50 protein-coding genes (2 of these 50 cut by a window edge) are annotated in these 57,671 nt (G+C 60.8%); 32 read left to right on the top strand and 18 right to left on the bottom strand.

Going from position 1 to position 57,671, the window contains the following annotated elements:
- The 5 genes from EX00_RS17185 to EX00_RS17205 all read left to right on the top strand — a co-directional run.
- Positions 1-532 carry the 3' portion of an ABC transporter substrate-binding protein gene (locus tag EX00_RS17185; RefSeq protein WP_047460095.1) on the top strand. 299 nt of this gene lie to the left of the window's left edge, so the window shows 532 of its 831 coding nt (coding positions 300-831); its start codon lies beyond the left edge, outside the window; it ends in the stop codon at positions 530-532.
- Between the two features lie 108 nt (positions 533-640).
- Positions 641-2,032, top strand: coding sequence for an MmgE/PrpD family protein (locus EX00_RS17190; protein ID WP_047460097.1), 1,392 nt, complete (start codon positions 641-643; stop codon positions 2,030-2,032).
- A gap of 10 nt (positions 2,033-2,042) precedes the next feature.
- Positions 2,043-2,927, top strand: a complete 885-nt coding sequence (locus EX00_RS17195; RefSeq protein WP_047460098.1) for a polysaccharide deacetylase family protein — start codon at positions 2,043-2,045, stop codon at positions 2,925-2,927.
- A 16-nt stretch (positions 2,928-2,943) separates the two neighbouring features.
- A complete protein-coding gene (speB, locus tag EX00_RS17200) occupies positions 2,944-3,996 on the top strand; it encodes an agmatinase (protein WP_047460100.1) in 1,053 nt (350 codons plus the stop codon).
- Positions 3,997-4,064: 68 nt separating this feature from the next.
- A complete protein-coding gene (locus EX00_RS17205; protein WP_155294082.1) occupies positions 4,065-5,525 on the top strand; it encodes an FAD-binding oxidoreductase in 1,461 nt (486 codons plus the stop codon).
- Between the two features lie 58 nt (positions 5,526-5,583).
- Here EX00_RS17205 and EX00_RS17210 read toward each other — a convergent pair whose 3' ends face one another.
- The gene (locus EX00_RS17210) at positions 5,584-6,339 is read right to left on the bottom strand and encodes a GntR family transcriptional regulator (RefSeq protein WP_047460509.1); all 756 of its coding nucleotides are present in this window, start codon (positions 6,337-6,339) and stop codon (positions 5,584-5,586) included.
- A gap of 129 nt (positions 6,340-6,468) precedes the next feature.
- Between EX00_RS17210 and EX00_RS17215 the strand changes: the two genes are divergently transcribed.
- From EX00_RS17215 to EX00_RS17270, 12 genes are all read left to right on the top strand, one after another.
- Complete coding sequence (locus tag EX00_RS17215) at positions 6,469-7,791, top strand: M20 family metallopeptidase (protein ID WP_047460102.1); 1,323 nt, start codon at positions 6,469-6,471, stop codon at positions 7,789-7,791.
- 12 nt (positions 7,792-7,803) lie between these two features.
- Positions 7,804-9,354: an ABC transporter substrate-binding protein gene (locus tag EX00_RS17220; RefSeq protein ID WP_047460105.1), complete on the top strand. Its 1,551-nt coding sequence runs from the start codon at positions 7,804-7,806 to the stop codon at positions 9,352-9,354.
- A gap of 117 nt (positions 9,355-9,471) precedes the next feature.
- The gene (locus EX00_RS17225; RefSeq protein ID WP_047460511.1) at positions 9,472-10,419 is read left to right on the top strand and encodes an ABC transporter permease; all 948 of its coding nucleotides are present in this window, start codon (positions 9,472-9,474) and stop codon (positions 10,417-10,419) included.
- The gene (locus EX00_RS17230) at positions 10,412-11,242 is read left to right on the top strand and encodes an ABC transporter permease (protein ID WP_047460108.1); all 831 of its coding nucleotides are present in this window, start codon (positions 10,412-10,414) and stop codon (positions 11,240-11,242) included. The genes EX00_RS17225 and EX00_RS17230 overlap by 8 nt, the downstream gene beginning before the upstream one ends.
- A 1-nt stretch (position 11,243) precedes the next feature.
- Positions 11,244-12,881: a dipeptide ABC transporter ATP-binding protein gene (locus EX00_RS17235; RefSeq protein WP_047460111.1), complete on the top strand. Its 1,638-nt coding sequence runs from the start codon at positions 11,244-11,246 to the stop codon at positions 12,879-12,881.
- 23 nt (positions 12,882-12,904) lie between these two features.
- On the top strand, positions 12,905-14,125 hold the full coding sequence (locus EX00_RS17240) for a M20 family metallopeptidase (RefSeq protein WP_047460113.1): 1,221 nt from the start codon (positions 12,905-12,907) through the stop codon (positions 14,123-14,125).
- Between the two features lie 6 nt (positions 14,126-14,131).
- Positions 14,132-15,253 carry a M24 family metallopeptidase gene (locus EX00_RS17245; RefSeq protein ID WP_047460116.1) on the top strand — a complete coding sequence of 374 codons (1,122 nt, stop codon included), beginning with the start codon at positions 14,132-14,134 and terminating at the stop codon, positions 15,251-15,253.
- 357 nt (positions 15,254-15,610) lie between these two features.
- Positions 15,611-15,829 (top strand): hypothetical protein, encoded by a 219-nt coding sequence (locus EX00_RS17250; RefSeq protein WP_047460118.1) that lies wholly within the window; start codon positions 15,611-15,613, stop codon positions 15,827-15,829.
- Between the two features lie 73 nt (positions 15,830-15,902).
- Complete coding sequence (locus tag EX00_RS17255) at positions 15,903-17,663, top strand: ABC transporter permease (protein ID WP_047460121.1); 1,761 nt, start codon at positions 15,903-15,905, stop codon at positions 17,661-17,663.
- Between the two features lie 23 nt (positions 17,664-17,686).
- Positions 17,687-19,018, top strand: coding sequence for an ABC transporter ATP-binding protein (locus EX00_RS17260; RefSeq protein ID WP_047460123.1), 1,332 nt, complete (start codon positions 17,687-17,689; stop codon positions 19,016-19,018).
- A gap of 125 nt (positions 19,019-19,143) precedes the next feature.
- Positions 19,144-20,208, top strand: coding sequence for a sensor histidine kinase (locus EX00_RS17265; RefSeq protein WP_047460125.1), 1,065 nt, complete (start codon positions 19,144-19,146; stop codon positions 20,206-20,208).
- Positions 20,209-20,210: 2 nt separating this feature from the next.
- Positions 20,211-20,819, top strand: a complete 609-nt coding sequence (locus EX00_RS17270; RefSeq protein WP_202903729.1) for a response regulator transcription factor — start codon at positions 20,211-20,213, stop codon at positions 20,817-20,819.
- Between the two features lie 117 nt (positions 20,820-20,936).
- On the opposite strand, the gene EX00_RS17275 is transcribed toward EX00_RS17270, so the two are convergent.
- The 3 genes from EX00_RS17275 to EX00_RS17285 all read right to left on the bottom strand — a co-directional run bounded on the left by EX00_RS17275 (position 20,937) and on the right by EX00_RS17285 (position 22,068).
- Positions 20,937-21,296 carry a hypothetical protein gene (locus tag EX00_RS17275; RefSeq protein ID WP_047460130.1) on the bottom strand — a complete coding sequence of 120 codons (360 nt, stop codon included), beginning with the start codon at positions 21,294-21,296 and terminating at the stop codon, positions 20,937-20,939.
- Positions 21,297-21,660: 364 nt separating this feature from the next.
- Positions 21,661-21,855 (bottom strand): hypothetical protein, encoded by a 195-nt coding sequence (locus EX00_RS17280; protein WP_047460133.1) that lies wholly within the window; start codon positions 21,853-21,855, stop codon positions 21,661-21,663.
- 15 nt (positions 21,856-21,870) lie between these two features.
- Entirely contained in the window at positions 21,871-22,068 is a 198-nt protein-coding gene (locus EX00_RS17285) for a hypothetical protein (RefSeq protein WP_047460513.1), read from the bottom strand.
- A 361-nt stretch (positions 22,069-22,429) separates the two neighbouring features.
- On the opposite strand from EX00_RS17285, the gene EX00_RS17290 reads away from it, so the two are divergent.
- Both EX00_RS17290 and EX00_RS17295 read left to right on the top strand, forming a co-directional pair.
- Entirely contained in the window at positions 22,430-23,173 is a 744-nt protein-coding gene (locus EX00_RS17290; RefSeq protein ID WP_047460136.1) for a phosphatase PAP2 family protein, read from the top strand.
- Positions 23,174-23,452: 279 nt separating this feature from the next.
- Positions 23,453-24,709 carry a multidrug effflux MFS transporter gene (locus EX00_RS17295; RefSeq protein ID WP_047460138.1) on the top strand — a complete coding sequence of 419 codons (1,257 nt, stop codon included), beginning with the start codon at positions 23,453-23,455 and terminating at the stop codon, positions 24,707-24,709.
- Between the two features lie 11 nt (positions 24,710-24,720).
- Here the strand turns inward: EX00_RS17295 and EX00_RS17300 are convergent, their stop codons facing one another.
- Positions 24,721-25,743: a LacI family DNA-binding transcriptional regulator gene (locus EX00_RS17300; RefSeq protein ID WP_047460140.1), complete on the bottom strand. Its 1,023-nt coding sequence runs from the start codon at positions 25,741-25,743 to the stop codon at positions 24,721-24,723.
- A gap of 93 nt (positions 25,744-25,836) precedes the next feature.
- Between EX00_RS17300 and EX00_RS17305 the strand changes: the two genes are divergently transcribed.
- Positions 25,837-27,030, top strand: a complete 1,194-nt coding sequence (locus EX00_RS17305) for a phytanoyl-CoA dioxygenase family protein (protein ID WP_047460142.1) — start codon at positions 25,837-25,839, stop codon at positions 27,028-27,030.
- A 99-nt stretch (positions 27,031-27,129) separates the two neighbouring features.
- Positions 27,130-27,951: an SDR family oxidoreductase gene (locus EX00_RS17310; RefSeq protein WP_047460144.1), complete on the top strand. Its 822-nt coding sequence runs from the start codon at positions 27,130-27,132 to the stop codon at positions 27,949-27,951.
- Between the two features lie 74 nt (positions 27,952-28,025).
- Here the strand turns inward: EX00_RS17310 and lysA are convergent, their stop codons facing one another.
- From lysA to EX00_RS17330, 4 genes are all read right to left on the bottom strand, one after another.
- Entirely contained in the window at positions 28,026-29,270 is a 1,245-nt protein-coding gene (gene lysA / locus EX00_RS17315; RefSeq protein ID WP_047460148.1) for a diaminopimelate decarboxylase, read from the bottom strand.
- Positions 29,271-29,387: 117 nt separating this feature from the next.
- Positions 29,388-30,569 carry a PLP-dependent transferase gene (locus tag EX00_RS17320; protein ID WP_047460151.1) on the bottom strand — a complete coding sequence of 394 codons (1,182 nt, stop codon included), beginning with the start codon at positions 30,567-30,569 and terminating at the stop codon, positions 29,388-29,390.
- Positions 30,570-30,583: 14 nt separating this feature from the next.
- On the bottom strand, positions 30,584-31,951 hold the full coding sequence (locus tag EX00_RS17325) for an MATE family efflux transporter (protein ID WP_047460152.1): 1,368 nt from the start codon (positions 31,949-31,951) through the stop codon (positions 30,584-30,586).
- Positions 31,951-33,099 (bottom strand): GNAT family N-acetyltransferase, encoded by a 1,149-nt coding sequence (locus EX00_RS17330; RefSeq protein WP_047460154.1) that lies wholly within the window; start codon positions 33,097-33,099, stop codon positions 31,951-31,953. The genes EX00_RS17325 and EX00_RS17330 overlap by 1 nt, the downstream gene beginning before the upstream one ends.
- A gap of 321 nt (positions 33,100-33,420) precedes the next feature.
- Between EX00_RS17330 and EX00_RS17335 the strand changes: the two genes are divergently transcribed.
- From EX00_RS17335 to phbB, 8 genes are all read left to right on the top strand, one after another.
- The gene (locus EX00_RS17335; RefSeq protein WP_047460155.1) at positions 33,421-37,404 is read left to right on the top strand and encodes a non-ribosomal peptide synthetase; all 3,984 of its coding nucleotides are present in this window, start codon (positions 33,421-33,423) and stop codon (positions 37,402-37,404) included.
- A gap of 30 nt (positions 37,405-37,434) precedes the next feature.
- On the top strand, positions 37,435-38,745 hold the full coding sequence (locus EX00_RS17340; protein ID WP_047460158.1) for a lysine N(6)-hydroxylase/L-ornithine N(5)-oxygenase family protein: 1,311 nt from the start codon (positions 37,435-37,437) through the stop codon (positions 38,743-38,745).
- Positions 38,746-39,189: 444 nt separating this feature from the next.
- Complete coding sequence (locus EX00_RS17345; RefSeq protein WP_047460161.1) at positions 39,190-39,780, top strand: sigma-70 family RNA polymerase sigma factor; 591 nt, start codon at positions 39,190-39,192, stop codon at positions 39,778-39,780.
- 2 nt (positions 39,781-39,782) lie between these two features.
- On the top strand, positions 39,783-40,325 hold the full coding sequence (locus EX00_RS17350) for a GNAT family N-acetyltransferase (protein ID WP_047460164.1): 543 nt from the start codon (positions 39,783-39,785) through the stop codon (positions 40,323-40,325).
- Positions 40,326-40,341: 16 nt separating this feature from the next.
- Positions 40,342-41,133 (top strand): ATP-binding cassette domain-containing protein, encoded by a 792-nt coding sequence (locus tag EX00_RS17355; RefSeq protein ID WP_047460515.1) that lies wholly within the window; start codon positions 40,342-40,344, stop codon positions 41,131-41,133.
- Positions 41,123-42,031 (top strand): iron-siderophore ABC transporter substrate-binding protein, encoded by a 909-nt coding sequence (locus tag EX00_RS17360; RefSeq protein ID WP_047460167.1) that lies wholly within the window; start codon positions 41,123-41,125, stop codon positions 42,029-42,031. The genes EX00_RS17355 and EX00_RS17360 overlap by 11 nt, the downstream gene beginning before the upstream one ends.
- Positions 42,031-44,019, top strand: coding sequence for a Fe(3+)-hydroxamate ABC transporter permease FhuB (gene fhuB, locus EX00_RS17365; protein ID WP_047460170.1), 1,989 nt, complete (start codon positions 42,031-42,033; stop codon positions 44,017-44,019). The genes EX00_RS17360 and fhuB overlap by 1 nt, the downstream gene beginning before the upstream one ends.
- A gap of 67 nt (positions 44,020-44,086) precedes the next feature.
- Positions 44,087-44,812, top strand: coding sequence for a beta-ketoacyl-ACP reductase (gene phbB / locus EX00_RS17370; protein WP_047460172.1), 726 nt, complete (start codon positions 44,087-44,089; stop codon positions 44,810-44,812).
- Positions 44,813-44,907: 95 nt separating this feature from the next.
- On the opposite strand, the gene EX00_RS17375 is transcribed toward phbB, so the two are convergent.
- The gene (locus EX00_RS17375) at positions 44,908-47,097 is read right to left on the bottom strand and encodes a TonB-dependent siderophore receptor (protein WP_047460173.1); all 2,190 of its coding nucleotides are present in this window, start codon (positions 47,095-47,097) and stop codon (positions 44,908-44,910) included.
- 307 nt (positions 47,098-47,404) lie between these two features.
- On the opposite strand from EX00_RS17375, the gene EX00_RS17380 reads away from it, so the two are divergent.
- Both EX00_RS17380 and EX00_RS17385 read left to right on the top strand, forming a co-directional pair.
- Positions 47,405-48,307, top strand: coding sequence for an alpha/beta hydrolase (locus EX00_RS17380; protein ID WP_047460176.1), 903 nt, complete (start codon positions 47,405-47,407; stop codon positions 48,305-48,307).
- A gap of 17 nt (positions 48,308-48,324) precedes the next feature.
- Entirely contained in the window at positions 48,325-49,047 is a 723-nt protein-coding gene (locus tag EX00_RS17385) for a 4'-phosphopantetheinyl transferase family protein (RefSeq protein WP_047460179.1), read from the top strand.
- A 68-nt stretch (positions 49,048-49,115) separates the two neighbouring features.
- Here the strand turns inward: EX00_RS17385 and EX00_RS17390 are convergent, their stop codons facing one another.
- On the bottom strand, positions 49,116-50,030 hold the full coding sequence (locus EX00_RS17390; protein ID WP_047460182.1) for an alpha/beta fold hydrolase: 915 nt from the start codon (positions 50,028-50,030) through the stop codon (positions 49,116-49,118).
- 78 nt (positions 50,031-50,108) lie between these two features.
- On the opposite strand from EX00_RS17390, the gene EX00_RS17395 reads away from it, so the two are divergent.
- Complete coding sequence (locus EX00_RS17395) at positions 50,109-50,936, top strand: LysR family transcriptional regulator (RefSeq protein ID WP_047460183.1); 828 nt, start codon at positions 50,109-50,111, stop codon at positions 50,934-50,936.
- 24 nt (positions 50,937-50,960) lie between these two features.
- On the opposite strand, the gene EX00_RS17400 is transcribed toward EX00_RS17395, so the two are convergent.
- The 7 genes from EX00_RS17400 to repA form a co-directional block, all read right to left on the bottom strand.
- On the bottom strand, positions 50,961-51,698 hold the full coding sequence (locus EX00_RS17400; RefSeq protein WP_047460184.1) for an ABC transporter ATP-binding protein: 738 nt from the start codon (positions 51,696-51,698) through the stop codon (positions 50,961-50,963).
- 4 nt (positions 51,699-51,702) lie between these two features.
- The gene (locus tag EX00_RS17405) at positions 51,703-52,545 is read right to left on the bottom strand and encodes an ABC transporter permease (RefSeq protein ID WP_047460186.1); all 843 of its coding nucleotides are present in this window, start codon (positions 52,543-52,545) and stop codon (positions 51,703-51,705) included.
- Between the two features lie 17 nt (positions 52,546-52,562).
- Positions 52,563-53,531 (bottom strand): aliphatic sulfonate ABC transporter substrate-binding protein, encoded by a 969-nt coding sequence (locus tag EX00_RS17410; protein WP_047460517.1) that lies wholly within the window; start codon positions 53,529-53,531, stop codon positions 52,563-52,565.
- 347 nt (positions 53,532-53,878) lie between these two features.
- The gene (locus EX00_RS17415; protein ID WP_047460190.1) at positions 53,879-54,535 is read right to left on the bottom strand and encodes a hypothetical protein; all 657 of its coding nucleotides are present in this window, start codon (positions 54,533-54,535) and stop codon (positions 53,879-53,881) included.
- Positions 54,532-55,749 carry a plasmid replication protein RepC gene (gene repC / locus EX00_RS17420; protein WP_404944021.1) on the bottom strand — a complete coding sequence of 406 codons (1,218 nt, stop codon included), beginning with the start codon at positions 55,747-55,749 and terminating at the stop codon, positions 54,532-54,534. The genes EX00_RS17415 and repC overlap by 4 nt, the downstream gene beginning before the upstream one ends.
- 171 nt (positions 55,750-55,920) lie before the next feature.
- On the bottom strand, positions 55,921-56,943 hold the full coding sequence (gene repB, locus EX00_RS17425; protein WP_047460195.1) for a plasmid partitioning protein RepB: 1,023 nt from the start codon (positions 56,941-56,943) through the stop codon (positions 55,921-55,923).
- Positions 56,940-57,671, bottom strand: partial view of a plasmid partitioning protein RepA gene (repA, locus tag EX00_RS17430; protein WP_047460198.1) — the 3' portion only. 444 nt of this gene lie beyond the right edge of the window; 732 of the gene's 1,176 nt are visible here — the last part of the coding sequence; its start codon lies off the right edge, out of view; its stop codon occupies positions 56,940-56,942. Before repA ends, repB begins: the two co-directional genes overlap by 4 nt.

Below are 57,671 nucleotides of genomic sequence, written 5' to 3' on the forward strand. Positions count from 1 at the left end.
CGACCTGCCGAAACGTCGCGACACGCTCGATTTCGTCGACTACATGAAGTCCGGCGCACAATTCTACACGACCGCTGCCCGCAAGGAGGAATTCAAGAAGCCGACCGATTTCTGCGGCAAGATCATCGGCATGAGCCGCCGCACCTCCTTCCCGGATGAGACGGCGAAGTGGAGCGCCACCAATTGCGAGGCTGCGGGATTGCCGGCCGTCAAGGTTGTTGGCACGGAAGGCTCGGCGGATGCCCGCGCCCAGCTGAAGCAAGGTCGCGTCGATGGCGCGGTGCAGGGGTCCGAAACGCTTCCCTATCTGCTGACCCTCGAAAAGGACACCTATACCGTCGTCGGCGAGCCCTTCACCGCCGTCTATCAGGGTATCGGTTTTGCCAAGAAGGATACCGAACTACGCGATGCCTATGCCGCCGCCCTAAAGGCGCTGATGGCCAGCGGCGAGTACAAGACGATCTTCGCAAAGCATGGCCTCGATGGCACGATGCTGGATGGCATCTACATCAATGGCGAAGCCGTCAAGTAAGGATCGCGATCGGCAGCCCGGGGCAATCGCCGCAGGCTGCCGATCGACCACGAAATGGCGGCATGCCGCCAAGGTCTGACGAACCGAGATACGAAAGAGAAAACCGGAATGCCCCGCTCACTTGACGACGCCCCGGTCGACCGGCTTGCGTCCTTCGTTTCGAACCTTCGGTTTGAAGCGCTGCCGATCGACGTGGTCGACAAGGCGAAAATACACATCGCCGATACGCTCGGCGCAGCGCTGGCCGGAGCCCGTTCCAACGAGTTCCGGATCGCGCGACGCATTGTCGGATCGCATGGAACAGCGCGCATCTGGGGCACGGACACATATACCGGCGCGCGCGACGCCGCGCTGATCAACGGTGTCTCTGCCCATGCTTTTGAACTGGACGACGCTGGCGGCTGCGACCATTCGGGGGCAGTCGTCATGCCCGCCCTGCTGGCAGCCATGGCGGAGATGCCGCGCACCGTCTCCGGCAAGGAGCTGATCGCGGCCGTCGTCGCCGGGTATGATGTCGGTCGCCGCATCCTCGAGGCGACGGGCGGCTACGACAGCCATAACAGTCTCGGTTGGCACTCGACAGGCACCTGCGGCACGCTGGCGGCGGCGGCGGCCGTTGCCAATATTCGTGGCCTCGACGCCCATGTCACCCGCGACGCCATCACCCTTGCGACCAGCTTTTCCTCCGGCCTGTGGGCCTTCATCCATGACGGTTCCCAGGCCAAGAAGATCCATGCCGGGCGCGCGGCGGAAGGCGGCCTGCTGGCGGCGCAACTCGCCGCCGAGGGATTTGCCGGACCGTCGAAGGTCTTCGACGACGTATGGGGCGGCTTCTTCCGCTCTTTCAACAAATCCACCTGCGATGTCGAAAAGCTAAGCGAGGCGCTGGGCGAAGTCTGGAAGGTGAAGCGAGCCGTGCTGAAGCCCTATGCTTCCTGCCGCGGCGCCCATTCGGCGGTCGACGCGTTGGAAGATCTTATAAAACAAACGGCGCGGGCTGCCTCGCAGATCGATACGATTGAATTGCGGCTGAGCCCGATGCTGATGGGAATGTGCGGCGCGAAGGAGAGCGGTGCGATGGCGCCGACCCAGATGAGCTTGCCCTATGCCGTGGCGGCGCGCTGCGTCTTCGGAACCGCCGGTCTCGAAGCCTATTCGGCCGAGCGTCGCTCGGATGCGCGGGTCCACGACATCATGGAGCGCATGCAACTGATCGTCGATGACGGCATGAAGCCGCTCGACGAACCTTTCGTCACGCTGACATTCAAGGACGGCCTGCGCGCGACCCATATGGTGCCCCGCGCCACGGGCTCCGCCGAAAGGCCGATGCCGCGGCCAGATATCGCCGAAAAATTCACGGAACTTGTGACGATGAGTTTGAGTGTGGAGCAAGCGAACCGCCTGTGGAGCACGCTCACCAAGCTCGAGGAGCTGGACGATTGCCGTAAGATCGAGAACCTTCTGGCGGGGGACGCAGACAACCGATCCGTTTTTTTCTGAGGATATTCACATGAGTTTCGACCTGACGCCGCGCCCTCTCAACCCGGCACCAAGCTCCCCAAATATGATCTGGCCGAACGGGGCGAAAAGTGCCTTGTTCATCGGCTTTGACGTCGATGCCGAGACGGCCTGGATCGGCAACAATCCCTCGAATGTCGATCGCATGGTGACCACCTCGCATGGGGGCTACGACCGGCGTGTCGGAATAGGAAAGATCCTTGAACTGATGGACGAGCTCTCCCTGAAAGGCACGTTCTTCACGCCGGGATGGACAGCGCTCGCGCATCGGGAGATCTGTGAGGCTATCCTCAAGGCCAGCCACGAGATCGGGCATCACGGCTATCTGCACAAGATGCCCGACCGCGAAAAACTGGACGAAGCATTCGAGGAGATCGATCGCGGTTTCGATGCGCTTCAACAGGCGCTCGGCGTCAGGCCGGTCGGCTACCGCGCGCCCTCCGGAGAGAATTTCCCCGAACTTCTGGCCTATCTCGCCAAATCCGGCATCCGCTATTCCAGTTCCTTCCGCGACGATATCCTGCCTTATCGCCACGCCTCGTCCGACGGCATGGATGGGCCGGTTGAAATCCCCGTCAACTTCGCCTTCGACGATTGGAATTTCGGCATGTCCAGCCGCACGAGCCCGCGCGCCCTTTTCGGCCGTGATGCCGTGCTGCCGCTCTGGATCGAAGAATTCGAGGCGACCCATGCCTGGGGCGGCGTCACGACGCTGGTTCTGCACCCGCAGGTCTCCGGCCGGCCGATGCGCTGGTTCATTCTCCGTGATTTCCTGCGTCATGTGCAATCGAGGGGCGATGTCTGGATCGCAACCGGGGCGCAGATAACAGACCATTTCGAAGCGCTCGAAGCGGAGCGCAAAAGTTTTTCCGCGTGAGATTGGACGGCGAACGATGGCAATTGATGAAGACACACTGCAAAAGCTGCGTGAAAAGTTCGGAGAAGGTCACGGCGGCAACATCCATGATCCGGAGTTCCGCGCCGTCGCGGACAGGATCTTTTCGGCGAGCGGCACGCGTGCGGCTCCCTTCAGCGGCATACCGACGCTGCTGGATGCCGCCTACCGGCAGGTCGACGCCGAAAATCCCGATCTCGGCGATCTCGATATCGCGCTGATCGGCGTTCCGATGGACTTGGGCGTCACCAATCGTCCGGGCTCGCGCTTCGGACCGCGCGCATTGCGCGCCATCGAGCGTGTCGGGCCATACAATCACGTCTTGAAGTGCGCGCCCCTGTTCGAGGCGAAAGTCGCCGATATCGGCGATGTCCCGTTCCGCAGCCGTTATCGCCTGGAGCTCAGCCATGAGGATATCGAGCGACGCTTCGGGCAAATCGTTGCCGCCGGCGTTATCCCGCTCGCGGTCGGCGGCGACCATTCGATAACGCACCCGATCCTGAAGGCAGTTGGCAAAGAGCGTCCTGTCGGCATGATCCACATCGACGCCCATTGCGATACCGGCGGCGCTTACGATCTCACCAAGTTCCACCATGGCGGCCCCTTCCGCAACGCCGTTCTTGACGGTGTGCTGGATCCCAGCCGAACCATTCAGATCGGCATACGCGGGGCGGCGGAATATCTCTGGGAATTCTCCTATGAGTCGGGAATGACTGTCATACATGCCGAGGATATCTCCCGCATGGGGATTGATGCCGTAATCGAAAAGGCACACGCCATCGTTGGCGACGGCCCAACCTATCTGTCCTTCGATGTCGACAGTCTTGACCCGGCCTTTGCGCCCGGCACCGGCACGCCGGAGATCGGTGGCCTCACCAGCCGCGAGGCACTCGCAATCCTCCATGGATTGAAGGGCATCGATTTCGTCGGCGGTGATGTTGTCGAAGTCGCCCCACAATATGACGCGACCACCAACACAGCCCATGTCGCGGCGCAAATGCTGTTCGAGATCCTCAGCCTCATCCGCTTCAGTCCGTCGCTGGCACTGTGACGCATGTCCCGTTGGCCATATAGAGATAACCAGGCCCTGGATCAGCCTGAACTAGAGGGAGCACGCCAATGTGGATGAGCGGAAAAGAGCATAAGCCTCTGGGACCTGAACAGCTGGCTGAAGCAATCGAGGTGCTGAAGCAGGCCGTTGGCCCGTTCGGCTGGAGCACGCATCCCGGCCTCATCGAACCGCACGCGGTCGACTGGACAGGATCCATCCGCGGCGACTCCCCTCTGCTGCTGAAGCCGGCAAACACGGAAGAGGTCGCCAAGATCGTCACCATCTGCGGGCAATACGGTCTGAAGATCGTCCCGCAAGGTGGAAATACCTCACTAGCCGGCGGTTCCGTGCCGTCTGGCGCGGGCATCGAAATCATCGTCAATCTCGCGCGAATGAACAAGGTCCGCAACGTCGACACGATCAACGATACCATGACCGTCGACGCGGGATGCCTGCTTGCCGCGATCCAGGCCGAAGCAGCGAAAGCATCGCGTTTCTTTCCGCTGCGCCTCGCCTCCGAGGGAAGCTGCCAGATCGGCGGCAACCTTGCCACCAATGCCGGCGGCAGCAACGTCATCCGTTACGGCAATACCAGGGATCTCGTTCTCGGCCTGGAAGTCGTACTGGCGGACGGGCGGATCTGGAGCGGATTGCGCGGGCTGCGCAAGGACAATATGGGCTATGACCTGAAGCAGCTCTTCATCGGCGGCGAGGGCACGCTTGGCATCATCACCGGTGCCGTACTGAAGCTATTTCCGAGACCGGTCTCGATCGCCACCGCCATCTGCGCCGTACCGTCTGTCCAGGCGGCGCTGGAACTGCTGGCCCTGTCCAAGCAGCGGACCGGCGGGCAGATAACCGCCTTCGAACTCATGCCGCGCAACGGTCTGGAGCTTGTCTTCAAGCATTTTCCCGCCTGCCGCATGCCCTTGGACCGGCTGCATGACTGGCAACTGCTCATCGAATTCTCCTCGATCGACGAAGCGGTCTCCCAGCAGGAGCGGATCGAGGCCGTTCTGTCCGAGGCCTATGCGTCCGGTCTGATCGTCGACGCCGCTATCGCCGCCTCCATCGAACAGGGCAGGAGCTTCTGGGCAATTCGAGAAGCATTGGCGGAAGCCGACATGAAAGAGGGCGTGACCATCCAAGGGGACATTTCCGTTCCGATTTCAGCGATACCCGACTTCCTGGATAGCTGCACGGGCGCGATCGCAAAAGCGGTCGGCGATGCCCGGATCATCGCCTTCGGTCATCTTGGCGACGGCAATATCCACTTCGGGGTCATTGCGCCGGAAGCCGTTCCGACCAAAGACTTTCTGGCGAGATCTGACGAAATAGAGGAGATCATGTGTGATCATGCCCATCGATTTGGCGGCTCGGTCGCGGCTGAACACGGCCTTGGAATCATGAAGGCCGATGCGGTCCTCAAATATCGTGGTGACGTCGAGCATGATCTCATGCTTGCGATCAAACACAGCCTTGATCCTCAAGGCATGATGAACCCGGGCAAGGTGCTGAAACGAAAGTAGATCGCTTGATTTTCGTTGTGGTAAGTCGCTCTCTTCCCGCGCATTCCCAGGTCCGCCCTTACTGCACCTCATGCACATAACGGTGGCTCCTCGTCGTCGCCCGATGCCGCGCGACAAGGACCGGTGCGGCGGACTGATCGTAGGACACCTCATCAATCGTCAGCACGGCATCCGGCAGAGTAAGCCTCAGCAGCCGGGCATCGTCTTCCGTCGCAAGTGTTGCCGCGATCTGCTCACGAACCGCGGAAATGCGGATGCCATAGCGATCGAGGAGGAACAGATAGAGCAGCGCGGGAATATCCTCTTTCTTCTCGGGGAAAGCCGGCAGCAGATGCGCCGGAAGCGTGATGACCTCATGCATGACCGGCACGCCTGCGACGCTGCGCAGGCGATGAAAGGTGATCACCTCCGTCGGACTTTCCAGTTGCAGGCTGGCGCTCTCATCCTGGTTGGCCAGCCGCTTCTCAAGGGACAGGATTTCCGAAGTGGAATTCTGCAGCGAGCCGTCGAGGCCATGAAGACGGAAATACTGAAAGAAAAACCGCAGGCTATGTTGCGGCGTACGTCCCGTCACGACCGTTCCCGTCTTGCGCCGGCGGCTCAGCAATCCCTCATTGGTCAGATCCGCCAAAGCCCGCCGGATGGTGCCGACCGCCACTCCGAACATCTGCGACAGCGCGATCTCGCTCGGTAGGATGGTCCCCGCCGGCCATTTGCCCATCATGATCGCTTCGGTGATCTGTCGCTTGACCACCTCATAAAGCGGTAGCGAAAACTCCGACGCTCGTGACGTGTCCGCTAAAAAATTGGGCATTTCGCGCAATTAATTGCCTCTTATTTGGAGTTGACTCGCGGAAGGCGAGGAAGCATCATTACTATATAGTTTATATGAATACGAGAGCAGAGCAAACCTCCATTCCGCGCATCTTTTTCGGAACTCAACGTGAGCAATCAAGCCTTATCACCCCAGTCGATATCATTTGCAAACGCCTTGGCGGCAATCGAACGCGATGTCGAAAAGGCGGTCGAGGATCTGGCGCGGATGATTGCCGTCGACACCTCCTTTCCGCCCGGCATGGGCTATCCCGCCTTCGCGGATCTGATGGAAGAACTGCTGGCCCCCCTGGGATTTCACACCAGGCGCGTGGCGGTGCCGGACGCACTGTGGCGTGTCGCCAACGGCCCGGCTTCGGGAGAGCGCGTCAATCTCATCGCTGAGCGTCCGGCGGATAAACCGGTCTGCGGCCTCTATTATCATGTCGATACCGTTCCCGTGTCTCCCGGCTGGCAGCGCGACCCGTTGAGCCTCACACGGGAAGGAAACCAGCTTTTCGGGCTGGGTGCCGCCGACATGAAGGGAACGGTTGCCGCGACATTGCTTGCGCTGCGCGCAGCCGAGGAACATGGTGTCGAGCTTGCCTATGATCCCATGCTGCTGCTGTGCACGGATGAAGAAGGCGGGCTTTATCCCGGCATCCGCTATCTTGCCGAACAGGGCATGCTCAAGGGGCATATCGTCAATTTCAACGGTTCCGCCGCGCCGCGCATCTGGGCCGGCTGCTTCGGTGTCTTTAACCTCCAGATCACCATCAGGGGGCACGCCGTTCATGCCGGCGAAGGCAACCGCGCCGGCTCGGGCGTCAACGCCATCGAGGGCGCCCTTCCGCTCCTCAATGCATTGCAGGCGCTGAAGCCGAAGATCGCCGCTTTCAAATCCAAGCTGCCGCCACCGCCGCATGCGAACGGTCCGCTACGGCCGCAGCTGTCCATATCCGCCATCAATGGCGGCACCTCGGGCGGGCAAGTCGCGGCCGAGATCAAGATCCTCGTCAGCCGCCGTTACGCTCCGGAGGAAAGTTATGCCGCCGCGCGCGCCACACTCGAGGATCTGGTGCGCGCCTGCGTGGCGCAAACGCCGGGCCTTGGCTTCGACATCGACCTCGTCGGCCACCTGATCCCGACGGCAGACCCCGATGGCCCCCATTGGCCGCGCTGGCAGAAGGCATTGAGCCTCGGCTTCGGCTACGAGCCCTCCGACTTTAGCAAATGGGGCGCCGCCAGCTGCTCGGACTTCGGTTACGTCCAGCGGACCGGCGTGATGCAGGAGATATTGCTTGGCGGGCTCGGGCGCCCCGAAAGCTGCATCCACAGCCCGGAAGAACACACGACAACGACGGATATCATCGCCCTGGCGAAGAGCATTCTCGCCTATCTCGCGCATGATTTTTCCGCCGATCTCATTCCAGACTATTCCGCGTCAAAATAAAGGGAACACCAGATGCTGAAGTTGAACCGACGTCATTTTCTGGCCGGAACGGCAGCGCTCCTGACAGCGCCATCCTTCGGCCTTGCCCAGACCGCCACACCGGCAAAGGGCGGGATATTGCGGATCTCCGTCGACCAGGCGGCGAGCGTAATCCATCCGCTTCTGACCCGCGTCAATCCCGAATACATGGTCACCGAACTCCTCTACAGCAATCTGACGCGGCTGAAGGTCGACATGACCATCGAGCCGGACCTTGCCGAATCCTGGAGCGCCAACGACGCGCTCACCGAATGGACATTCAAGCTTCGCGCCGGCGTGAAATTTCATGACGGCTCGCCCTTCACCGCCACCGACGTCGTCGAGACCTTCAAGGCGATCCTCAATCCCAGCAACGCTTCGCCGGCGCGCAACAATGTCGGCCCGATCGCCGAGGTCACGGCCGCCGATCCCCTGACCGCCGTCTTCAAGCTCTCCGGTCCCTATGCCGACTTCCCGGTCGCCATGGCCTATACGGTGGCCCGCATCATCCCCGCTGCAATCGCCACCGGCGATTTCAAGAAGCTGTCGACAACGGCGAATGGCACCGGCCCCTTCAAGCTCGTGTCCTATGAACCCGACCGCCTGATCGTCGTCGAACGCAATCCGGACTATTACGATCCGAAGCGCCCGTATCTCGACCGCGTGGAAATTCAGGTCTTCCCGGATACATCGGCGCAAACCTCGGCACTTCTGGCCGGCGACATCGATGTCATCTCCACCGTCCAGCCCACCGAATATCTGCGCATGAAGGACGCCCGGGGCGTCAACGCATTGCGCATCCCGTCGGGCCAGTTCTGCAACATCAACTTCGGCTGCGACACCAAGCCATTCAACGATCCCCGCGTCCGGCGCGCCCTGGCGCTGACCGTCGACCGGCAGGCCATGGTCGATTTCGTCACCGAAGGCTTTGGAACGCCGGGCAACGACACGCCGCTGAACTCTTCCTACCACTTCTATACGGACCTGCCGCTGCGCCAGGCCAATATCGAGGAAGCAAAGAAGCTGCTCACCGAAGCGGGCTATCCCGACGGCTTCGAAGCCACCTTGATCGCCTCGGACAAGCCGAGCCAGCGGACACAGCTTGCCGTGGCGCTGCGCGAGATGGCCAAGGAAGCCGGCATCAGGATCAACGTCCAGACCATGCCGCATGCCACCTATCTGGATCAGGTCTGGAAGAAGGGCAGCTTCTATGTCGGCTTCTACAACATGCAGCCGACGGCCGACGCCATCTTCAAGCTTCTCTACACCTCCGACGCGGCCTGGAACGAGACCCGCTGGAACAACGCGGCCTTCGACAAGGTCGTCAACGAAGCGCGCGGGATCACCGACGAGGCCAAGCGCAAGGCGCTCTATGCGGAAGCACAGAAGCTGATGAACGAGGAAGTGCCCTCAATCATTCCTGTCTTCTTCGACGTCCTGGCCGCCAAGCGTGACTGGGTCTCGGGCTTCGAGGTCCATCCGCGCGCATCCGTCTTCCGCCTCGATTACACCGCCCTGACCGATAAGGCGCCGAAGCGGAGCTGATCTCGCTTAAGCTCGAAGCCGATATAGGCGTTGCGCGTCGTTTTCCGCCGCGCAACGCAGCTCAAAGGCCGGCCGTACAATCCACAGCCGGTCACAGCAACGCCAGAGAACAAGCCCTTGTCACCGCACTATCTGATCAAGCGACTATTGATGATCGTCTACACGCTTTTCGTCGTGTCGCTCGTCGTCTTCGCCATTACCCAGGTCCTGCCGGCCGATGCCGCCGTGATGATGCTGGGGGAAAACGCCACCGCCCAGGCGCTGGACGCCCTGCGCCAACAGATGGGCCTCAACGACCCCGTGTGGCTGCAGTATCTGCACTGGCTGGGTGGCGTCCTGCATGGCGATTTCGGCCATTCGCTGCGCACCGGCCAGCCCATCGGTCCCGTGATGTTCGAAGCCTTGGGGCGGTCCCTGCTGCTTGCCTGCCTGTCGATCGGCCTGATGCTGGTGCTGGCCATTCCGCTCGGTGTTATCGCCGCGATGCGGCGCGGCCGCCTGACCGACATGCTCGTCAGCCTCGTGTCCTATGCGGGCGTTTCGCTGCCCGAATTCGTGACGGCGACGGTCGCGGTGCTGGTCGTCTCCGACTGGCTGAAATGGCTGCCTGCGACCGGCTACGTGCCGCTCACCGAGAATTTTCTCGACGGCCTCGCGCATCTGGCACTGCCGGTCTGCGTCATCTCCATCATCCTCATCGCCCACGTCTCGCGCATGGTGCGCTCGGAACTCGTCGATGTCTTACATACCGACTACATCCGCGCGGCGCGGCTGAAGGGCCTTTCGGGCTCACGCGTTCTGTTCGGCCATGCCCTTCGCAATGCGCTGCTGCCAACCATCACCGTCGTTGCGCTCGATGTCGGCTATCTGCTCGGCGGCATCATCGTCGTCGAAGAAATCTTCGCCATTCCCGGCATCGGGCGGCAGCTGATCGTCGCCATCCAGACGCGCGACCTGCCCTCCATCCAGGCCGGCGTCCTGCTCATGGCGGCCACCTATTCCATCGTCAATTTCGCAGCCGACCTTCTCTATGCCTGGCTCGACAAGAGGATCCAATATGGTTGATCTTCTCAAGCGGCTGTTGCGTACGCCGCAGGGCGCCACTGGCCTGATCCTCATTATTCTGGTGTTCATCATCGTCGCATTTGGCCCGTGGCTCGCCCCCCGCGATCCGGAAGCCATGTCGATCCTTGCCCGCTACAAGGGACCGAGCATGACCTTCCTGCTCGGGACGGATCAATATGGCCGCGATATTCTGAGCCGGCTACTGATCGGCGCCCGCGCAACGGTGATTACCGCAGTCGTCGCCACGCTGGCCGGAACCTTTGCCGGCGCAATCATCGGCACGGTGTCGGCCTATCTTGGAGGTCGCGCCGATGAGATGATCATGCGAACGATCGATGCCATCATGTCGATCCCGAACCTTCTCTTCGCGCTTCTGATCGTCAATCTGCTCGGCTCCGGCAGCGTCAACGCGCTGGTGGCTGTCGCCGTCGCCTTTGCGCCCGGCATGGCACGCATTACCCGCAGCGTCGCCCTTTCCATCCGCAAGCAGGACTATGTCAGTGCCGCCATCGCTCGCGGCGAAAGCTCGTCCTACATCATCCTGCGCGAAATGCTGCCAAACGTCATCGCTCCGATCATCGTCGAGACGACCATCCGCATTTCTTTCGCGGTCATGCTGTTCGCGACGCTGAGCTTCCTCGGGTTGGGCGCACAACCGCCAGCGACCGAATGGGGACTGATGATCTCCGAAGCACGTCAGTACATGCATATCAGCGCCGGCATCCTGATCTGGCCGAGCCTGGCGATCGCGATCGTCGCCGTCGGCTTCAACCTGCTCGGCGATGGCCTGCGCGATGCCCTCAATCCACGCACGGGAGGATGAGATGAGCGAACCCGTACAAAACAGTGTTCTCCAGATCCGCAACTATTCGCTCGACTATCTGACAGTGAATGGTGTCTGCCACGCATTGAAGAATATCGACCTGGAGATCGGTGCCGGCGAAATTCTCGGTCTTGTCGGCGAATCCGGTTCCGGAAAAACGTCACTCGCCTGGTCGATCATGCGCTACCTGCCGGATAATGCCCGCGAAGTCGGCGGCGCCATCAGGCTGCAGGGCGAAGACCTCGCGGCGAAATCGCCGGCCGAAATCGGCCGCATGCGCGGCAAGCAGATCAGCATGGTGTTCCAGGATCCCGGCACCTCGCTCAATCCCACTCTGTCGCTCGGCACCCAGCTGACGGAGGCGTTGAGGCGCCATCGCGGCCTGACGAAAAGGCAGGCATGGAGCGAAGGCGAAGCGATGCTTGCCCGCGTCGGCCTGAAGAGCCCGGCGCAGATGATGCAACGCATGCCGCATGAGGCATCGGGCGGCGAGAAGCAGCGCGTCGTCATCGCGACGGCCTTTGCCTGCAATCCGCAATGCATCATCTTCGACGAGCCGACGACGGCGCTTGATGTGATCACCTCACGGCAGATCCTCGACCTGTTTCTCGATCTTCAGGCGGAAACCGGCGTCGCCTCGCTCTATATCTCGCACGATCTGGCGCTGCTGTCCCGGACGGCCAAGCGCGTGGCGGTCATGCGGCGCGGCGAGATCGTCGAGCAAGGCGCCATCGACGATATCTTCAAAGCACCGCACCAGGATTACACGAGAGAGCTGCTTGCCGCCGTGCCGCGACCAGCCAACCGGCTGGTCGAGACGCGCCCGTCCTATCAGGCCCAACCGCTGATGGAGGTCGAGAATGTCAGTGTGCACTACGGCCGCAAGCCGTTTCTCTCGGCGCTGACGGGCCGCGCCTTCAAGCGCTTCACCGGCAATCGCGCCATCAGCCTCACTGTGCAGCCAGGCGAAATCCTCGGCATCGTCGGGGAATCCGGCTCCGGCAAGTCGACGCTCGCCAAGGCGATGACCGGGCTCAACCCTTTCGAAGGAAGGATGACCTTCGCCGGGCGGACGATCACCGGACTTGCCGACATGGACCGGAGCTATCGCAAGGATGTCCAGCTGATCTTCCAGCACCCCGACGCCTCGCTCAATCCCCGGCAGAAGATCCATGAAATCCTGGCGCGGCCATTGAAGCTCTATGGCGCGGGTCAAGGCGGTTCCCTGTCGCAGCAGATCGGCGATCTTCTGGAACAGGTTCGCCTGCCGCGCACTCATGCCGACCGCTATCCGCATCAGCTCTCGGGCGGGGAGAAGCAGCGCGTCGCCATCGCAAGGGCTTTCGCTTCGAAACCGAAGCTCGTCATCTGCGACGAGATCACCTCGGCACTGGATGTTTCCGTGCAGGCCTCGATCGTGCAGCTGCTGCTGGAACTGCATCGCAAGCACGGTACGGCCTTTCTCTTCATCACCCACGACCTCAACCTCGTCCGCCAGATCGCCCATCGCATCGCCGTGATGTACCGCGGCGACCTTGTCGAGGTCGTACCATCAGACGAAATCGCCAGCCCTGACCGCGCCGACTATACCCGCCAGCTGATCGCGGCGGTTCCGGCGCTCGCAAGCACATCCTTCTAGAATTGCAGAGCAAGGAGCATACAATGGACCCGAAATCGCTCGTCGGCACAATCGACGAGAAGAGCTGCCTCGACTTCCTGTCGAACATGGTACGCCAGAAGAGCCATTCCCAGACCGACGGCGAGCGCGAACTTGCCCGCATCATGGCCCGCGAGATGGCGGCGATCGGCCTCCAGTCCGAACTGCTGCCTTTCGAGGACGGTCAGCGCTTCAATGCCATCGGGCGCCTGAAGGGATCCGGCGGCGGCAAGAGCCTGCTGTTCAACGGCCATCTCGACACCAATCCGGTCACCGAAGGCTGGACCGTCGACCCTTGGGGCGGCCTCGTCGATGACAAGTTCATCTACGGCATCGGCGTTTCCAACATGAAGGCGGGCGATGCGGCCTATTTCTGCGCCGTCAAGACGCTGCTCAATGCCGGCGTCAAGCTCAAGGGCGATGTCATCCTGACCTATGTGGTCGGCGAACTGCAGGGCGGCGTCGGCACGCTCGCGGCGATCCGCAGCGGCGTCAAGGCTGACTATTTCATCAATAGCGAGCCGAGCGACCTTGCCGCCGTGACGATGCATGCCGCAGCACTGAGCTTCGTCATCGAGCTTACCGGCGACACCCGCCACCTCTCCAAGCGCGAACAATCCGTCGATGCCATCGCCGCCGCCTGCGACATCATCCCGCGCATCAATGCCATGACATTCAGCGGCGCGAAGAGTGAAGTGCATCGCTCCATCAATCGCGGCCATGTCGGCGTCGTCCATGGCGCGCTTGGACGCGACCTTGAGGAATGGCGGCCGCCGCAGGTCTCCGACTTCGTCCGCATCCGGGGCTCGGCCCGCTACGCGCCTGGCCAGACGCAGGAAGGCGTCCTCGCCGATCTCGCCGGCGAACTCGTCGAACTCGAAAACCGTTTTCCGGGGCTGAAGGCCAAGCTGGTCCCCGAGATGATCGAGGGCCGCCCGCTGATGCCGCCTTTCGAGGTATCACCGACCTCGCGCATCGTCACATCGATCAATGCAGCCTACGAGGCCGTGCGCGGCGAGAAGCAGCCGACCGGTGCGATCACGCCGACCCGCTTTTACGGAACGGATGCCGGGCATCTCTATCACGAGCTTGGCATGGAGGGCATCGTCTGCGGCCCGGGCGGGCGTTACAACACCATGCCGGACGAGCGCGTCGATATTGTCGACTATCTCGACATGATCCGCGTCTACATGCTCACCATTCTCGACATCTGCGAGATCGCCTGAGGCCGCATGTTCCCTCGTGACGAATATGACTGGCGGATTGCGAAGGCACATGCCGCCATGGACGCAGCCGCCGTCGATCTCCTTCTGATCGACAGCGGCGAGCTCTTAGCATGGCTGACGGGCTACACCGTTTCCGAAACCATGTACCGCGCCGCCCTGCTGCCGAGGCACGGGGCGCCGTGGTTTGTCCTGCGCGAACTCGACGAAGCGCCCTGCCGGGAAAAGACCTGGATCGCCGATGTCATCGGCTTTGCCGATATCGACGATCCCCATCAGGCCGTGGCGGACAGCATCTGCTCCCACGGCTTCACTGACGCCCGCATCGGCGCTGATATCAATGCCTATAGCTTCAGCGCCCATACAGCCGCCCGGCTCAAGGCATGCCTGCCGCGGGCGGAATTCATCGCCCTTCCCGGTATCAGCGACAGCTTGCGCTGGATAAAATCGCCGCGTGAAATCGCGGTTCTGGCGGATGCGGCAGCCATCGCCGACAAGGCCATGCGGGCCATAACAGAGACAATCCGCCCGGGCATGTCGAGCCGCGATGCGGCAGCCATCGCAGCGCCGACCTTCCTGCGGGAGGGCGCCGATACGGGCGAGACCGGACCGATCGTCAAGGCGAGCGGCAGTCACGAGTTCCTCCATGGCGCGCTCAAGAATGAACTGTTGAGCGAAGGAGACATACTGCACGTCGAGCTGATCCCGCGCATCGGCGGCTACGGCGCGCGTCTGATGCGGCCGATCGTCATCGGCGAGCCCGCTTCCCGGCTCCGCGATGCAGCGTCCCGCATCGTCACGTTGCAGGACGAACAGATTGCGGCCATGAAGCCCGGCGCCATCGCGCGGGATGTGGACGCCATCGTCCGCAATAGCCTCGTCGCGGAGGGCTGGCGGCCCATCTATAACAACGTCACGGCCTATACGCTTGGCCTCTATACGCGCACCCCGCGCACCAGCGACTTTTCCCGCGTATTCCTGCCAACAGAGAACTGGCCGCTGGAACAGGGAATGGTCTTCCATGTCTATGCCAGCGCCTGCGGCCTTGGCTTTAGCGAAACAGTCGTGGTGACACCCGAGGGCGGCAAGAGGCTGACATCGACTGCCCGGCAGCTCTTGATCTCCGGCTAGTCGCCTGATCGCTGCGGCGGCTCTTGCCCCCCGATTGGCCTGATCACCGGGGCAAACATCATCCGCCTATACCAAGGTATAATCGCGGTGCACCAACGCCTGATTGACCGTTCATCCCCTCCATGACATCACGGCCATGCCCCACGACACAGTGCGCGGGGTTACCGAAACAACAGATCAAGAAGCCAATGGACAGCTACCCTAGTCGCTGTCCGGTTGCGGTATCAGGCCGTGGCCGGATGGTCATCGCAACAACCTGGACTGCCACCGGCGCAATCGGCCGGGCGAGCGTCGGTCGGGCCTAGCCTGTCCGGTTCGCCGCCCGGACCCGCCATCGGCGGACCGAGGAGGTGAACCATGAACAACATCGTTCTTTTTCGCGGACGCACGTCCGCATCCAAATTTCCAACGCCCCGGCTGCTGCCCGTCAATTCCGGACAGCCGCGCCCGGTCCTTGTTGCCGTCTGGCACACCAACCCCGTGAGCGGAAAGCTGGAGTGCCGCTGGACCATGCAGGCCCAGGCGCCCCTCGACGAGGACGGCAGTCGTCGCAGGGATAATCATCGGGCGGCGTAGCGCCCGCAGCGCCCGCCATCACGTCACGCGGGCCTGTCGCCGGCACTCTCCAATTCTTCCATGAGGTTATCACATGGTCTTTCTTTCCAATGATCGCCGGGGGCACAGCGCCGTTGCTGAACTGGCACGGACCCGCATCCTGCCGAATGGCTACGATCTCGCCGCCTTCGCCTTCGTCGCGGCACTCGCTGTACTCGCTCTGCATGGGGCCGCCGAAATGCGGGCGCCGCTGGACGGGTTGGCAAACGCTCCAATCTCGCTCGACCCCGCGCGGCTGCCGGAATACGCCTTGCGCACGACGCTGCGGATGTTCGCGGCAATCGGGGCCTCGCTCATCTTCACCTTCGTCTTCGCAACGCTGGCCGCCAAAAGCCGGCGGGCGGAGATGATCATCATTCCGGCCCTCGATATCCTGCAATCCGTGCCGGTGCTCGGCTTTCTCACCTTTACCGTCACCTTCTTCATGGGGATTTTCCCGGGAAGCCAGCTTGGCGCCGAATGTGCGTCGGTCTTCGCGATATTCACCAGTCAGGCCTGGAACATGGCCTTTTCCTTCTATCAGTCATTGCGAACAGTGCCCCGCGATCTCGACGAAGTGAGCCGTGGCTTCGGTCTCTCCGCCTGGCAGCGGTTCTGGCGGCTGGAAGCGCCTTTTTCGGCGCCCGGGCTGATCTGGAACACGATGATGTCGATGTCCGGCGGCTGGTTCTTCGTCGTCGCCTCCGAAGCGATCACCGTCGGCAATACCACGGTGCAGCTACCGGGCCTCGGCTCCTGGCTTGCGGTTGCCATCGACAAGCAGGATTTTGCAGCGGTGAGCTGGGCAGTCCTCGCCATGGGCGTCGTCATCGTCCTCTACGACCAGCTCCTGTTCCGACCGATCGTCGCCTGGGCAGACAAGTTTCGTTTCGAACAGACGGCCGGTCAGGAGAAGCCCCGCTCATGGGTCTATTCGCTGATCCAGCGCACGCGCTTGCTGAAATTCCTGTTGGGACCGCTCGCCGGGGCATGGGGCAGGCTGATGCTCGTTCGGTTGCCAGCCATTTCCCTCAAGGCGCCGGTCGCCGGGCGTGGCAATGCCACGGCGACACGGTTGCTCGATTATGCCTGGTTCGCCTTGATTGCGGGTGTCGGCATCTGGGGTATCTGGACCGCGTTTGCCTTCGTGAGCGAGACGCTCACATGGAGCGACGCATGGGAAGCTTTCCAGGGTGGTCTAGTCACATTGCTGCGCGTGCTCGTGCTGATTGCTGTAGCGTCCGTGATCTGGGTGCCGATCGGCGTCTGGATCGGGCTTAGGCCGGCCGTTGCCGAGCGTGTTCAGCCGGTGGCGCAGTTCCTCGCGGCCTTCCCCGCCAATGTGTTGTTTCCCTTCGCGGTCATTGCCATCGTCGCCACCGGAGCGAGCCCGAACATCTGGTTGTCGCCACTAATGGTGCTCGGTACGCAATGGTACATTCTCTTCAACGTGATCGCCGGTGCCAGCGCCTTTCCGACGGATTTGAAGGAAGCCTGCTCCGTCTACCAGCTCCGGTCATGGACCTGGTGGCGCCGTGCCATCCTGCCGGGGATCTTTCCCTACTACGTCACCGGAGCGCTCACTGCATCGGGCGGCTCATGGAATGCCAGCATCGTCGCAGAAGTGGTGAGCTGGGGCCACACCAAGCTCGAAGCCTTCGGCCTCGGCTCCTACATCGCCAAGGCCACGGAGGCCGGCGACTACCCGCGCGTCATCCTCGGCATCGCGGTCATGTCGCTCTTCGTCACCCTTTTGAACCGAACCTTGTGGCGACCGCTCTACGTGTTCGCCGAACGCCGCCTGCGTCTCAACTAACCATTCCAGTCGGAGTAACCATCATGGAAAACACCATACTCACGAAGAAGGCAGGAATTGCCGAAAACGCCCCGCTGGTATCGGCCAAGCAGGTCTGCCAGATCTACGACAAGGGCGCATCCGGTTCGCTGGTCGTGCTGGACAATGTCGATCTGGAGCTTCGTTCCGCCGAGATCGTCGGACTGCTTGGACGATCCGGCTCCGGCAAGTCGACGTTGCTGCGGGCAATCGCCGGCCTGATCCGGCCAAGCAAGGGCGAAGTCACCTTCGAAGGCAAACGGGTGACCGGTCCCAATTCGGGCGTCTCCGTTGTCTTTCAGAGCTTCGCGCTCTTCCCCTGGCTCTCCGTCCTTCAGAACGTCGAATTGGGCCTCGAAGCCCAGGGCATCGCACCGGCCGAGCGGCGCAAGCGGGCGCTTGCCGCCATCGACCTTATCGGTCTCGATGGCTTCGAAAGCGCCTATCCCAAGGAACTGTCGGGTGGCATGCGCCAGCGCGTTGGCCTTGCACGCGCCCTCGTCGTTCGCCCGAAGGTGCTGTTGATGGACGAGCCTTTCTCGGCGCTCGACGTGCTGACGGCGGAGACGCTGCGCACCGATCTTCTTGATCTGTGGTGCGAAGGCCGGATGCCGATCGAATCCATCCTGATGGTGACCCACAACATCGAAGAGGCCGTGCTGATGTGCGACCGCATCCTGATCTTCGGGTCGAACCCCGGCCGCGTCATCGCCGAAATTCGCGTCGACCTACCGCAGCCGCGCAACCGTCTCGACCCCACTTTCCGGATGCTGGTCGAGGATATCTACGCAAGGATGACCGCCAAAACCGGCACTACGACACGCGACGGGCTCTTCCCAGGCACGGGGATCGCCATGGCCCTGCCACGGGTATCGACCAACCTGATGTCCGGCCTGATCGAAACGGTTGCGGCCGAACCTTACCGGGGACAGGCGGACCTGCCGCCGCTTGCCGCGCATCTGCATCTCGGCATCGACGATCTTTTCCCGGTCGCGGAAACACTGCAACTGCTGCGCTTTGTCGATCTGGAAGCCGGGGATATCCGGCTGACGGCACCGGGCCTGCGCTTCTTCGACAGCGATGTCGATGAACGCAAGCGCCTGTTCGAGCAGCATCTCGCCACCTATGTGCCGCTTGCCGCCCATATCCGCCGCGTCCTCGACGAGCGGCCGACGCATCGCGCGCCGGCCCGGCGTTTTCGCGACGAACTCGAGGACTACATGTCGGAGGATTATGCCGATACCACGCTGAAAGCCGTGACGAACTGGGCTCGTTATGCCGAATACTTCGCTTATGACGAGAATGCCGATCTGTTCACACTCGAAAACCCGAGTTAAGGACCACGCTTGGTCATGGCCGACCATTGGCCCGCCGCAATGGTCGGCATTGCCGATAAGCCTCCAATCGTGCACCCTGCCAGCGCATGTGCGGCGGCGGATTCGTGTGGGAAGGGCAAAGCAATATGAGGCGCGAGGTCCTGCGATATCTGGTCGAGGCGCCCTTGATGTGGCTGGGTATTGCGCTGCTCGCCGCGCTGATCTTCGTTGCCGACACGGTGACCAATCTGGAGATCGCCTTCGCGGTGCTCTATGTCTCGGTGATCCTCATCTCCGTGCGCTCCGGCCGGCCCGGGGCCGTCATGGTCGTGGGGCTCACCTGTACGGTCCTCACCATAGTCAGCTATTGTCTGACACGGCATGGAGATTCCCAATCCGGAACGGTGAACGGGGCCATAAGCCTGCTTGCCATCGGCGCGACCACCTATCTGGCGATCAGGATCGAGGCGACCGAGGCAAAAGCAAGACAGGCGCAATCCGAGCTCGCGCGGATGTCGCGCATCATGACCATGGGCGAACTCAGCACCTCCATCGCCCATGAGGTCAGCCAGCCGATCACCGCGATCGTGGCCAATGGCAACGCGGCGCTGCGTTGGTTGTCGGCAGCGCCTCCGAACCAGGAGGAGGCACGGCGCGCGCTCGACAGGATCGTCATGGATGCCGGCCGCGCCGGCGAGGTGATCGGTCGCGTCCGCAGCCTCGTTGCGCGAACATCTCCATCGCGCGACAGTATCGACATGGCCGAGACCATCGCGGAGGCGCTGGCGCTCGTGCGTGGCGAGATCCGCGAAAACCATATCCTACTGCGCACCGAACTCGCCAACGATCTACCATCCGTGACGGGCGACCGGGTTCAGCTCCAGCAGGTGATCCTAAATTTCGTCATCAATGCCATCGAGGCGATGGCGGGCACAGACGCGGAGAAGCGCGAGCTGCTGGTCAGCGCCGCGACCGGCGACAGGAAGATAACGGTCAGTGTGCGCGACACCGGCACGGGCGTCCCAACGGCCGCTTCCGACAGGATGTTCGAAGCCTTCTTCACGACCAAACCGACGGGAATGGGGATGGGGCTGGCGATCAGCCGGTCGATCGTCGAGGCACATGGTGGCAAGGTCTATACCGCGCCCAACTTCCCGCATGGCGCGGTGTTCGGCTTCATGCTGCCATCGAATACCGGAGTGAGAGGATGATGATGCCGGAGCAGAAGCCGAGTGTTTATGTCATCGATGACGATCCCTCTGTCCGGGACGGGCTGGACAGCCTCCTGCGCTCGGTCGGCTATGACGTCGGCAGCTTCGCATCGCCACGGGATTTCCTGGCCCACCGACGATCCAACGGTCCTTCCTGCCTTGTCCTCGACGTCAGGATGCCGGATGCAAGCGGCCTTGATTTCCAGGATGAATTGGCAAGGAGCAGCAATCCCCTGCCCATCATATTCCTGACCGGCCACGGCGATGTGCCGATGTCGGTCAGGGCGATGAAGGCCGGCGCGGTGGAGTTTCTGCTGAAACCCTTTCGGGAGCAGGATCTTCTCGACGCCATTCGGCAAGCTTTGGAAAAAGATCGTGTCCGGCTTCACCAGGACGCTACCGCTGCTGATCTTCGGGAGCGCTTTGCGACGCTCACGACGCGCGAGCGTGAGGTGATGGCGCTTGTCGCCCGTGGACGCCTCAACAAGCAGATCGCAGCGGAACTCGGCCTCAGCGAAATCACCGTGAAGGTTCATCGCGGCCAGGCGATGCGCAAGATGCAGGCTGGCTCCGTCGCCGACCTCATCAGGATGGCAGATGCACTCGGATAGTCCGCAATGCCGGAGAAGTCGATCAGTTCAACGTCGTCAAGGCACGATCGAAACCGTGCCTTGATGATATGCTTCGGGCCGCCGGCTACATTGGTCACGGCGGATGATGCGTGAGCCTTAATTGAGGGCCGGGCAGCCACGTCGATTGGCAAAGACCATGCGGTCGGGACCGCCGTCGTTCCAGCCACGGACAACAATGCGTCGTCCGTTGTTTTCGACCGAATCGATGCGTCGGAAGCCTTCCTGGCGGGCGGCATCCATGAGGTCGCGCCGGCTGCAGCCACCACGATCACGGTCGCGATCGCGGTCTCTTCGCGGGCCATCCCAGTCCTGATCTTGCCGGCGATCCCACCTTGGCGGCTGCCTGTATCCGTCGTCATCGCCAGAAAACTGCGCCATGGCGGCCGATGGCATCAATTGCGTTGCGGCCAGGCCGGCCAAGGCAATGAAAGAAACTCGTGCAAAACGTCTAAACATCCTTCGCTCCTCACTGTGGTGTTGGTGGCATGGATGGGTAATATTGCATTCTACATGAACGCTATCCGAACAAACCATTCATTTTCCGACACGATCGTCCTCCGAGCATCGCCTCCACGATGCAGCGTCTTACAGAGGATGAAGAATTAGTTCAGGAGCGGACGAAGGCAAGCAGGCGGTTGGCCCGCCAGGAAAAATGGTTCAGGTCAGCGGAACGAAATCTGCCGATCCGAGCGCACGGAATTATCCGGTGGGTGCTGATTGTTTATCGAGACAGGCCTACCAGCACGGGAGATAGAGGATAGAGCCAGAACCCGCCACGAAACTGGAAAAGCCTATTCCCAGGCACTCGCTCCGGCATATTTTATCGGTGGCGATGCCGATAGCGATGCGACGAGATTTCATCGGAGACCTCGAGAAAGGTCGATCGCAGTTCTTTCTCCGTATCGTCATCGAAGTGGTCGTCCACCAGTAGGGAACGATACTCGCGAACAAGAAGCCTCGTTTCCAGATCGTCACGCAATGCCGAGAGCCGGAAAAAATGCCGGAGTCTGCTCATAGCTTTTCCCCTTCGTCAGGCGACGCGTGAAACACTGCCGCGGGATGCGGATATCATCGTGTGGATGGCTCGCTGCACCTCGGCCGACGAGGTAAAATATTGTCCGTCCAGATCATGGACATGGAACTTCACCGCGATGAACTTTAAACGATCCTTATCCGGTATGACGATACCGACAGGCACGCCGGCGTACTCAATCACCTGCTTCACCATTGTGATCATCCGTTCAGTTGTGCCCGCTTCCGCCCGACCATTCGGGGACTGGCTTCAGCGTGGGCGCCGCATTTAATAGTCTATCTATTTAGTAGATTATATGAGATCGCGGATCGGATGAACATTCCGTTCGATGCCAAAATTGTCGCCATAATGTAGAATATTATTCGAATATATCTCGAATGGCTGTAATACGGCGATTGCCTGCTCGAGCCCAAAAGTGAATATCGTCGGTCTTTCTCGGAAAACTGTATGGCTTCACGGGCCGCACATTTGCCGTTGCCGTGCCGCTTTGGCCGATGATACATCTCGGCTGCAACAGGATGAGACGAATGGTAACAATCCAGGCAGGCAATCGCGCATGAACGATCAGCGGCCCCGCAAGCCGGGGATACTTGGATGGCTGAACCGTTTCGAACCCCTGGTGCTCATGATGTTCGCGGCTTTTTCCGGCGGGCTCTTTCTGTTTCTGCGGTTGACCGGCGAAGTCCTCCAGGGATCGACGAGGCGGTTTGACGAAGCCATATTGCTGGCGTTTCGTGAGCCTGGCGATCTGGCGCGCCCGGTGGGGCCTGCATGGCTCATCCATGCCTTCAGCGATATCACCAGCCTTGGCGGCACGACGGTCCTCACGCTATTGACGGCTCTGGTGACAATCTACCTGCTGCTTGATCGCCGCCGTTCGATCGCCATCTTCATCCTCGCCTCGGTGCTGGGCGGCTGGCTGTTGAGCACGGTGCTGAAGCTAGGTGTCGCAAGGCCGAGACCGGACATCGTTCCGCATCTGGTTGAGGTTCATGACCTGAGTTTTCCAAGCGGTCATGCGATGGTGTCGGCCGTGACCTATCTGACGCTCGGCGCACTTCTCTCCCGCACACAGGCCTACAGGTCGACCCGGATCTTCATGATTGTGGTCGCCATTCTTCTGACGGCGATGATCGGCACAAGCCGGGTCTTTCTCGGCGTGCATTTCCCGACCGATGTCCTCGGCGGCTGGTGCGCCGGCGCCACCTGGGCGCTCGGATGCTGGATGATTGCGCGCCGCTACATATCAAGAGAGCCCGGAACGACGATCCCGGAACAGACGAATGCGCGTTCTTCTTAGGGCAGCATTGCTCCGATCCATGATCGCGGCGCCCAACGGCACCGCGTTTCCTCCGGTCCCGCATTGACGACGTGCAAATTCCTGTCTAGCTTTTACATCATGAAGATCGCAATGGTTCTCGCAGTGGTGATAGGGCGCATGGGCAGGATGGTATAGCCATCCGGCGAAAGCACCCATGCGCGGTAAGCAGGCTCCTGACGGGGCCTTTTTTATGCCCGGAATTCGGGCCGCTCCTCGTCAGACTTCCCTCGGCATCACACTGACAAAACGGTCAAAACCATGACGGACAACAATCCCATTGAGGCTTCGCGCGTCCAAACGACGGGGAAAGCGGCCAGCACTCCGACCGCTCGCCCACCCCGACTGACAACCCTCATCTTGCTGTCGGCGCTCTCGGTACTGCCGGTGAACGTGATCCTGCCGTCGCTGCCCAGGATTGCCGCAACGTTCCACGCCGATTACGCTCTCGTCAACCTTTCGGTTGCCGGCTATACGATCGTCACGGCCCTGATCGAGATCGTCGCCGGGGCGATGTCGGATCGGTATGGGCGCAGACCCGTCGCATTGACCGCCGTCTCCATTTTCATCGTCGCATCGATCGGCTGCGCTCTTGCCACCAATATCGGCACCTTCCTCGTTTTTCGCGCAATGCAGGCCTCGATCGGCGCCTGCTTTTCCGTCGCCCTCGTCGTTGTCAAGGAAACATCTGGCGAACGCGGAGCGGCAAGCAGGATTGGTTATGTCTCCATGGGATGGGCGATTGCACCCATGGTCGGTCCGATGTTTGGCGGGTTGTTGGACGAGCTGTTCGGATGGCGCGCGATCTTCGCTGTCCTTACGATCCTTGGTGCGGCCGTCCTCATTCTGTCCATGTGCGAGCTAAGAGAAACCTCCACACGCGCATCGAGGCCAAACGCGAACTATCTCGCCTCCTATGCGCAACTGCTGAGCTCGGCACGATTTTGGGCCTATACCCTGTGCATGGCCTGTTCCATGGGAACGCTTTATATCTTCCTCGGAGGAGCACCTTTGGCATTCGGTCAATCGCTCGGTGGATCAAGCGCAACACTTGGTTTCTACATGGGAATGGTCCCGGCGGGCTTCATCCTGGGTAGCTATCTGGCCGGCCGCTACGCCTCACGAACGGCGCTCGGCACCGTCCTCATCGTCGCGCGTCTCTTCACATGCCTTGGGCTGCTGGTTGGTCTGATCCTCGCAATGTCAGGCGCCACCCACGTTCTTGCGTTCTTTGGACCCTGCATCTTCATCGGCATAGGTAACGGGTTGACCATGCCAGCCGGCAACACCGGTGTGCTATCCGTGCGCCCTGACCTCGCCGGCACCGCCGCGGGGCTGTCCGCCGCCATGAGGCTTGCGGGCGGGGCTCTCATAGGCTCTATCGCCGGCCTGTTTCTGGCGCAATCAGGGGCAATCCATGCCTTGTTCGTCATGATGCTGGTGTCGGCATCGCTCGCATTGTTGGCGGCACTTTACGCGGCCCTCGTCGACCGACGCATTCCCAAGCCGGTTTCCTGACAAACGGAACGTCAGTTCGCAGCCGGCATGTTGTAGGAGGTTATGATCTCCACCGCCGACAACATCGCCGGCGCGCTGCGCCCCTGCACCTGACCGCTCATGATGGCTCGAAACGCCGATCTGGCATCCGTTTGCAGGTCATGATGCAGCACGAAGCCGATCTTGCCCGCGGCGAGCAGCGCGCGGTTGTCAGCATCGAGATCATGCGCCACAAAAATGCGGATCGGCCTTCCGGCTGCCTCGAAAGCAGCCAGCACGGCCCTGTTTCCGCCGCCGACGGAATAGACCGCGTTGATCCCCGTATCCGCCGCGATGGCTCGTGCAGCAAGTGTTCCCGTTGCGGCATCGGTGCCGTGGCCCTCGCTGATCTCGGTAACACCGATCTGCGGATAGCGCTCGCGCAACACGCGGCGAAAGCCGATCTCACGCTCCTCCTCACCGCGAAAGCGGCCGCTCGACAGCGTGACGAGAACCCGTGCGTCAGCGCCGTCAAAACTGCTGCCGATGAGATAGGCGGCCGTTTCGCCTGCCGCACGATTGTCGGCACCTGCGTAAGCCACGCGTGACGAATTCGGCAGGTCCGTCACCAGGGTAACGACCGTGATGCCGGCCTTGGTCGCGCGCTCGACCGCGGCAGCGATTTCCGGAATATCGGGGGCCTTCAAGACGATCCCATGCGTACCCCGCAGCCGGATGCGATCGAGCAGTTGCACCAGTTCGATGGGCTTCATCACCTCGGCGAAATGAAAGCGGCAGCGGAAGACCGTCGGCAGAAAGGTCGCCACCTCCGCTTCGAAGGCTGAACGCACCGCATCGGAAAAGCGCTCCGGTGCCTCCATGACGATATCGATCGCCAACGTCCGGCCGCTGATCCCGGCGCCTGCCTGTTGCTTTTCCAGCTCGGCGATCGCCGCCTTGACCCGCATCTCCGTCTGCCGTCGCACGCCCGGCCGCCCGTTCAGCACCCGGTCGACGGTGGCGGTGCTCAAGCCCGCCTGAAAGGCAATATCCTTGACGAGAAACGGATGCGACATGCTCTTCGTTCTGATGGTTTTTTGATGGGTTCATGATCTATAACACAGCCATACCTGCCGTATAGTACCTTCATCAGAATGGAGGAACACCTGATGAAAACCGACAATCCGCAGAAGCTGCGCGCCGACCGGGTCTGGCTGACCGAGGATGCCTGCGACCTCGACGATTTCCGAGGTCTGGCGGAAAAGACCACGACCCTTGCCGACTATCCGACCGCCGATCGCGTCGAGAAAAACGTCCTGATCTATGACGGCGCCAAGGTTCTGGCCGCCATTGCCAGCCCGGAAGGACGCCGTGCCGTACTCGCCGAGATCTGCGAAGCCTTCGGCGAAGGCCCCGGTGTCGTGGTCTTCAAGCGCGCCTATGAGGATACATCCGTCATCGACCGAGCCAGCGTGATCTTCGACGACATCATCAAGGAGCAGCACCGCACGGCGACCGGCGGCGGCGACCATTTCGCCAAGCCGGGTGCCAACGATCGCATCTGGAATTCGCTGGAAAAACATTGCCTCGCCGATCCAGCCAATTTCGCAGAATATTACGGCAATGCCATTGTCGCGATTGCCAGCGAAGCCTGGCTCGGACCGAGCTACCAGATGACCGCGCAGGTCAATCGCGTCAATCCCGGCGGCGCGGCACAATCCGCTCATCGCGACTACCATCTCGGCTTCCAGACATCGAAAGTGATCGAGCAGTTTCCGGCCCATGTGCACAGGCTCTCGCCGGTCCTGACGCTGCAAGGCGCGGTTGCCCATTGCGACATGCCGCTCGAAAGCGGGCCGACGCTGTTCCTGCCGCACAGCCAGACCTATGTGCCTGGATATCTCGCGCTGAAGCGCCAGGAATTCCGCGACTATTTCGATCGCAACCACATTCAGTTGCCACTGAAAAAGGGCGATGTCGTCTTCTTCAACCCTGCCCTCTTCCATGCCGCCGGCACCAATAGCTCGGCGGATATCAGGCGCGTGGCGAACTTGCTGCAGGTTTCCTCCGCCTTCGGCCGCGCCATGGAAACGGTCAATCGCGAACGCATGAGCGCCCGCCTGTTCCCGGCTCTGAAAGCCCTGAAATCGGCGGGCAAGCTCTCCGAGGCGGAAATGTCGAATGCCATCGCGTCGTGCGCCGAGGGCTATTCCTTCCCCACCAACCTCGACCGCGACCCACCCGTCGGCGGCCTTGCCCCGAAGACGCAAGCGCAATTGCTGCATGAGGCGCTACAAGAAGGCTGGAGCGACGAGGCTTTCACCAAGGCGCTTGCCGAACAGGCGGAGAAGAAGTTGACCTGAGACGACAAGCAGCTTCCTGTCATCATCACCAAACCGAAGCCTCTCGCATCGCGAGGGGCTTTGTCTGCATCACACCGAACCATTTCCGGGAGGAATAACATGAGCACAGACCATAGCCGTCTCGACGGCAAGATCGCGATCGTTACCGGCGGCACGCAGGGGCTTGGCGCCACCATTGCCCGCCTCTTTGCCGATCGCGGCGCCAAGGGCATCGTCATCTGTGGCCGCAACGAAGCGAAGGGCAAAGCCACGGCGGAGGAAATCTCTGGGGTAACAGGCGTTGAGGTCGTCTACGTCAAGGCCGATCTCGGTGATGTCGAGGATGCGCGCAACGTCATCCATGTCTGCGACCAGACCTTCGGCCGCGTTGATGCGCTGGTCAATGCTGCCGCCATCACCGATCGCGGCACGATCCTTGACACCAGCCCCGAGCTTTTCGACACCATGTTCGCCGTCAATGTTCGGGCGCCGTTCTTCCTGATGCAGGAGGCCGTCAAGGTCATGCGGCGCGAGAAGATCGAAGGCACGATCGTTAATATCGGCTCGATGTCGGCCAAGGCCGGCCAACCCTTCATCGCCGCCTATTGTGCCTCCAAGGGCGCGCTGGAAACCTTGACGAAGAACACGGCCTACGCGCTCTTGCGTAACCGTATCCGCGTCAACGGCCTCAACATCGGCTGGATGGCGTCTGAAGGCGAGGACCGAATTCAGAGGGAATATCACGATGCGCCCGCCGACTGGCTGGAAAAGGCCGCCGCAAGCCAGCCCTTCGGACGGCTGGTCGATCCGCAGGAAGTGGCACGCGCCTGTGCCTATCTGTCGTCAGGCGAATCCGGCCTGATGACCGGCTCGGTCATCTGCTTCGACCAGTCGATCTGGGGCGCTTACGACGGCTCGCCGCACCCGGTCGCTGCCCTCTGAGAAAACGAGAAAGCATGGTGCTGGCGTTGTGCATTCATCAACGCCAGCACGTCTATTACAGGCTTGCAGCAGACCTAAATATTTTCAAGCTCGAGCAATTCGTCCAGCGTCTGACGCTTACGGATCAACCTGTGCCCGCCATTATCCAGAAGCACTTCGGGAGCATAGAGCCGGCTATTGTAGTTCGAGGACATCGTCGCCCCATAGGCGCCGGTGCCATGGAACACCAGAAAATCGCCGACATGCGTTTCGGGCAGGTCCCTTTTCTCCACCGTTCCGAATTCCGTCTGCGTGAACACATCGCCTGATTCACACAAGGGGCCGGCAACGACGGTTGGCAGGGCGACGGCCGAGCGAGCGTGGGGCGTGGGGCCGGGGATGACGGATATATGGTGATAGCTGCCATACATCGCCGGTCTGGCGAGGTCGCTGAAACCGGCGTCAACCAGCGTAAAGCGGTTCTGGCCCATGGTCTTGACCGCCCTCACCTCTGCCAGCAGCACGCCGGAATCCGCCGTCAGGAAACGTCCCGGCTCGATTTCCAGGCGGATAGGATGCTTGAAGTGCGCTTCGACCTGCCTCCGCGCCTCATCCCAAAGCGAGAAATAATGCGTGGGATCGATCTCCTCCTCGCCTTCCTTGTAAGGAACGGAAAGGCCGCCGCCAGCGGAGATCGCCTCGATGTCCGTGCCGAGATCGCGGCAGAAGTCGACCATCGCCCCGCAGACACGCTGCAGATGACCATAGTCGACGCCGGAGCCGATATGCATGTGCAGTCCGACAAGCGTCAGGGAATGGGCGCGCGCGACAGCGACCGCCTCGTGCAACTGCTCGAACCAGATGCCGTGCTTGCTGTTTTCGCCGCCGGTATTGGTCTTGTTGCTGTGGCCGTGTCCGAAACCGGGGTTGACGCGAAGCCAGACCCTGTGGCCCGGAGAACGCTCGCCGAGCTGATGCAGCATGTCGATCGAACCGATATTGACTTCGATCTTGTCGGCAACGACCCGGTCAAGGATCGCGCGATCGAAGACATCGGCGGTGAAGACGATCTCCGCCGCATCGGATGTGCTGCCGACCGCATAGCCCGCACGCACGGCACGCTCGATCTCGCCCAGCGAAACGGAATCGACGAAAACACCTGCCTTGCGCATTTCCCGCAGGATATGGATGTTCGAACAGGCCTTTTGCGCAAAACGGATCACGTCAAAGGCCGATAATTGCTTGATCCGGCGGCGGATGGCTTCAGCGTCATAGACCCAGAGTGGCGTCCCATATTCGGCGGCGAGCGTGGTCAGGGTGTCGTTGGAAGGGATGGTCATTTTCTCTCGGTCGGTTGGGGCTGAGGCTTGGCAATGGGCCGTGACAATAATGCGGGCGGAATGCCGTTGTCACTCCGCCCGCTTCGTAATGCAAATCAGAATTTGAGGCGCCGTCGCCTATTTTGCCGCAGCAGCGAAGGCCTGCTCCAGATCGGCGATGATGCTCTTCGCATCATGAAGACCGACGTTGAGACGGATCGTCCGGTCGCTGACGCCGAAGCGCGCGAAGACATTTGTCTCGGGCGAAATGCTCAGGGCCGCCTTTGCCGGAACGACGAGGCTTTCCGGTCCTCCCCAGCTGACGCCGATCCGCACGAGCCGCAGGGCATCGACGAAGGAAGCGACATCGATATGATCCGCAACCTCGAAGGAGAAGAGGCCGCCAAATCCGCTGAAGGTGCTCTTGCCCGGGTGCTCGGCAAAGGCCGGGTGCATGACATTTGCCACAGCGTCAGCCGACTTCAGCCACGAGGCGACCTCGAGGCCTGCCTCGTGGTGATGGCGCATGCGGAACGGCAGGGTTTCGAGATTGCGCAGAACCAGCCATGCCTCGAACGGTGCAAGCTTGGCACCCGTATAGGGATAGATCTCGCTGTTGATCCTATTGATATGCGCGCGCGATCCGGCAACGAGGCCCGCAACCGTATCGCTTTGGCCGCCCAGATATTTTGAGGCTGCATGGATCACCAGATCGATGCCGACGGCGAGCGGGTTCTGGTAAAGCGGCGTTGCCCAGGAATTGTCGACCATGGTCACCACGCCATGCCGACGGGCCGCCTCGGCGATTGCTGTGAGGTCCTGCAATTCGAAGACCATCGAGGTCGGGTTCTCAAGATAGACAACCTTGGCGCCGGGGATAGCGGCAATCATCTTCTCCGTATCGGTCCCGTCGATATAGTCGACGATGACGCCGAAGCGCCTCAGCACCTTCTCGAAGAAGCGGAAGGCATCGCTATAGACATGCCGGACGGTGACGATCCGGTCGCCCGGCCCGACGAAGGCAAGAACCGCCGCGGCAATGGCGCCCATGCCACTGGAAAAGGCGCGTGCCTCCTCGGCGCCTTCCATCTCGGCGATCCGGCGTTCCAACAGTTGCACCGTCGGATTGTCGCCACGCGAATAGATCGGCTTTTTCGACCGGCCGGCAAAGACGTCTTCAAGGTCGCTATAGCTGTCGAACAGGAAGAGCGACGTCTGATAGATCGGCGGCACGGCCGCATTGAAGGGATCGTCCTGGACAGGCATCAGCGTGTTGGACGATACTCTGTGATAGGCATCGAACCTTGGGGTCTCGTTCATGGCGTCCTCATTTTTCAGGGATGGAGTGTCGATTGGCCAACCAGATGGCCGGTGCTTGTCGGTAGGATGGCCAGCCATTCGCGCCGGGCGATGACGATGCCAAGCATGGCCGCCAGGATCGCAGCGCCCGCCGGCGCAAGGGCGACGCCGGCAAAGCCGATCCAGAGCGGCAGCAAAAGCAGAAGCGGAATGAGCAGATAGCCTTGCGGCGCAAGTCCGACCACGGCGGAAAGACCGGCCCGGCCGCGCGACTGGAGCATCACCAGCAGAACCGACTGAAATGCCGCCAGGGGGAAGACCGGAAAGAGTGCGCGCAGATAGGACGCCGCCTCGGCTGCAACCTCGGGGCTATCGGTAAACAGGCGCACAATCGGTTCGGCCCCCAGAAACAGCAGGGCGGAATAGAGCGATGCCACGGGGATGGTCACCGCCAGCATGACGCGGATGATCGCTCTCACGCGCAGGGGATCGCCCGCCCCGACGGCATGGCTGACAACGCTTTGGGCACCGAGGCAGAAGCCGAAGACGGGAAGCTGGCCAAGCGTCATCAGGCGAATGGCAATCGCGGTCGCGGCCACCCCGGCATCACCGCCATAAACGGCGGCTTCACGCAGGAGAATGAGGAAACCCACGCCCGTCACGACGCTGGTCGCCGCGGCGGGAACACCGATCCTTCCGATCGGCCGCAACAATTGCCAGCGAACCAGCCGCATCGTCACCCTGACCTTACCCCATCGGTGCAGGAAGTAGACGGCATAGCAAAGAAGCGCCGCCACCGACGATAGGATCGTCGCAAACGCGGCCCCCGCTTCGCGAAACTCGAACAGGAAGATCAAGACCGGATCGAGAATGGCATTGAGCGCGAAACTGGCAATCAGCACGATCATCGAGAAACGCGAATTTCCTTCGGCAATCGCGATGAAATCGCAGACGGCCTGCAGCAGCCCGAGCGTCACGCCAAAGGCCAGCAATCGCCCGTAATTGAGGCCCGGCGCCAGAAGCTCGTTGCTGGCACCGAGCGCGCCGACAAAGCTCGGCAATCCAAGATAGATGAGGACGGACAGGATGATGCCGATCGGGATCGTCGCGGCCAACGCCGTTACCGCCACCGACGAGGCGGCGGGCACATCGCCCTCGCCGAGATGCCGCGCCAGAAGCGTGGCAAGCCCGATGCCAAGGCCCTGGCCCGTCGCCGCGACCAGCAGGAACAGCGGCATAACGAGGCTGATGCCGGCAAGCACCTCCGGGCCAAGGGTGCCGAGGAAAATCGCGTTGATCGCATGATGGCCGGCGCTTGCCGCCAATCCAGCCACGGCCGGCAGGGCGATCGTCAGAACGAGCCGCATGACGCGCGGATCGTTCATATCGGCAACAGCCTTCATCACGCGGCGTCCCGAGGCAGCGAGCCGAGGGCCGGCAATCCGTCTTCGCCGGCGAGACCGGAGAGATCGGGCGACAGCAGCCGGTCCATGAAGAACCGCTCGCGCAGGAGCATCACCAGCAAGGCCTTCTTGTGGGCAAACTGGATATGCTTGATCTTCGAGAAGCCCGACCGGTCGAGATTGCGGATCTGCTGGCGGTGATGATGCACCGGTTCTCCGACGATCCGCCGCGTGCGCGGATCGGCCAGGAACATGTAGTGCATCAGCGAAGGCAGCCAGGCGCTGACGAAGGCCTTTCCACGGAAGGCGTCCTCGCCGATGGCGACGTGCCAGCCGCGATCATGTCCTTCGGCCTCATAATGCGGGCCGATGCGGTCTTCCTTGGCCCAGTAAAGTTCGAAGTAGCCGAAAGGCACGCCGCCGAATGTTCCGATCAGCGGCAGGGTGCGCGGATCGGCGAGCCGGCCTGCGATGAAATCGCGGTGATAGGAAAGCTCGCCATTGTCCTCCCAGATGGCGGCGACGCGGGGGTCGTTCATCCAGCGATGGAAATGCGGGAGATCCGCATCGACATCGGCGACATGAAGGCCGAGCGGCATGTTCAGCCAGGGAATGAACCGGTTGTAGACGGAACCGACAGGCTTCGGTGGCCGCAGCGGGTGGAGGACGCCATTGGTCAGGACTGGCGTTTCCGGATAGGCGAAAGGCGTGCTTCCGAGCCAGGGCTTTGCCTGCTGGAAAAACGCTTCCGGACGGGCAGCAAGACGATCGTCTCGCCGCTCGACGGCACCGGATGCCAACAGACGCCCCAACAGCGCGCGATCTTCGATAGCGATATCGACGCCATCCAGTTCTGGATGGCAGGTCAGGACGGCATCGAGCACGGCGTTGACGAGATCATCGGGCGAGAGCTCTTTCGTGCCAGCCGATATCTGGTCGAAGGTCAGCAGCGGATTGGCCGAGGCCGTGAAGCGTCCCGAGGCCACCTCGACGCCATGATGCTTGGCACGGAAGCCGCCGGGCGCCGATAGCACGACGACGGGCAGGCCGAGCGCCAATGCGTGGCTTGCAAACCCCTCCGGCGGCAGGCGCAGATCGAATGATCCGGCCGGCGCGGTTTCACGCGTCGTCGCAACAAAAGCATCCATTTTCAGTCTCCAGATCCGGCCTATGCCAACAATCACCCGTAAAGCCGGGCATGGCACCAATGCCGCAGAGACGAATGACGGCGCGCGAAATTCAAAATATTTCTCAAATTTATTTTTCGCGATTTTTGTGAATTTCGGATCATCTCGTTCGTCTTACAGCCGCATCGAATTCAGAAATGAAAATATCCGGATTAGAACTGTTGTAATGTAGGTATTATCCACGGATATACCTATAAATACTCGCCATGCGTGAAATTATGAACAAACATGATTTTGCGAATTCGATTGCTACTTCAAGCGCAACTCGGAGAACTGCAAGGTATGACACTTCACGACAGGAATGCCACGGCGGCAAATAGTGCGGATCACATCGCAACGTGTCCACTATCGCCGACGCAATCACGAATCTGGCTTTTATCCGAGACCGGCAACGAAGCCGTTTTCGGACGACAGATACTCGGGATTGCATTTGCTGCGGTGGAGGCGTCAACGGCGCGTCAGGCGCTGGCCTCCCTGTCGGACTATCACCCCCTGATCGCCCGCAAATTCGAGGCACGTCCCGGCGGCACCGTCTATCAGAGCCTGGGTGACACACGGCGCATCGAGATCGTCGAACGCAGCCTCTCCGACGGCGAAAGCATCGAGGAAGTGTTGCCTGCCGCAGCCGAAGACGAAAGACAGCGGCTGTTGGACCTGCAGGCAGGACATCCGGCTCGCTTCGTGCTCTTCGTCAGCGGGCAGCGGGCCGTCGGCGTGCTGTTCTCGCTGCATGCCGTCATCGGCGATAGCGTGGCGCTCGACCGGCTTGCGAGCGATTTCATCCGCAATATAGGCGGTCTCTCCGCTGCAGGGAACGATCGCGCCGAAACCGCACTTCCCCATGCCGCCGCTTGGATGCTCGACCATGCGGCACCCAGCAATCCCTCAGCCGAGCGGGTGGATTTCTGGTTCCGGCGGCTGACGGCACAGGAAAACATCGCCGCCCTCACGCCGCAGGCGACCATCGCGAAAGAGATCGAAGACGCCGGCTGGTACGAGCATGTGCTCGACATACCGGCGCAGACCTATGCCGAACTCTCCAGTGATATGCTCCCGGCCCTTGCCGTGGCGTTGCGCCGCTATTCGGGATACGGCACGCAGAGGATCGGCCTGGTCACCAGACCGGAGAAGTCCGTGGTGACGGCCCGCACGGAAGATGTGCTGATCGTGACCGGCGAAATCGACGGCGCGATGACGCTCAGGCAGACCCACAAGGCGCTTGCGGCCGACATGGAAACCGCTGCCGCGCAGGCCCTGCCCTTCGAGGGGCTGGCTGAAGCCCTGCTGCGGCGCGATGAGCTTTTCGACACCACGAGCCTCGTCAAGACGCTTCTCGACATCAGGCCCGCTTTCCGTTTCGAGACGGCAGAACCCGCAACAGCGGTTCGCACCCTTGTCGAGCCGCCTGCCCGCCGCGACGCCGAACTCGTCATCACCGTTTCCTATGTCTCCGGCGACCGCGCAAAAATCCGGTTCGGTTTCGACCCGCAGAAATACGAGCGCCAGCACATCGCCCGTTTTGCAAATGATCTGGCAACCGCGCTTGAACAGCTTCGCAGCAAACCGGATCAATCGATCAAGGATATTCCCTTCGTCTCGCGCGAGGAACTCGACAGGCTTTCCGCACCCTATCCGGACCAGCCGGAAGCGGACGACGGTGTGCCGATCCATGAGGTGATCTCGGCGCAGGCGAAACGGCGGCCCAATGCCTTTGCCGTGGCGCAGGGCGAAAAATCCATTACACATGGCGAGCTGGAAGCCGCCGCCAATCAACTGGCCAACCGTCTGGTTGCCATGGGGATCGGGCCGGAAAACCGCGTCGCGATCGCTCTCGAGAAGTCGATCGATGCCATCATCGCCATTCTCGCGGTCCTGAAATCGGGCGGTGCGTTCACGCCCGTCGAGCCGGATCATCCTGAAGCGCGCAACCGGCATATCCTCAGCGCGCCCGGCCTGTCGCTGATTATTTCCCGCACGCGGTCGATCGCGAATCTGCCGACCGACATCGCCACGCCGATGCTCAATCTCGACAAGACCGATCTCACCGCCGAAAGCATCGAGCCGCCCGTCGTCTCCATCGCGGAGCGGCAACTTGCCTATGTGATCTACACATCCGGATCGACAGGCGTGCCGAAGGGCGTTGCCGTCGAGCACGGTCCGCTTGCCCATCATTGCAAGGCAACCTTGCGCATCTACGAAATGAGCGAGGCGTCCTGCGAATATCCGGTGCTGCCTTTCACCTCCGATGGCGGCCACGAACGCTGGATGGTGCCCTTGATGGCCGGCGGCGGCGTGGTGCTGACGCAGGACAAGCTGGCGACCCCGGAAGACGCCTTCGCGATGATGCGCAAGCACGGCGTCAACAATGCCAGCCTTCCCACCAGCTATGTGCGCGGCCTTGCCGAATATGCCGGCGAGAACAGCGAAATACCGAGGCTGAGGCTCTATTCGTTCGGCGGCGAGGCGCTGTCGCAGGCGGTGTTCGACATGATCACCGAAAACCTGCAGGCGCAAATGTTGATCAACGGCTATGGGCCGACCGAAACGATCATGACCCCGATGATCTGGAAGATTCCCGCAGGCACCCGTTTCGAGGGGACCGTCGCGCCAATCGGCCGGGGCGTCGGCGACAGGCGCATCTATGTGCTTGACGCCGATCTCGCTCCCGTACCGGTCGGCGTGATCGGTGAAATCCATATCGGCGGCAGCGGCCTTGCCCGCGGCTATCAGGGTCAGCCGGAATTGACCGAAGAGCGCTTCATTCCCGACCCGTTCTCCGATAATGGCGGCCGGCTTTACAAGTCTGGCGATCTCGGCCGCTGGCGCGAGGACGGCATCGTGGAGTTCGCCGGGCGCGTCGATCATCAGATCAAATTGCGCGGCTACCGCATCGAGCCCGGCGAGATCGAAGCGGTGCTCAGATCCAACCAGAACGTTGCCGAGGTCGTGGTGCTGCTGCACCACGAAGGAGGGCGCAGCTCGCTGGTCGCCTATGTCGTGCCGCGCGAAGGCGAAACGCTGAGCGTGACGGAATTGCGTCGGGCCGCGATGACCGCCTTGCCGGACTACATGGTACCGCAGACGATCATGCTGCTCGACAAGCTGCCGATGGGGCCGAACAGCAAGCTGGATAGAAGCGCGCTGCCCGCTCCCCGGATAGACCGGGACGTGGTCGCGCCCGCGACCGACAAGGAAAAGGCAATCCTCGACGTCTGGAAGGATATTCTCGACATTCCGGAAATCGGCGTCACCGAGAACTTCTTCGATGTAGGCGGCCAGTCGCTCGCCGCCGTGCGTATCGTCTCCCGCCTGAAAACCCGCCATCCGGACTGGCCGCTGACGATCGCCGACATGTTCAACTATCCGACCATCCGCGACCTCGCGATCGCCATCGAAGGGACGCGCGACGAGGCCGGCGTCGACATGGTCTACCTGCGGCGGGGCGGCGACCGGCCGCTGCTTTATTGCTTCCCCGGCCTGCTGGTCAGCACGCGCGAATATATGCGGCTTGTCGACTATCTCGGTCCGGAACAGCCGGCGACCGGCTTCATTTGCTACTCACTGACGGAGAGCAAGACGCTCAGCACCCGTGTCGAGGATGTCACGGCGCGTTATGCGGAAGCCGTCCGCAAACAGGCCAAGGGGCGCCCATGCGCCTTCCTCGGCTGGTCCTGGGGCGGCCTGCTTGCCTATGAAGCCGCCAAGCAGCTCGGGAATGACATCGATCTTCGCATGATCGGCATGGTGGATGTCTGCGACATGGACGAGGAGTTCACCCTCGGCATCATGCCGCGCTTTGCCGATGGTGTCAGGGATCGAACCCACGAGCAGGTCCAGCGCTGGCTCGCGACGACGCCGATGCGCGAGGACTGGATGAGACTGTTCTCGGCGATGGACGAGGAAGTCTACGAACAGTTCCTCAATCATATCGTCAAGCATAACGTCATCCTGCCGTCGGACGGTCCGGACATCGGCTCCGAGGAGCATACGTTCTGGATCCTGATCGATAATGCGATGATTTTCCGGAATTATCAGCTGCAGCCGGCGGATTTCCGAATTCACGCCTTTGCCGCCGAGGACTCGCTGACGCGATCGCTAAACGTCATCGACTGGCGCCGCTACTCGCCCAACGCCACAGCCTCCGAGATCGTCACCGGCACGAACCATCTGACGATCATCGGCAAGACACCCTTCCACCAGCGCTTTGCAAGGCGCCTCGACCACGCCTTCGAGACGGCATCCCTGTCCGCGCGCAAGGCCAAATAATCTTTTTTCCGATATCATTGGAGCTGCATCATGACATCTCAAGTGCTCGACCTCGCCGGGGCCGGAATTGGTCCGTTCAACCTCAGCCTTGCCGCCCAGCTGGACTCCATTCCGGCTCTGTCGGTCCGTTTCTTCGAAAAGCGGCCGTCCTTTGCCTGGCATCCGGGCATGATGCTTCCTGGCGCGGAAATGCAGACATCGATCCTCAAGGATCTGGTGACGGCGACCAACCCGACAAGTCCGTGGAGCTTCCTTTCCTACCTGGTGGCGCACAAGCGTTTCTATCAGTTTATCAACGCCGAGTATGAGGCAGTTCCGCGCAAGGAATTCGCCGATTATCTCGGATGGGTGGCGCGCGGGCTGACGTCGCTTCGCTTCGGCACCAGCATGCGTGATGTTCAAATGGCCGACGGCCTGTTCTCGGTCGCCACCGACAATGCGCAGGTTCACGCCCGCAACCTCTCCGTCGGCGTCGGCAAGATTCCGGCTCGTCCAGCATGGGCCGAGAGGCTGCCGAAGTCGCTTACCTTCCACAGCAGCGAGGCCGCCTTGCGCCTCGGTGATCTAAAGGCACCGCGCGTCGCCGTGATCGGCGGCGGTCAGAGCGGGGCGGAAATCGTCGATGCCCTCATGGACCTGAAGGCTGTCTCCTCGATCCACTGGCTCAGCCGCCGGCCCAATTTCGAACCGCTCGACGCAACGCCCTTCACCAACGAAATTTTCACGCCGGGCTACATGGAACGGTTCCATGGTCTGCCCGAGGATCTGCGGCTGACCCATACGCGCCGGCAGGTGCTCGCCAGCGATGGCGTCTCCCCCTCGACCTTGAAGAAGCTTTATCGGCGCCTCTATGAAAAGAAGGTCGACGGGGCCGATCACGGGATAGCCCTGCGCCCGTATCGCGACGTCATCTCAGCCCTAAGCAACGGTCCCGAGATCGAACTGACCATGCGCAACGGCTTCGACGATAGCATCGAGACGATCGAAGTCGACATGGTCGTGCTTGCCACCGGGTATCGTTTCGTACTCCCCGAATTCCTGGCCCCCCTCCAGAGCCGCATTGCGGTAAACTCCATCGGCGAGCCTGTTCTCGAAAGCGACTTCTCCGTGGCATGGGACGGTCCGGGCGAGAATCGGATTTTCGTGCTGAACGCCGGGCGCCACAGCCATGGAATCGCCGAACCCCAGCTCAGCCTTGCCGCCTGGCGAAGCGCCGTGATCGCCAACGCCCTGCTCGGCAAGGCACATTTCGACCTCGATCAGCTTGATCCGATCGTTCAATGGGAATCCCAGGGGCACACATCGCTCCTCTCCGCGCATATGGGACAGGCGGCGGAATAACGGCTCTTTAGACTGACAAACGCATCGCGCAGATCGGGCTCCACGGCTCGTGTCTGCGCGATGGATGCCTGATTGCGGACACCATTGCTGGAGAGCGAAAAACAGCCGGATAAATACAACCAAAAATAGTTCAACCTTAAGGCCCCACGAGTATGTTTTCATCCCTTCCAGAGCCTCTCATTTCGCAGGGGGCTAACCCTAGCTCATGGGTCATTGTCAGCACACGATAGAGACTTGAATCGATCCGGCGACCTCAAAATGACATCGCAGCCGCCGCAGGCTTCTCCAATAAAAACAAATGAAATGAATGGGATAAAATGAAATAAGGCGGAAATCTGAGGCTTCCTCGTTTTTATGTTGACTATTATTATCATGTTTTTTAGGGTGCGCCAAAACAGAGGGGTAAATCGAAATGCAACTTTGGATTTCAGAGAGAACCCCGACATGGTCGTCAATCCTTCGCAGTCGATATCGAATGAACAGCTCAAAGCAGCACTCCTCGCCTACCCTAAACTATTGGCCAGCGCCCGGCGGATCACCGGCTGCATGACGCTTGCCGAAGACGTCGTTCAGGAAGTCCTCCTTCAATTGGTCTCCAAGCCGCTCAAGTCCGATATAGCCGCGCCGGCACCCTATGTGATGCGCATGGTCCGCAATCTCGCCAGGGATCACATGCGCCGGCTGCGCTACGAACGGGGCCTGTTCGTCGAGGAACAGGTCGGCGGCAGCACCTCGGCCTATGGCAGTCCCGAAGAGCGACTGCGCGAAACCGAGGCGTATGAGGCCTTTCGATGCACGGTCGAGGCGATGCCCGCCAGGACGCGGAAATTCTACGAGGAACATTATTTTGACGACGTCCCTCAAAAGATCATCGCGAAAGAGGCCGGCGTTTCATGCGCGCTCGTCTGCGGATTGCTCAGGGACGCACACTCACGCTGCCTTGCGGCCATATCGCTGGATGCCGATCAGACGACGGAATCCTATGGCAACCATGGGCGTCACCGCTCGCCGAGACCTAGAGAAATGAGGGCCTGACAATGTGTGATGCCGCAGTGTCCCGAAACGGATTAGCATCGTCCGATGAGCGCGGACAGATCCGGGATGCAATAGAAATCACCACCGACAAGGGTAACATCTGCCGCGAGATCATGTCGGAACTGACCGAATGGTTCAGCGAGCCCGACGTCATAGAGGCATGCGCCGAGGTGATCGAGTCGCTGCCGATGTTCGGTTGTGTCGACAAAAACAGGGTCGCCGGTTTCGTCGCGATGCAATCCCATCCGCCGGACGCCATGGAGATACTGGTCATCGCTACCCGGCGGGCCTACCACCGCAGCGGGGTCGGCAAGCGCCTGCTTGCCGCCGCCGAGGATTGCGCTCGCACAGCCGGTTGCAAGATCCTGACGGTCAAGACGCTGGCGCCCCGCGGGAAGGACGAACCGCAATACGACGCGACGCGCGCCTTCTATGACAGGAACGGCTTCATCCGCGCGGAGATCTTTCCGACCCTCTGGCATGAGGATCATCCGTGCCTGTTCTTCGTCAAACCGCTGGAGGCCGCCCGTGATCACGCCGCTTAAAAGCGAAACGGCCGTCATGCCGTCCGATGAGAAGCCCACCGTCTTTACCACGGAGAGATTGCATTTCGACGTGGACGGCCAAACCATCCTTCATCCGCTCGATCTGAGCTTCAGAGCCGGGGAAATCTCGGGGCTGATCGGCCATAATGGTTCGGGAAAATCCACCCTGATCAAGCTTCTGGCTCGGCAGATCCAGCCGAGCGGTGGCCAGGTGCTGTTCGACGGCGCGCCCGCCGGTTCCTATGATGCCCGCGCCTTTGCCCGGGCCGTCGCCTATTTGCCGCAAGATACGACCTCGGCCGCCGGCATGACGGTGAAGGAACTGGTCGCGTCCGGCCGCTACCCCTGGCATGGCGCGCTCGGCCGCTTTACCGACCTCGACCGGGAAAAGGTCGAGACCGCCCTGCGGCTGACCCACGTCGACACATTGGCCGGTCGCATGGTCGACACGCTTTCCGGCGGCGAGCGCCAGCGGGTGTGGATCGCCATGCTGATCGCGCAGGACAGTCGCTGTCTTCTGCTTGACGAGCCGACCTCGGCCCTTGATATCGCGCACCAGATGGAGGTGCTGGGCCTTGTGCACGAGCTATGCCGCACCAAAAACCTGAGCGCCATTCTCGTCCTCCACGACATCAATATCGCATCGCGTTTCTGCGATCATCTCTATGCCCTGAAGGCGGGACGGTTGATTGCCGCCGGCCCGTCCGCAAGCCTGATGAAAGCGGAAACCCTTCATGCCATTTATGGCGCGGACATGGGCGTCACCGCCCATCCCGTGCACGGAACCCCGCTCGCCTATGTCATCTGACGGACCTCTCGACATCTTCAGGCTGTCGCGCCGCGACGCCCTGATCGCCGCAGCCGCGATACTCGCCGTTCCCCGGATCGCGCGCGCTGCATCGCCAATGTCCGGCCCGATCGTCTCGCTGGATTACGGCCTGGCCTCGACCCTTCTGGCGCTCGGGGTAACGCCGGCTGCCATCGTCTCACTTGCCGATTGGGACAAATGGGTGGTGGAGCCGAAAATGCCGTCCGGCGTCGTTGATCTCGGAACCGCCTGGGAGATCAATCTTGAAATCCTGGCGAGCCTCAAGCCGGCCCTGATCCTGACAACCCCTTATCTGGCAGCCCTCAAATCACGCCTCGAGCCGATCGCCCCCGTTCTGGAACTGACGATCTATGCCGAGGATGGAGAGGCACTGCCCCGCGCCATCGAGGCGACCAAGGTGCTGGCCACGGCGATCGGCCGCGAGCCGCAGGCGGTCGATTTCCTGGCAAGATCGGAGCATTTCTTCGATGATTGCGCCCGGCGGGTCCGAGAGATCTCGCCGCCGCCGCTGGCGCTCGTCAGTTTCGTCGATCAACATCATGCCCGCATCTATGGCGGCGCAGGTCTCTACCAAAACGTCATGACCCGGATCGGCCTCAAGAACGCCTGGACGGGCACCGGCAATTACTGGGGTTTCGAGACGATCGGCATCGAGCAGCTGGCCTCGCTCGACCAGAACCTGCGGCTGATGGTCTTCGAGCCACTCATTCCCCCCAACATCCTCTCCGGCCTGGAGGAGAGTCCCTTATGGACCAGCCTGCCCTTCGTCAAAGCCGGACGGATCTCGGTTCTCCCCGGCTCGCTCATGTTCGGCATGGTGCAGGAGGCGGAGCGCTTCGCCGGCATTCTGCTTGACCATCTCGAGAAGGCGGCCTGATGCGTATCCATTCAGACAATAGCTTCGGCGCACCGGCAGTAGGGATCGGACTTCTGCTGCTCGCCAGCCTGCTCGCCTGGCATCAGATTTTGCCCGATCTTTCGCGCCTGACGGCGCAGGACGTCGGATATGATCCGCGCCGGATGCTGCTGCTTTACTCGACCCTGCCGAGGATCGTGACCGCGCTTATTTCCGGCGCGGCGTTGGCACTGGCGGGAAGCCTGCTCCAGCAGGTGTTGCGCAATCCGCTGGCCTCGCCGACGACGCTCGGCATCTCCGCCGGCGCGAACCTCGCACTCGTCGCCACCATGCTTGCCTTTCCGGCCCTTGAAGGGTTGAGCCGCGACGCGGTCGCCCTCTTCGGCAGTGCTGCGGCGGCGGCCGTCGTCTTCCTGATCGGCGCGCGGCGCGGTTTCTCGCCTTTCGCGCTGGTACTTGCCGGGCTGATCGTCAGCGTCTGGAGCGGCGCGCTCGCCGCCATTCTCGTTCTGATGAACGACCGCTATCTCTCCGGCCTGTTCATCTGGGGTGCGGGCTCCCTGGCGCAGCAGAGCTGGACGATACCGTTGTCGCTGCTTCCCAAGATCGCGGTTCTCGCGATCCTCGCCGTGCTGATGGCGCGACCACTGTCGCTCATGGAACTTGGAGATAGCGGCGCCAGCGGGCTCGGGCTCTCGGTCAAGCGAACGCGGATCGTCGCCGTCTGCATCGCCATCGCGCTTGCCGCCATCGTCACCAGCGCCGTCGGCGTTATCGGCTTTATCGGCCTCATCGCTCCCGGAATTGCCCGTCTTGCCGGTGCACGACAGATGAAGAGCCAGCTCATTTGGTCGCCGCTGATCGGCGCCGGATTGCTGCTTCTGACCGACGAGGCCCTGGCATTTTGGACCACGGCATCCTCGACCTTTCTGCCGACGGGCGCCGTCACTGCATTTCTCGGCGCGCCATTATTGCTGCTGATGCTGCCGCGTCTTCGGATAACGCAGCGGGCCGTGCCAGCCTCTCCGGAGGCAAAAGGCCGGTTCGAGCACGCCTCGCCCGCTCTCATTGCCGCAGCAAGCGTCCTTCTCCTCGTTCTTGTCGCCGGCGCGATCTTCCTCGGACGCGCGCCGGACGGAACATGGAACATTCTTGCCTATCTGAATTGGCCGGATGTGCTGCCCTATCGCCTTCCACGCGTGATCGCCGCCTTTGCCGCCGGCATGATGCTCGCGGCGGTCGGCTCGATCCTGCAACGTCTTACCGGCAACGAAATGGCAAGCCCTGAAGTGCTGGGCATATCGGCAGGCGCGACCATCGGTGTGACGGCCGCTCTCTTTCTCCTGACCGCGCCTGGCATGGCGGCCCAGCTTGGCTTCGGTGGCCTCGGCGCACTCGCCGTTCTCATCGCCATTTTCATCTTCGGCATGTGGTCCGGTTTTGCGCCGGAACGAGTCCTGCTGACGGGGATCGCGCTCGGAGCGATGCTGGATGCTTCGATCAGCGTTCTCGCGGCAAGCGGCGATCCCCGCGCCATGACGGTCATGCAATGGATGAGCGGGTCGACCTATCTGGTCGACACACCGAAGGCGCTAGCGGCGGTGATTGCCGCGATCATCGGCCTGACGCTCTCGTTTCTCGCCCGGCGCTGGCTCGACCTCTTGCCGCTCGGGCCGCAGGCGGCACAGGCGATCGGCATTCGTGTCAATCTTGCGCGGGGTTGCCTGTTTTCATTGGCGGCCGCCATGACTGCCGCCGCCACGCTCGTGGTCGGCCCCTTGAGCTTCATCGGTCTCATGGGTCCGCATCTGGCACGAGAGCTTGGAATGCGGCGTGCCATGCCGCAGCTTGCCGGCGCGGCCTTGGCCGGCGGGGGACTGATGGTGCTCGCCGACTGGTTCGGCAGAATGATCGCCTTTCCCTATCAGATCCCAGCGGGCCTGGTGTCGGCGCTGGTCGGAGCGCCGCTGCTCTTGATCCTGCTCCTTCGCAGAAGGAGAGCACGATGACCAAGGCATCTCTCTGTCCCGGTTGATATCGAAACCGGGTTCACACGAAAATGGCAGGGAGAAAAACATGACCAGGGTCGCTTTGGTAACGGGAGGCACGCGCGGCATCGGCGCGGCGATTTCCATTGCTCTGCAAAAGGCGGGTTACACGGTTGCAGCCACCTATGTCGGCAATAATGACAGTGCCAGCTCCTTCAGGGAAAGAACCGGCATTCCCGTCTATCGATGGGATATTCGCGACTATCAGGCCTGCAAGGAAGGGACTGCCCGGATCGAGGCCGATCTCGGGCCGATCGACGTGCTCGTCAACAATGCCGGTATCACCCGCGACGGCATGTTCCACAAGATCACACCCGAGGACTGGAATGCGGTCATCAGCACAAATTTGAGCGGGCTGTTCAACATGACCCATCCGCTGTGGCCGGGCATGCGCGAGCGGAATTTCGGCCGGGTGATCAATATTTCCTCGATCAACGGGCAAAAGGGGCAGTTAGGCCAGGCCAATTACTCGGCCGCGAAAGCCGGCGATCTCGGCTTCACGAAAGCGCTGGCACAGGAAGGCGCCGCCAAGGGGATCACCGTCAATGCCATTTGCCCCGGCTATATCGGCACGGAGATGGTGCGGGCCATGCCGGAAAAGGTGCTGAAGGAACATGTTCTGCCGCAGATACCGGTCGGTCGTCTCGGCGAGCCCGAGGAAATCGCGCGTTGCGTGGTCTTCCTTGCTTCCGATGAGGCCGGCTTCATCACCGGATCGACGCTCACCGCCAATGGCGGTCAATATCTTGCCTAAGTCGGAAAAGATTAAAGGCGGGCTGTTGTTGCAGCCCGCCAGCTCAACCAGTGCTGAGGCGCTGCCCTTCATATGAGGGCAGCGCCTAAATTACATTACCAGCGGTACTTGAGCGAAGCCGTGATGTTGCGGCCCTGACCCAGGTAGCAATAGCCGCTGTCGCATATCGTCAGCTGCCGGTTGGCGATATTGCGGACATCCAGCGATGCCGTCAGCCCCTTGTACTTCTTGTCCATCGCCCCGAAATCGTAGGAAAGCGCGGCATCGAGATAGAAGCTTGAAGCGTTCTTCGAGGTATTTGCGGTGCTGGTGTAGCTCTTGCCGGTATAGCGAATCCCGCCCCCGACGCTCAGACCATTGGCGACTGAATCATCCTGGAACGTATAATTCGTCCAGAGGCTGGCAATATTGTTCGGCGTGACCGACGGCGCATTGCCGACGTCGTCGCCACCGGTGATCTCGGAATGATTGTAGGCATAGGACGCGATCACATCCAGACCATCGGCGACGGTCGCCTTGGCTTCCAGCTCGATGCCCTTGTTCGTGACTTCACCGAGCGATCTGTAGACAAGCGTCAGCGGATTGACCAGAACGGGCTTGTTCTTCTCGACCAGGTGATAGGCAACGGCGGACAGCATAATATCGGTGCCCGGCGGCTGATATTTCACGCCGAGCTCATATTGTTCGCCCTTGGTTGGATCCAGAATGCTGCCGGATTCCGATCGCTGGGTGACGGGATCGAACGACGTCGAATAGCTGGCGAAGGGCGCAAGACCGTTGTCGAAAAGATAAAGCGCTCCGCCCTGAACGGAAAACGCGTGGGACTTGACGTTCTCGGACGTGCTTGTTCCAGAGGAAACATAGGTCGTGTCGTTCGATTGATCGACCCAGGTCTGCCGTCCGCCCAGCGTGAAGCGCCACTTGTCGAGCTCGATCTGGTCGAGAGCGTAAGCTCCAACCTGCCGCATGTCAGCCTTTACGCGGCTGTAATTGTATTCCGGCGTCGCGCCGGAAACGCCATAGGTCGGATTGGAAATGTCGAAGTCATAAGCGGCGCTGGCGGTCGAATCGAAACCATATGCAAAGGCCGAATTCACATTGGTGTAGTCCAGGCCGAACAGCATGGTATGCGCGGCAGGACCCGTGTCGAACTTGGCTTCGAGCTGGTTGTCAACCTGAAAGACATTCATCGCGTCCTTGACAGCAGTTGCTCCGCGATGGGCAACCGTGCCCGTCCAGCTATAGATGCCGAGATAACGGGCGCGCAGATCCAGATGCGAAAAGCGGAGATTCTGGCGGAAGGTCAGCCCGTTGTCGAATTCATGCTCGAACTGGTAGCCGACCTGCTGCTGACGGGTCTTCTGATAGTCGTAGTCCGGATCGCTGGCACGCAGCTTGTGGACCTTGCCGTTGGCATCGATCAAAGCGCCGACATTGGCATCGGTCTCGTCCGCCTGCGCGGAGCCATAGACGGTAAAGGTCGTGGCATCGTCAGGCTTCCAGGTGAAGGACGGCTGGATGAAGTAGCGGTCGTCGTCGATGTCGAAGTTGGTTTCTCCCTTTCGCGCCAGACCCACGATGCGATAGAGGTATCTATCGTCATCCTGCGAGACCGGCCCGCCGAAATCGAACATGGTCTGGGCACGGTTCGACGTTCCGTAGACCACGCCGACTTCCCGGATCGTCTCCTCAGTCGGCAGCTTCGAAATCTTGTTGACGATACCGCCTGGCGAGCCCGCGCCATAGAGCACGGAGACCGGTCCCTTGATGACTTCGACGCGATCCAGCGAATAAGGATCGGTGCGGAACATCCCGTAGTTCATATAAGGCTGGCGCAGCCCGTCGCGGAAATCGCCCGTCGTCGTGATGTTGTTGCCGCGAATGAACATCTGGTCGAAGCGTGGATCGAAGCCGTTCATGCCGGTCTGAACACCGGCGGAATAGCGCACCGCCTCGATGATATTCTGAGCGCCGCGCTCCTCCATCTCCTTCTTGGTGACCACGGAAACGGATCGCGGCGTCTCGACCAGCGGCGTATCGATCTTGGTGGCGCCCCTGCTCTTCTTGGCTGTAATGGTCGCATTGTCGGTCGCATCGCTTGTGCTGCCATTGACAACAATCGGAGCGAGCTGCGTCGCATTCCCTGCACTCCCATTGGCTGAGGAGTCCTGAGCGACGGCGTGTCCACTCAATGCAAGCACCGTGGCAAGCGCTGTCGTCGTGCGCGCCAGATAGAATCTATCTCTCTTTAAAATACTGATATTGTTAAATGATTTAAACGCCATGACGAGATCGGCCCACCCTTCTTGAAAAGATGGCGCAAACTAGATCGTCATACCGGTCTTCGTCAAGAATACATGATTATAATAGTCATCTTTTTATCGCTGTTGATCTCACATGCTCCGATCCCGTTGAAAAAAGAGGCCGAAAGGCAGCTCATAATGTTGCAGCGTTGCGGGTTAGGAGCGCAACCATCAGCTTGCCAGACCATTGCCGAAATAATATGAGAAATTTCATCATATTTCGAGTCGATCGCGCGTTCCCTGGTGGAGCCGCCTGGCTCTATCGGTCGTTCGACCCTGCGGAGAAAGCATGCCCAACCCCTCATCCCGCGCGACAGAGACGCCACTTGCGCCCGTGACGATCGCCGGCGCCACCTTCGCCGATCTTGGTTTTGAAAATGCCAGCGAACCCTATCGCATCTTTCTCTATCGTCCCGCCAAAACGCCGCCGCCCGAAGGGTGGCCTGTCCTGTATCTAACGGATGGGAATGCATGCTTTGCAACGGCGGTCGACGCTCTCAAGATACAATCCTCCTATCCGAACGGCACCAATGTCTACGACGGTGTCATCGTCGCCATCGGCTATCCGTCGGATCAACCCTATGACCCGCTGCGGCGCTCCTGGGATCTGAGCCCACCTCCCGGCCGGATCTATCCGCCCTTTTTTCCCGACACTCCGGATGTCAGAACCGGCGGGGGTGAGCAGTTCCTCGCCTTTATCGAAGAGCGGCTGAAGCCCTGGGTCGAGGAACAGGTTCCCATCGACCGTTCTCGCCAGACCTTGTTTGGCCATTCCTTCGGTGGGCTGTTCGCCCTTTATGCGCTGTTTTCAAAACCGAACACATTCAACCGATGGATTGCGGCAAGCCCGGCCATATTCTGGGAGGACGCTGCAATCCTTGCGGCGGAAAGAGCGTTCCTGGAAGGGCAAACAGCTTCCCTCGATATCGAATTGCATCTTTCCGCAGGCCAATATGAGGGCGAGGTGCTGGCGCCCTTTCACAAGGGAACGCCTGAGGAGCAGAAGCGGCAAGAACGCGCCAGGGAAACCCGGACGGTGGAATATGCTCAAGACATGACCCTACGACTGGCGGCGTCAGCTGCGTTGCCCGGGATGGCGACGTTCGAAGAATATTCCGGTGAAAATCACATGTCGGTGCTTCCGGTCGCCTTGAACAGGGCCGTGCAAATTGCATTCCGAAGGACGAGCTGACAGTGGGAGCTTGATACATGATGGTGAAAGATGAAGTCGTTGTCTGGTGGCTCCGCACCGACAACGACGAGGAGAACTGGCCGCAACTGGAAGCACTACTCGATGACAGTGAGCGCGCCCGCGCCGCCCGCTTTCATTTTCAGCACGACCGTTCCTCCTATATCGCCGCCCATGCTCTCGGACGCTCTCTGCTCTCGACTTATGCCGGCGGCGATCCAGCCGGCTGGCGCTTCACGACAGGCGGTCACGGAAAGCCGGAAGTCGTCTCGCCGGAACCCGGCTCGCGATTGCGTCTCAATTTATCGCATACGCGAGGACTGGCAGCCGCTGCTCTCACGCTGGAGCATGATGTCGGGATCGACGTGGAATGGCTCAGCCGCAAACCCGCCATCGATCTGGCTGAGCACTACTTCGCGCCCGACGAATGCGCGCATCTGGCGGCCGTCGCACCGGAATTTGCCCATGAGGTCTTTCTCGCATTCTGGACCCTCAAGGAATCCTATGTGAAAGCGATCGGCAAGGGACTGGCACAGCCGCTGGACTCCTTTGCTTTTGCGCTCGATCCATTGTCGATCCGGTTCGACGGCGAACTGGGCGGTAACCCCGCACACTGGTTGTTCCGCCGCTTCCAGCCTACGCACGACCATCTGATGGCATTAGCTTTGCACCACCCAAAACCGAACGACGTGACCGTGACGACACTGGCCGCCAATTCGGAATTTTTGCTCCGTCAGATCTGACTTTAGCCTGCACGGGAAGCATGGAAATCCGTGCCGGCCCGTCGCTTCAAAACGCTCCCTTGTGCATCCTACCGCGTTCGGCCCTGCTGGAGCTGAAGGAACGCCATCAGATGCTTCAGCACGATGTCCGGAGCTTCTCGCTGCGGAAAGTGACCGAGACCGGTCAAGACAACGCGTTGATAGGATGCGCGGAAGAACCCGTCCTTGCCATCGGATGTGGAGGCATCGTTGCACGGATCGTCGCCGCCATGCAGGACAAGCGTCGGGACATGGATCGTCGGATCGGCCTTCAACCGGTCTTCCAGCACGTCACATGAAGGGTCGGGCTCGGCCAGACCCCAGCGAACCCGATAGGAATGGAGGACGACGTCCGCCCAGTCAGGATTGCCGAAGGATGTCGCGGTAGCGTCGAACTCCTCGTCCGGCACTGCCCGGCCCGGATTCCAGATCGTCCAGATGTAGCGCGTAAAGGCGAGGCGATCGTCACGGACCAGCGCCTCACCGCGCGGCAGCGCCATCAGCCATTGATACCAATAGTTTTGCGTCTGCCGCAGCGACAGAGGCTGGTCGGCATTGTTTGTACCCCAACCCACCGATATCGCGACGCAACACGCCACTCGTTCGGGTGCGAGGCACGCCGCGATGTAAGCTGCGCGAGCCCCCCAATCGTGACCGATAATGCCGAACCGGCCAAGGCCGAGCGCGTCGGCGAAGTCGAGCACATCGCGCGCCAGCGCCGAGAGCTGGCCGGAGCGCATCGCGGCGGGATCGCGAAACCGGGTCGGCCCCACGCCCCGTAGATAGGGCACGAGCGTGCGGAAGCCGGCGGACTGAAGCTGCGGGACAATGCCGTCCCAGGTGCGGATATCGTCAGGCCAGCCGTGTACCAGGATAAGAGGAAAGCCATCGCGCGGCCCTCCCTCCTCAAACGCGATATTCAAGATGGGCGTGACGGCTGATTGAAGAGTATGGAACGGGCTCATAGAGCCGATCCTAGTCCAGGCGATACACCGCCACAAACGATACCTTGTGATATGATCTATCGTAATTTACGATGGCTTATGGATATTCGCGCGCTGCATGCTTTTCGAATAATCGCCGAGACGGGATCTATTACCGCAGCCGCCGCCCGGCTCGGTACGGTGCAGTCCGCCCTGTCGGCGCGCATCGGCCAGTTCGAAGCGTCGGTCGGCGAGCCGTTATTCGAACGGTTACCACGCGGCATTCGCCTGACCTCAGCCGGCATACGTCTATTGCCTTATGCGGAGAGGATCGAGCGCCTGACAGCGGAAGCCATAACGGCGGTACGCGGCCGGCAGCCGGACCTGAGTGGCCCGTTCCGGCTTGGCGCAATCGAGGTTGCGGCTGCATCCGTCTTGCCCGCGACGCTCTCCAGCTTCCTGGGAAGTCACCCGGAGGTCGATCTGCATCTGCGCACCGGGGTCTCGCGCGAACTCGCTGCATCCCTGGATGCTGGTGAAATCGACGCCGCGATCATTGCCGAGGACGTCGTGCGTCATAACCTGGCATCCCTTACTCTCGACCGAATTCCTCTCGCCCTTTTCCAGCCGTCGGATCGCGCGCCAGAAACACTCGAACAGGCTTTTGCTTTCGGAAAGGGCTGCATCTGCCGTGATCGGCTGGAAGCGCTTGTCCATCGGCGGCGATGGAACATGCGGATCGTTGAGCTTGGTTCGGTCGATGCCATATTTGGCTGCGTGGCGGCCGGGCTCGGCGTTGCAGTCCTGCCGCGCATGCTGGGCGCCGGCCGACCGCTTGAGACCAAGCCAGTCGGGCATCTCGATCTCTTCCTGATCTATCGGCCCGAAGCGGATGCCAAGGCACGCGCTTTGGCCGCAAGCTACGCCGCGATCGAACATTCGGTCTGATGCACAGACAGTGGCTAATCGCTGTCAGGATGGCTGCAATGATGTATTCAGCGACAAGAGCAGCTGTCTTTTCACGGCCTCGAAGGACTCCAACGCACGATCGCGTTTTCTTGGCAGATCGATGTTGATCTCATCGAGAATACGCCCCGGCCACGGCCGCATGACGATGATCCGGTCGGCGAGAACAAGGGCCTCGTCGATATCGTGTGTTACGAGAATGAGTGTGGGGCGGGTCTCGGACCATATGTCGAGCAGGTGGTCCTGCAGGTCTGCGCGCGTAAAAGCATCCAAGGCCGAGAATGGCTCATCCAGAAGCAATACCTCCGGTCGGGTGACCAGCGCGCGGGCGATCGCCACCCTCTGGGCCTGGCCGCCTGACAATTCCTTCGGCCAGCGCTGACCGAGTTTAGCCAGGCCGACCTTTTTCAGCGCGGCCTCGACCCGGTGACGACGATCATCGCCATCAAGTTCGGCAAGTCCAAAGCCGACATTGTTGGCAACGCTCAGCCAGGGCAGGAGACGGGGCTCCTGGAAGATGAGATTGATCAGCGGATGCGGCTTGATAACCGGCTCGCCGTTCAGCTCAACTGTTCCGCGCGTGGGGGTTTCGAGACCGCTGATCAGCCGCAGGAGCGTGCTCTTGCCGCAGCCCGACCCGCCGATGACGGCAACGATCTCGCCTGGCGCCAGATTGAGCGAGAAGCCTTCGAGCGCGCGCACGCCGTTTGCATAGGTCTTTCCCAGATTGCGCAGTGTCAGCATTGGCTCATCCTTCCCGCCTGTAGCTGTCCTGCCATGTCAGGAAAGGCGACGTCACCGCCATGAGCAGACTGTCCGTCAGCTTGCCGATGACCGCGAATGTAATGATAGCGGCCATAATCTGATCGGGTTTACCCATTTGCTGCCCATCGACGAGAAGATAGCCAAGTCCTTCCGAAGCCCCCATGAATTCAGCGGCAACGACGAACATCCAGCCGAGGCCGAGACCGGATCGCAAGGCGGTCACATAGGCGGGAAGTACGGCGGGCAGCATGACCCGCCGCACCAGAGCAAACCCGGATAGCCGGAAAATGCGCCCGACCTCGACGATCTTGCGGTCGACCGACAGGATGGCGCCCGATACGCCGAGATAGACTGGAAAGAAGACGCCGACGGCGATCAGCGCCACTTTCGACGCTTCGAAGATCCCGAACCAAAGAATGAACAAAGGCACCCAGGCGATCGAGGGAATGGATCGAAGCGCCTGCAGCGACGGATCGATCAGCCGGCGCGCAAGTCCGAAATATCCGGTCACGGCACCGGCAATGGTGGCCGTCACGGTGCCGATGATAAATCCGAAGAACACCCGGACGGTAGTGATGCCGATATGGGTGAAGAGTTCACCGGATTTCGAAAGCGCCCACAGGGTTGCCGCGACCCTCGACGGCGGCGGCATGAGGCGGCCGGAAAACCAGCCGGCCGAAACCGCGACTTCCCAGAACAGCAGCCCGAGGGCCGGCAGGATGACGGCCACCGTCGCCTTGCCGCCTATTCCATAAAACGCAGACGCCGCGATTGAACGCGACGCCTTTGTCTCCGTTTCGATGCCGGTCTCGGCCAGGTCCGCCATGACGATGCTGAGTGCCTTTACTGCGTTTTCCCGACGGCGAAGCGGTCGTCGATCAGTTCATTCGTGACTTTCTGGATATCCACGTCAGCAGGAAGAACACCGGCACTCTGCAGGGCCAGCCCCGCCTTCGAAATCGTGTCGCGCTGCAGGTTGCCGATCGTCGGCTGTAAGATGTCCGTGCGTTCGAGTTGCTTGGCAATCACGTCGTCCGGCAGTTTTGCCGCTTCCACCAGCGCCGCCTTCAATGCGGCGGGATTAGCGATCGCGTCCGCCCGCGCCTGTTCATAGGTGGCGATGACGCGCTTGACGATGTCGGGATGCTCCGTGGCAAAAGTCTCGGTGGTGTTGAGCACGCCCCATGTGTTGTTTTCCGGCTTGCGATAGAACAGCTTCGCCTTGTCTTCCACTTCGGCGGCGGCCATCAGCGGGTCGAGGCCAGCCCATGCATCGACATCGCCGCGCAGTAGCGCGAGTTTTCCGTCGGCATGTTGCAACAGCACCAGCTTCACATCCGTCTGCTTCAGTCCGGCATCCGTCAGGGCACGGACGAGAAAGATGTGCGGATCGGTGCCACGGGTGACCGCGATCGTTTTGCCCTTGAGATCCTGAACGGTTGAAATCGGGCTGTCGGCCCGGGTGACCAGGGCTGTCCATTCAGGGCGCGAGAAGACATAGATCGATTTGATTGGATTGCCGTTGACCCGAGCGATCAGTGCCGCAGCCCCCGCGGTCGACCCGAAATCGATAGCGCCGGCACTCAGAAATTCCAGCGCCTTGTTGGAGCCCGCGGACTGTACCCAACGGATGCTGATATTGTCCTTGGCGAATTCCTTTTCGAGCAGCCCTTCCTTTTTCAGGAGAAGGCCAACGGGATTGTAGGTCGCCCAGTCGATCCTGATCTCGGAAAGATCAGCCGCCTGGGCCGATGCCAGCCCGAAACCCAAAGCCGCAATAGCACCCAACACCGCCGAACGAAACACGCCCATATCCATCCCCTCTTCCCGGCCATTGCCGTATACACGTTGGGATTACCCTACGGGGCCGAGAGCCCGGGCGTGAAAGCTGTAATGTCTATTTCTATAGAATTTATAGGAATATTTTTCTCAATGGAGGTTGTGCAGCTGGCTGCTCCTCGGCCGAATGCGGTAAGCGCCTTGCATTAGAGGCCGAATTTGAGTAGATTTAGCTCAGATATTTGCTCTTGGTTGCCCTTGTTTGAAAAAATAATCGATCGTTTAAGCATTTGAATTGGCGCCATAAGTTTTCTTAACGGAAGCAAAAACACTCATAATTTCCACTATCCCGACAAGCGCATGAATGCCTTCATCGTCATTCACGAACATCCAGCATGGATTCTGCCGGCTTTTGAGCCGTACGAGGCTCTTGGCAAGCCTGCGATGAGACGATCGAACACCTCCACATCGTACCGATATTCAGACGGGCTATCGATAGTAGCCGTCGCCGGGAGATTGTCTGGTAATGCCCATTCGACACGTCTTGGAAGCATGATCGCGAGTGTTTCGTACCAGACGTGAAGAGAAGCTTGCAGGCGAGCGTGAAGATCGAAATTCGACCTCATCTTGATAGTGTCTTGCTCTCTCTGCTGCCTTGCGACGCGTGGATCGATCCTCTTGACGAGGTAGAGATCCGCAAAGCCCAACTCGCACTTTTGCAACGCATTCCGGGTGGCTTTCATCTGATAGCGCCAATGGCTCTCCGGCGCTTCGCCTATCTGCCACAGACCCCAGATGTAATGCAGTTTCAAGGGATCGGTATCACAGACGGCCCTTTCCTGTTCGCACTCGATCTCAACGGCCTCGGACCAGCGCCTCACATTCCAATCCGTCCAGAGAAGGGCAGCTCCCCGTGCGTCGGCATTCCTGTCCGGCCGGAGTTCCGGATAGCTCTCTTGGACAAGAAACTCTGAGGCGTGCTGTCGGCACCAGGTCGTCTTGCCGGCGGCGCTAATCCCTTCGACGACGATGATCATGATGCCTTCCTTGCCTCAGTGTCACGCCCTCGTATTTGTGCCATCAGCATCGGACCGAGCGAGAACTCACCTCGACGGGCTCTTGTGGTGAGATTGCGTAGGTAGCCACCGGCTGAGCTGATGTGCTGTGCCTTTTCGAGGAGGCAGGCCATGATGATTGCCGTGCTTTCCGGCCCCATTGTATCGCAAGCATCCTGATAAGCGCTGGATGTCACCCCCAGCATGGTTCGTACGACGACTGCTGCTGTCATCAGATCACGCCAGCTGGCAATTGTGCCGGAAGGACCGTAATTGGCGATCTCTGGGCATGCCTGCAGCACCGTTGCCAAGGGATAGACTTTGATCGGCTGTGGTGAGAGCTTGCCGAGTTGCTCGGCCGGCTGGTCTGGTTCTACGGATGTCGCAGCCTGAGGGCTTGCTTCAGATTCTATTTGGGATTCGGTATTTGAATTCTGTATATGCCGGTCATTTTGAACATCATTGGCAACTGATTTTTCGGAATTCAGCTGTGTTTCCAGAATGTTGATGATCTCATTGCGCAGCATTTCCATTTCTTCGGCGATAGGAGCGATATCCACGGCTGTTGGCGTGCGTGGCAGGGTGTTGACGAGGCTGAGATAATGTCTCTCGATTGCCTGCCAGTCACCGGGAACGCCTTCCTCGATCGCGGCGCTAATCAGCTTGCGAACATCACGGCGGCAAATTGTGAGCTGCTCCTTGGCCTGTCGCAAATGTTTTCGCTCGACGGTAATCTGCCGCGCGAGATCCGCAAGTTCCTCGGAACGGGCAAGGAGCGGCGCTAGATTGAAACCATAGGCGTCCTCGACAGCCCCTGCCCCGTCCTTGCGGGCAAAACGCTTGCCGTTCGGGCTATCCTTGCGAAGGATCAGGCCAGCCTCGACCAGGGCGGCCAGATGTCGCCGCAGCGTCGTTCCGGTAATGCCATGGGCTCGAACTGTGAGCTGATTGTTGGATGGAAAGACCACCAGCCCAGTATCCTCGCTGAGTTCCTTTTCGGGATAGAACGTCAAAAGAGCATTCAGAACCGCCAGCGTGCGATCTGAAATGTTCAGCAGGGGTCTTGCTTCGCAGACATCGCGAAACACCCGCCACTTATCGACGGTTTTACCTTGTCGGATGGCAGTTGCCTTGATCTGATTTCTCATCAAGGCAAGCGACATCGACCGCCGCCCGAAGGGCGTCGTGATATGCATCTCCATTTCCTTCACCTTTCAACAGGCAAAAGAAAGCCGCTCACCAAAAACGGTGCCAAAGACTCTTGACTATGATTCGCGGAAATGTGATTCTCGTATTGCTACATACTGAGAAGGGCTTCCGCTACGGCAACGTTCGGGGGCCTTTTTCTTTTGCTATTCAGTCTCCTGTTACGGCTTGATCTTGTTCTGCGTGGTCTGTGGAGATTGATCGAGATATTCCTCGTGCAACCCTTCCATTCGACGCAGCAGATAATTCACGAAATCGTCCGGGACGGCTTTCGTGAAGGTAAGCTTGGTACCCGCCTTGGCGTAGTTCACGACGGCAAGGGTCATTCCCTTGGAAACGACCTCCTGAGTGCGATCCGCCGGCGCTGTGGGAGCATTCTCGGCCTTGGAAACGGCATTCAACACAGCCACGAACCTGTCATCGCTGGAAAGCGATTGAGCTGCTATCTCTTCCAGAACCCGTTCCGCGATCGTTTGGGCTTTGGCATGGGCGCTCCAGCGTTCAGCCAGTTGCGCCCAGCGGCGTCGGCCGGTTTCCGGAGCGGCACCAATGTGCGTGAGGACCGTTCTCGGGAAGACTTTGGCGATCTGCAGCATTTCGGAAACATGCGACTTGCCGGTCGCGAGCGATGAGCAGATCACCTCGCGCTTGAAGCCCGCCTCTTCCTGGCTGAGGGCAAAGACGCATTTCTCGATGAAGGACAGGTCGTCGCGATTGGCGTTTTCCTCGCCCTGGATGACGATTGCCTGTTCGTCGGTGAGATCGCGGACGATGGCCCGGAACTTGACACCAAGAAGCTTTGCAGCAGCGAGGCGTCGTCGTCCAAAGACGATCTGAAACCTGCCGCCCTCGCCCGGCATGGGCCGAACGAGACCGGGCGTCGTTTGCCCATGCTCGCGCATGGACTGCACGAGATCCTGAAGCCTGTCGGCATCATAGGCCCCGTCAAAACGATCCCGGATAGACGACGGTAAAACCGCATCCACGTCGAGCTGGATAATGTGATCGGCACCCTGCAGCAGCTTGTCGGCAAGCTCGCCGCGTTCTTGCAGCTGCCGAACGCTAGCGGCGACCTTCAGAAGATGCGGCGACGCCGATGTCGTTGGCGTGGGTACGGAGGCTGCATCCTGGCCGAGACCGACCAGGACATTGGCAAACATGCCTTTGGAATCTTTCCTGCTCATTCGCGTCCCCATGCTCTCCAAAGAAGCTCTTCAATTTCGGCATTTGCCGCGTTGATCGATTCGATTGCCCTGTCATAGGTTTTCGGGGCGGAGAATCTCGACCGCTGCACTTCGTAAAGGCTCTGTTTCCAGGTCAAGGCATCGGCAACGGCGGTTGATTTGATCACCGAATTAAGCAGCAGGTCCTCGCCGAAAACCTGCCGCATCAGGGCCGTCATATTGGCCTGCGGATGGTCGTTCGGCTCGAACTTGGTGATCAGGAATTTGGCAAAATCCCATTGGGCCGAAGTGCCGACCTGTTCAAGGATCTGCATGTAGGATCCGGCGAGTTCCAGGAACTTCGCCGTGGAATCAACATCGAGCATATGTGCCGGAACGGGTATCAGGACGCCGGTCGCCGCCGTCAGAGAAGACAGCGTGAGGAAGTTCAGCGACGGTGCCGAATCCATCAGGATGATATCGTAGCGATCTGCCACTTGCTCCAGGGCCTGTGATACCCGCAAGAGGAAGCCTGTGCCGCCGGATTTACGCATTTCCAGCGCAACGGCGGTTTCGAACTCCGTCAATTCGAGACCGGCGCAGATGACGTCGAAGCCGGCGATGTGGGTCTGGTGGATGATCTGTTCGGTCGGGATCGGATCCTCGAAACGGATGGCGGAATAAAGCGTATCGCCGTTGCGATAGTCGAAGTCCGGCAGGCTGCCATGGAGGGTAGTCAAGGATGCCTG

The organism is Martinezella rhizogenes (genome assembly GCF_000799715.1).
Classification (GTDB): Bacteria; Pseudomonadota; Alphaproteobacteria; order Rhizobiales; family Rhizobiaceae; genus Rhizobium; species Rhizobium rhizogenes_C.

Coding starts and splice junctions, on each gene's coding strand:
- EX00_RS17190 (WP_047460097.1), top strand. CDS start 641: ATGCCCCGCTCACTTGACGACGCCCCGGTCGACCGGCTTGCGTCCTTC.
- EX00_RS17195 (WP_047460098.1), top strand. CDS start 2,043: ATGAGTTTCGACCTGACGCCGCGCCCTCTCAACCCGGCACCAAGCTCC.
- speB (WP_047460100.1), top strand. CDS start 2,944: ATGGCAATTGATGAAGACACACTGCAAAAGCTGCGTGAAAAGTTCGGA.
- EX00_RS17205 (WP_155294082.1), top strand. CDS start 4,065: ATGTGGATGAGCGGAAAAGAGCATAAGCCTCTGGGACCTGAACAGCTG.
- EX00_RS17210 (WP_047460509.1), bottom strand. CDS start 6,339: ATGCCCAATTTTTTAGCGGACACGTCACGAGCGTCGGAGTTTTCGCTA.
- EX00_RS17220 (WP_047460105.1), top strand. CDS start 7,804: ATGCTGAAGTTGAACCGACGTCATTTTCTGGCCGGAACGGCAGCGCTC.
- EX00_RS17230 (WP_047460108.1), top strand. CDS start 10,412: ATGGTTGATCTTCTCAAGCGGCTGTTGCGTACGCCGCAGGGCGCCACT.
- EX00_RS17235 (WP_047460111.1), top strand. CDS start 11,244: ATGAGCGAACCCGTACAAAACAGTGTTCTCCAGATCCGCAACTATTCG.
- EX00_RS17240 (WP_047460113.1), top strand. CDS start 12,905: ATGGACCCGAAATCGCTCGTCGGCACAATCGACGAGAAGAGCTGCCTC.
- EX00_RS17245 (WP_047460116.1), top strand. CDS start 14,132: ATGTTCCCTCGTGACGAATATGACTGGCGGATTGCGAAGGCACATGCC.
- EX00_RS17250 (WP_047460118.1), top strand. CDS start 15,611: ATGAACAACATCGTTCTTTTTCGCGGACGCACGTCCGCATCCAAATTT.
- EX00_RS17255 (WP_047460121.1), top strand. CDS start 15,903: ATGGTCTTTCTTTCCAATGATCGCCGGGGGCACAGCGCCGTTGCTGAA.
- EX00_RS17260 (WP_047460123.1), top strand. CDS start 17,687: ATGGAAAACACCATACTCACGAAGAAGGCAGGAATTGCCGAAAACGCC.
- EX00_RS17265 (WP_047460125.1), top strand. CDS start 19,144: ATGAGGCGCGAGGTCCTGCGATATCTGGTCGAGGCGCCCTTGATGTGG.
- EX00_RS17270 (WP_202903729.1), top strand. CDS start 20,211: ATGCCGGAGCAGAAGCCGAGTGTTTATGTCATCGATGACGATCCCTCT.
- EX00_RS17275 (WP_047460130.1), bottom strand. CDS start 21,296: ATGTTTAGACGTTTTGCACGAGTTTCTTTCATTGCCTTGGCCGGCCTG.
- EX00_RS17280 (WP_047460133.1), bottom strand. CDS start 21,855: ATGAGCAGACTCCGGCATTTTTTCCGGCTCTCGGCATTGCGTGACGAT.
- EX00_RS17285 (WP_047460513.1), bottom strand. CDS start 22,068: ATGGTGAAGCAGGTGATTGAGTACGCCGGCGTGCCTGTCGGTATCGTC.
- EX00_RS17290 (WP_047460136.1), top strand. CDS start 22,430: ATGAACGATCAGCGGCCCCGCAAGCCGGGGATACTTGGATGGCTGAAC.
- EX00_RS17295 (WP_047460138.1), top strand. CDS start 23,453: ATGACGGACAACAATCCCATTGAGGCTTCGCGCGTCCAAACGACGGGG.
- EX00_RS17300 (WP_047460140.1), bottom strand. CDS start 25,743: ATGTCGCATCCGTTTCTCGTCAAGGATATTGCCTTTCAGGCGGGCTTG.
- EX00_RS17305 (WP_047460142.1), top strand. CDS start 25,837: ATGAAAACCGACAATCCGCAGAAGCTGCGCGCCGACCGGGTCTGGCTG.
- EX00_RS17310 (WP_047460144.1), top strand. CDS start 27,130: ATGAGCACAGACCATAGCCGTCTCGACGGCAAGATCGCGATCGTTACC.
- lysA (WP_047460148.1), bottom strand. CDS start 29,270: ATGACCATCCCTTCCAACGACACCCTGACCACGCTCGCCGCCGAATAT.
- EX00_RS17320 (WP_047460151.1), bottom strand. CDS start 30,569: ATGAACGAGACCCCAAGGTTCGATGCCTATCACAGAGTATCGTCCAAC.
- EX00_RS17325 (WP_047460152.1), bottom strand. CDS start 31,951: ATGAAGGCTGTTGCCGATATGAACGATCCGCGCGTCATGCGGCTCGTT.
- EX00_RS17330 (WP_047460154.1), bottom strand. CDS start 33,099: ATGGATGCTTTTGTTGCGACGACGCGTGAAACCGCGCCGGCCGGATCA.
- EX00_RS17335 (WP_047460155.1), top strand. CDS start 33,421: ATGACACTTCACGACAGGAATGCCACGGCGGCAAATAGTGCGGATCAC.
- EX00_RS17340 (WP_047460158.1), top strand. CDS start 37,435: ATGACATCTCAAGTGCTCGACCTCGCCGGGGCCGGAATTGGTCCGTTC.
- EX00_RS17345 (WP_047460161.1), top strand. CDS start 39,190: ATGGTCGTCAATCCTTCGCAGTCGATATCGAATGAACAGCTCAAAGCA.
- EX00_RS17350 (WP_047460164.1), top strand. CDS start 39,783: ATGTGTGATGCCGCAGTGTCCCGAAACGGATTAGCATCGTCCGATGAG.
- EX00_RS17355 (WP_047460515.1), top strand. CDS start 40,342: ATGCCGTCCGATGAGAAGCCCACCGTCTTTACCACGGAGAGATTGCAT.
- EX00_RS17360 (WP_047460167.1), top strand. CDS start 41,123: ATGTCATCTGACGGACCTCTCGACATCTTCAGGCTGTCGCGCCGCGAC.
- fhuB (WP_047460170.1), top strand. CDS start 42,031: ATGCGTATCCATTCAGACAATAGCTTCGGCGCACCGGCAGTAGGGATC.
- phbB (WP_047460172.1), top strand. CDS start 44,087: ATGACCAGGGTCGCTTTGGTAACGGGAGGCACGCGCGGCATCGGCGCG.
- EX00_RS17375 (WP_047460173.1), bottom strand. CDS start 47,097: ATGGCGTTTAAATCATTTAACAATATCAGTATTTTAAAGAGAGATAGA.
- EX00_RS17380 (WP_047460176.1), top strand. CDS start 47,405: ATGCCCAACCCCTCATCCCGCGCGACAGAGACGCCACTTGCGCCCGTG.
- EX00_RS17385 (WP_047460179.1), top strand. CDS start 48,325: ATGATGGTGAAAGATGAAGTCGTTGTCTGGTGGCTCCGCACCGACAAC.
- EX00_RS17390 (WP_047460182.1), bottom strand. CDS start 50,030: ATGAGCCCGTTCCATACTCTTCAATCAGCCGTCACGCCCATCTTGAAT.
- EX00_RS17395 (WP_047460183.1), top strand. CDS start 50,109: ATGGATATTCGCGCGCTGCATGCTTTTCGAATAATCGCCGAGACGGGA.
- EX00_RS17400 (WP_047460184.1), bottom strand. CDS start 51,698: ATGCTGACACTGCGCAATCTGGGAAAGACCTATGCAAACGGCGTGCGC.
- EX00_RS17405 (WP_047460186.1), bottom strand. CDS start 52,545: ATGGCGGACCTGGCCGAGACCGGCATCGAAACGGAGACAAAGGCGTCG.
- EX00_RS17410 (WP_047460517.1), bottom strand. CDS start 53,531: ATGGGCGTGTTTCGTTCGGCGGTGTTGGGTGCTATTGCGGCTTTGGGT.
- EX00_RS17415 (WP_047460190.1), bottom strand. CDS start 54,535: ATGATCATCGTCGTCGAAGGGATTAGCGCCGCCGGCAAGACGACCTGG.
- repC (WP_404944021.1), bottom strand. CDS start 55,749: ATGCATATCACGACGCCCTTCGGGCGGCGGTCGATGTCGCTTGCCTTG.
- repB (WP_047460195.1), bottom strand. CDS start 56,943: ATGAGCAGGAAAGATTCCAAAGGCATGTTTGCCAATGTCCTGGTCGGT.